Here is a 57,671-nt window from a genome sequence, read left to right as displayed (position 1 = left end):
ACCGGTAGCGGTAATCATGCTGCCTTTCTATACCCCCGGCACAATATACGCGGTAGGTCATCGGATATGCCGGGTTATTCCCGACATAACGGTTGGCTACTGTTTGCAAAATCCCTTCCACTTGATTGCCGAGCTTCACATGAATACTTTCTTCCAGCGGAAAATAGGCCATGCCTTCTTCCCTCCGTTCCAAACATCGTTATACCGTTCTGCTCATCTCCCGGTATTGACTCGGTGTGACGCCTTCATATTTCTTGAAGATCCGGTTGAAATACGTATGCTGGTAGCTGACGCTTTCCGCGATTTCGTTAATTTTTTTGTCCGTCTCGCGCAGCAGCTCCTTCGCTCTCTCAATCCGAAGGTTGGTGACATAATCGATGAAATTGACGCCAGTCATCTGCTTAAAAGCGCGGCTCAGCGTATAAGGGCTCGTTCCGAATTGGTCGGCGCAGGACTCCAGCGAAAGGTCGGGACTGATAAATTTTTCGCTGATCAGCATCAGCGTCTTTTCCACCATCTGCTTTAGATGATGGTTTTGTTTGCTGATCAGCTCCCGCACGAAAGGCCCGACGATCTTGATGCGGAACCACTTGAGCAGCTCCTCCGGCTCACTGACGGCGGCCAGCTCCTCATAACGGTTCGCGCCCTCGAACAGCTGAACCGGATTAATCCCCGCCTCCAGCATCGCGTGCTGGAGACTGCCGAGCAGCTGCAGCATCCCCTGCTGAACGACCACTTTTGACGGGCTGCACCCGGCCAGCTCCCGGATAAACAACTCGATCAGCTCCAGCGCTTCCTCCTCAGATCCGGCGCGCACCGCGTGAATAATTTCCTTTTCCCGGGCAAAAGGATAGCTTAAGTCCTGTTCCGCTCCGTCCGTCACCAGCTGCTCCAAATCGATGATTTGGCTTTCGCCGCCCAAATCCCCGTAATTCAGCGCCCGGCGGGCTTCCTCAAACAGGAACGGGATCTGCTTCACCTGCGAGGTGTGCTTGCCGATCGTAATCGTCATGCGCATGCGAAGCACGCGGCCTACGGCATGAACCCAATCGCCGCACAGCTGCTGCAGCTCGGCGCGAAACGCCTTGGAGGACTTGCCCTCCGGCGTCGCAATCAGCAGCCCGATCGTCAGATCGTGAAAATTCAGCAGCTGAACCTGCGGAAGCCGCTCCTCCGACAGCTCGGCAATAATATTCGCCGCCGCAAACGTGACCAAATCCTCGTCGCCGGCATCAAACCGCCCTTCCAAATTGGCAAAGCCATTCAGCTCGGCGAAAACCGCCGTATACTGCTTTCCGTCGGGCTCCCAGCCGTAATGACGAAGGCGCTCGCGCAGCTCCTTCTCCGTATGGGAGAACAAATACCCCTGTACCAGCTGCAGGAGAAACCCTTCCCGCATAAACGGCAGCTGCTCCTCGACCCGGTTACGCAGCGTCTGCCGCTCCTTCATCACCTGCAGCCACTGCTCCTCAATCAGCTCAAATTCATCCCGATGATTGGCGGGCCCATGCTCCTTAGACAATAGTCCGACGACTCGCGCAATCGGCGAGTACAAACGCCGCGAAGCCAGAAAAGACAAGGTCAGCGCGATAAGAAAGCCGCAGGCGCTAATCCACAGGATCAGCTTGGAAACGATGAGCACAGGAGCCGTAATCGCCGTAAGCGGTGCCGCGGAAACATACACCCAGGTGGTGCCAAGCCGGGAAAACTGCCCGAATGATACGGAATAGGTCGTCCCTTCATGCTCAAGTACGAACGAATCGGTCTTCCCCTGCTTTTGCTCGTACTGCTGCTTAAGCGCCTGCTCTAACGAACCGGGTTCCGCATTATTTCCCGTAACCATCCAGCCGTTTGACTTCGACATCAAAAAGGTCGTGCCCTCATTGTACGGTGTTAGCGTTTTCAGGAGTTTGCCTAGCCGAGCCTTGTCAACGGTTGCAGCGATGTATCCGAAGGCCCCGGAGCTGCCGCCGGGCACCTTGTTTATTAACGTCAAGGGGGCGTCTGCACCGAGTTCACCAACCGCATTCTCTCCAGTGCCATGCAAATGAGTCCAATATTCATACTGAGGATACATCAGCAGCTTTTCGTAAGCAGCCTTCTGCGAATCCTCAATCGTATAGTAAATGTCCTTCGTGAACAAATATGGCTTCTGCGCATTCAGATAGAACTCCACCTTTTCGATCAATGGATGCGAGCCTTCCATGACGAGCAGCGTCCGATACAAGTTATGAATTTTTTCGTAATCGTACACAAAATCAAGCTCGCGCAGCTGTGCGTCGAACTGGGTATCAAACGACCAATGGGAAAACATTAGCTCCAAATAAGCCAGCTGGTCGTCCACATTTTCCGCCCTTTGCTGGATTTGCTTCTGGTGAAGCTGCTGCAGCTCGCTTTGCATATGATCGGTAGCCAGCCAATAAATAATGAAGCCGGTAACGAGACCGGGGATGCTTGCGATAAATAGCAGCATAATCAAGCTTTTACGGTAGAACCTCCGGGTGTGCCCCGGTTCAGTTCGGAACGGCAGCCACCGCGCCAATTTTTCGGCCATAGTCGTCCCCCCACGTTCGTATAGCTTTCTTTATGTAAAGGTACTTTCTGTATAGCTATAACTATTCTGCCTACACGTGGCAATTTCCTTTTCTTTTCGGAAGCGCATACAAACAAAAAACGCCAAACCGGAGGCCGGTTGAAATGAATCACCTGGTCTCCGGTAGGTTCTCATCCGAGCTTCGTCACTCTCGTCTGAGTGTAGTCCCTATTATCCTTAAAAACGTTTCTTATTGTCCTGTACGCTTCTTGTACGCATCCGTGTATTCCTCGCTGATCTTTTTCAGCGTCGCGTCGTTCTTCAAGCTTTCCACCATCTCATCCCATTTGCTCATCGGTTCGCGGCCGAGAATAATTTTTGTCTTAAGATCAGCCAGCTTCTTCTCAATCTCCGCCATCGAGGTTTGAGCTGTCGGCGAGAACAAGCCAACCGTCAGGTCCGCAGAGCTCGTTTTTGCCCGCTCGTCTTGAATCTGCTTATACAGCTTATTGGTCTCCTCCGAGAAAAAGATTTTGGTGGAGCTTGCATACGGATCCGCCACATACACGATTTGGTTAAAGTCCGGTACGCTGTCCGCGTTCATTTTTTCCGTATCAATCACCTTCTGGCCGTCCTTCACGGTGTGGTGAACGCCTTCAATGCCGTACTGCTGGAATTGGAACACCTCCGGCTTCATCCATGTGTCGATCATCTGCAGAATTTTCTTCATCTTCTCTTCCGGCACCTTCTTCGGAATCGCCAGTGCGCCGGCAAAGCCCGGACTCTTCGGATTGTAGCCGTTAATGTTCGTAACCGGGTAGAAGTCGGTTTCCTTTATCTCCGGCACCAGCTTCTTCAGCGGATCGTAATACACCTTCATCGAACCGGCCTTTTCAATGACGATACCCGCTTTGTTCGCTTTAAATAAATCAAGCACCTGCGTATTTTTCAGCGATGCAAAATCCGCCGGAATCAGTTTTTCCTGGTACGCCTTGACCATATATTCGAGCGCCTGCTTCATTTCCGGAAGCTGCGAGTTATGCACCATCTTGCCGTCGACCCATTTCCACTTGCCGTTGACGCCGGTAAAGCTGTTTTCAATATGTCCGAGAGTGCCGATCGGGCTCGCTGTGTTTTGCGGCTCCGTATTTGCTGCCAAGCCGATCGTATCGGCCTTGCCGTTTCCATCCGGATCCTTCTCTACAAACGCTTTCATAACTTCGTACAGCTCATCGGTTGTCGTCGGAACCTTCAGGTTCAGCTTATCCAGCCAGTCTTTACGTACGATAAAGAACGAGTCAGCCTCAGATGGACGCGGACGCGGAACGACATAGTTTTTGCCGTCAGCCATTTTGGTTAAGTCCCATGCCGTCTTCGAAATGCCGCTGGAAAGATTGGCGTAATCCTTAATATAAGGTCCTACCTCCCAGAACGCGCCCTGGGCCGTCATATTTCGGAATACCGGAGAAAATGGATCGTTTATAAATACAAGATCCGGAATGTCGCCGGAAGCGAGCGTTACGTTTAATTTATCGGTGTAGTTGTTCGAGGACACCCACTGAATGTTCAGCTTCGTATTCGTCGCTTCCTCAATCAGCTTCTTCACCGGATTATCATCTGCGGCCGGCTGCTGGGTCAGGAAATGCACCATCACCGATACATCCGTCGGTGCCTGTTTCCCGTCTCCCGTGCTTCCGGAGCCTGAGCTGGAGCTTCCCTGCTGCGGCGCGCTTCCGCCTCCTGAACAGGCAGCCGCCAACATTGAAAGCGTTAACACACTTGACAACACGATAAACCTTTTCTGCTTCTGTCTCATCTAAACCCTCTCCTTTTTTAAAATGTGGGTCTGACTTGTGATGCTACCCCTTTACAGAGCCGATCATCGCACCCTTGGCAAAATGCTTTTGCAGGAACGGATAGACGGCTAATATCGGCACGGTCGCGATAATGACCGCGGCCATCTTAAGCGTTTCTGTCGGCGGCGCCTTCATAAACGCATCGGATGTCAGTTCACTGTTGGAGGACGAAATAAGCAGGTTTTGCAGCAGCACCTGGATCGGCCACTTATTCGGGTCGTTCAAGTACAGCAGCGCGTTGAAAAATTGATTCCAGTAGCCTACGGCGTAAAACAGGCCGAATGCGGCCATGGCCGGAAGGGATAACGGTAAAATGATGCGGATCCACGTTGAGATATCGTTACAGCCGTCAATGGCGGCGGATTCCTCAAGCTCTGCGGGAATGCTGTCAAAAAAGCCCTTCATCAGGATAACATTCCAGCCGCTCGCAAGCGCCGGAATAATAAGAGCCCACATGCTGTTAATTAACCCCAGTTCACGGACAACCATATAATTCGGGATGATCCCGGGATTAAAGAGGATGGTTACCAAAATCAACAGCAGGATCATGCGGCGTCCCCGCAGCCTTTTGCGAGATAAGGCGTAAGCAAGAGCAGCCGTAACCGCTAACGAACACCCGGTGCCAACCGTTGCAAGAAACGCGCTGTTGCCAAGCGAGCGGACAAACGCGTCGGTAGACAGAAGGTAATGGTACGAATCAAAGGACCATTTTTCCGGAAAAAGCACGAATGGCTTCGTCAAATACTCTGTGGAGTCGGTAAACGAGACGACGAACACGTAATACAGCGGAAAGAAGGTGACGATCGAAATGATCCCGAGAACGACGACATTTGCAATAGTAAACAAGCGATCTCCAAATGATGCTTTCATAGGGCCACCTCCTTAGTACACGCCTTCTTCGCCGAATTTTTTAGCCAATGTATTGGCCGCCATGACAAGCGCCAAGCCGACGACCGATTTAAATAAACCGACTGCAGTGCTGAAGCTGAACTGCCCCTGCTGGATGCCGACTCGGTACACATACGTATCGAATACCTCGGCGACCTCGGAAACCGCCCCGTTGTACATGAGCAGCACCTGTTCAAAGCCGACGTCCATCATATCTCCAAGACGAAGAATTAACAAAATTACGATGACACTTCGGATGGATGGCAGCGTCACATGCCACATTTGGCGAAGCCGGTTCGCGCCGTCCATCTTTGCCGCTTCATACAGCTGCGGATCAACCCCGGCAATTGCTGCGAGGAAAATGATCGTGCCCCAGCCCGCTTCCTTCCATATGGTTTGCGCCGTCAGCATGAGCCAGAACAGATCCGGATCCGTGAGCAGCTGGAACCGCTCCATGCCGGCTGCAGCCAGCAGCTTATTCACTAGGCCTTCCCCCGTTGCGAACAATAGGAAGGTAAGACCCGCGATAATAACCCAAGAAAGAAAATGCGGCATATACACGATGGACTGCACGATTCTCTTATACGTCTCGCTGCGCAGCTCGTTAAGCAGCAGAGAGAGCAGGATCGGCAGCGGAAAAAATAGAAACAGACTCATAAAGTTTATCGCCATCGTATTACGGAACAAAATCAAAAATTCCGGGTTGGAGAAAAAGCGGATAAAATGCTCCAGCCCGACCCACTCACTCTTCAACATTCCGACGTACGGGGAGTAGTTTTGGAAGGAAATCAAAATTCCCCACATCGGTACATATTTGAAAATGAGGAAAAAGATTAGTCCCGGCAGTGCCAAGAGGTACAAATATTTATCCCTGCGAATGTCCAGCCACAGCCTTCGTTTCTCTTCGAACGATTTCCGGTTCACATCTGCAGGGGATGCGCCCGGCGCCGGTGATGCAGCAGATGCTGATGCTGCTTGCTCGTATTTTACATTCGACATGCGGCTCACTCCTTTCCTTGCGTTTCTATCGTTACCTTATCCCAACGCCGATTTGCGTGCCATTAGACATTGTTGCAGCAGCGCCGGAAATCGGATACATAAGCAAAATCGATTCGTTATGCCGCAGCGGATGGGCCGATTGCACTTTTTTGCGCCCTTTATCTGGTGGTGGGAAAGCCGTGCAATCGGCCGCTGCTGCGCGGTTTATCCTTATTTGCCGCTTTATCTCATGAGCTGGTGTGCCGGACGAAGCGTATGCGAAGCGTAATCGAAGGCATTCCCGTCGAGAAGCCCCGCCAGCGTGTTCGTCACGCGAACCTCGACCGTATTGTCTCCCTCGCGCAGCCATTCCGTCCTGCCAATCCAGCGGTACGGCGTCCACGGTCTAACGCCTAGCGAGTGCCCGTTGACGAGCACCTCCGCACAGTTATGGAAGTGCTCATCCCAATTCGTGAAGCGAAGCTCGAACGCTTCCTCTGAAGGCAGAGCAGCCAATGTCGCTGCTTTCGTATACGATAACGTTCCGGCATAATACGGAAATCCTATTGCCGGTCCGCCATGAATAGCCTCCGCTTCCTTTGGAACGGCAGTCATGACCTGTGTTCCGTCCTCCTTCACTGCTGCGCCGAACGTCCCCCGAATGTACAGCGGATCCACGAGACCGTCCGCGTCGTGCCGAGCTTCGAGCTTCACCGTGAGCTCATTACGGCTTTTCTGCAGCAGCGGGGTAATATCGCAAACGAGGTTATATTGGTCGTAGACTCGCTCCTGCCGGAACGTTTTCCGATCAACCTCCTTGCCGTTGATCGCCAGCGTCCATGTCCCGGATATCGCTCCGCCGTCCATCAGCAGCTCGCAGCGCTCAGGTACGCTCTCGATCTCGAACTGCGCATGATAAGTGCAGGCAATCGGGTATGCAATGCTGAGACGCATTGGCGTGCCGAACGTTTGCTCAAAGCGCAGAGGGAAGGACGCCTCTTCGGCGAGGTCCGAGCACTGGTCGATGATCGTTTTCGCGAGAACCGGCCATTGCTGTGCAGAGCCTTCCAGCGAGAGCATAAAACGCTCAAAGCGAATCGCGTTCAGCTGCTGCGGCTGAATGCTCCATGGGCCGGAAGCGTCCAGCTGCCATAAAGCAGGCGCAGCCGCTCCGGCTGGAGTGATTGCCGAGCGAGCCTTGGCAGCCTCAGCAAAGCCCTCCCTTGCCTCCGCGTCAGCTTCGACCCACTCCGCGACCAGCAGCCGCGCTTGATACGGCTCAAGCTTCAACGGAATGAACCAGCCTGCTCCGGTGGAGGTTCCCGCACCCGGAAGGCTGTCTTCGGCTGCGTCCGGCAAGAAGGTCAGCTGCCCCGTCTCCAAATCCCACTCGGAGATACGCAGCGTGCCTGACGCCGAAAGCTTGGCGCCCCGATCCCGATAGAGCAGCTCCGGAATCATGCGGATAACGGCCTCATGCGCCGATCCTTCTTGGTTGCTGATAAACACAGCAGCCGTATGACCGCCCAGCTTGCGCGTCTGCATCAGGAAGCAGGTCGGCTCGCCCGGAGCATGCAGGGTAACCGGACGCGGGCAGACCGCCTCCAGCAGCTCTGCGGCCGCCTTCCATGCCAGCCCGGCACCGTTTGCCCCGGCAGCCGGGATGAAGTAAGCGCGGCCGTGCTGCCCATGGCGTCGGTTCGCCGGAGCCGGACGCACTGCCGAGGCGGCCCCCTCCGCCTCCTGCCAGTACCACTTCGACGGCGGCTCCGTTACGCCGAACGCCTCCATCGCGGCCTGCTCATCCGGCGCTCCATCCTCGATGACGTCGTACGGCAGCAGACCGATGCTGACGACCGTGCCGCCCGCTTCCAGAAACGCCAGCAGCTTCGCCCAAGCATTACGCTCCATATTCGTAATCGGCGGCACGAGCAGCACGTCGTACCGCGCCTTTCCAATGACGAGCGCTCCTTCGTCGATAGACGCCTCGGCCAGCAGCTCCGGATCGAGATGATCGTAGTCGAAGCGATGCTGCAGCAGCTTTTTGCCAAGCTCCGCCCAATCCCGCTTCAGCCTCTCCAAGCGCTTCTTATCCGCACCGTCGCCTCCGCCCGACGAAAACCCGTGGAACGGATTGCCCATCTGCGTCCACAGCGAGGTTACCGGGTCCAGCAGCGCAATGCGAATGTCCGCGGCTCCTTCGCTCATCACATAGCTGATGCGGCCAGCATAATCGGCCAGCTTGCGAAAATGCTCCCAATACGGGTTTTGATCAAACTGCGAAGGAGGCGCGTCATGCTTGGCAAGAGCGTTCATCGTATAGTAGAAGGCATGGAAGTTATAAAAATTCGTACCGAGCGCAGCCATCCGGTCAATCATCCAGCGCGCATCCTGCAGCGTCATGGACCAGCCAACGCTGTGAAAGCATTCGATCAAATTGCGTTCGCGTCCAAGCTGCCGCGCAAGCGAGCTGACCATCTTCGGATTCGCCCGCATATTCGCAATATACTTGTCCAGAATCCACTCCAGCGACCGGCCCAGCTTCTCATGCGCGGAATCCCCTCCGGGCACATGGCTGAACTTTTGCGTCGTCATCCGCACCGCAGGAACCTCGGCTACATATTCAATCTCGCGGCCCTCGCACCAATCATGCACCTGCACATGGAACGCCTCGCGCAGCAGCACATGGATCGTCTGATAGTAGTCGTAGCGGATTTTCGCGGCGTCCCGCACCGAGCTGTCCAGTAAAGCCGGAAGACAGTCCAGCAAGTCGTATCCATTCCGCTGCTTAAACTCCTGCGCCAAATGTTTTGACCAAGGGATGCGGCCGAGCAGCCCGATTTCATCCGTAAACATCCCCTTCACCGTACCGCCGAGATACTCCCCGACCTCCGCTGCATAACGGTCATGCGTAAGCCGGATGAATGTTTCCATGGCAGCCTTATTACAAGGATCAACGAACGTGCCGTAATATTTAAAATCCTCGATTTCCTTCTCTTGAAAAATAGCGATTTCCCACTCGTCCGCAGCCTGAGCTTCGGGCAAGTTTCCACCCGTAGGTGCTGTCCAGTCCAGCTGCAGCACGGTCCGGTACGTAAAAAATCGCTTTTGCGTATATGCCGTTAAGCCTGTCTTCTGAAACACCTGATCCGCCTGCAGGTTTCCGATATAGTGCTGAAGATCGAGCGCCTGCTCCCAATCGGGCTTTCCGTTCCGAATCGGCGCCGCCTTGGCGGACAGCACCTTTCCCCACGGAAGCTCTACGGAAGCGCTTTCTCCAGCGCGAATACGAAGGAAGCGGTGCTCCAAGGAAACATGCTTCGCTTCGGGATGGTGAAGAATGACTTCGCCCCCGGCAATTCCGCTCGGATAAGGATACTCATCGTACAGCCAAACGTTCATACCGCGACGCTCCGCGCATGTTATGGCATACCGAACCTTTTCAAACCATGCCTTCGACAAATAAGGAATCGTCAAGCCTTGGCGGGCACATAGAAAAAATCCGCCGATGCCCTTATCCGCCATCTCGTCAATTTGTCTGGCCACCTCTTCATCATCCATATCCCCGTTCCAAAACCAAAACGGATGGATACGATAAGGAGCCGAAGGCGTAAGAAACTCATTGCGATCCAGCATTGTTTTATCCCCCTCGTGGGTTTCTTTGGTCATAGCCCTACTCTATGAGGTAAAGACTTTGCGTACAATCACACATTTTTGCGTCTGAAAACTACCGGATATTCAGGGCTTTGCACTCTTTTGCAGAGGTTATACAGAGCGTTCTGAACTCATCATCTTATAAGAAAACCTCTATCGAGGCCCCTTCAAGGATGAGCGACCGCAACTCATAGGTAGGTTTTCTTGTGATAAAGAATGTGTTCAACTCCGCTGAAAACTTATACATTCTTTATCGTTGAAAAAAGCCGACCGCAAGGGTCAGCCTTCCATCATATCGCCGATCAGCTCCAGGCATACGATCGTGTTTAAGCACCACTGGGAAACCGTATTGGTCGAAACCTCGGTTATCTCGGTATCGGGCTCCAGCGTTTCTTCGAACCGAAGCGGTGGAATGACTTTGATATGCTCACGATACTCCACTCCCTGCAAAACAAACTTATCCACATAGGTTATCCGTGTACGAAAGACAGAAAAAGCCCCGGAACATTCAACTTGTTCATGTTCCGAGGCCCCTCTGCCCAGTCATCAGGCTCATTTATTCAGTCCTTGCGAATGACTTCCGTCAGCATCATGATCGTCAGCGCCTGCCCGTAAGCCGTCGGGACGATCGGAATTTGCTTATAATGCTCGTCGTCCATGCCGATCGCGGTACCATAGGATACCTTTCCCACCGTACCGTCCTCTTCGACGCAAGCGATGACACCTTCCGCTGCACGCAGCGCCGCAGGCAGACAGCTTTCATCCAGCAAGCCCATGCGGACCGCTTTAATCATTCCGTACGCAAAGCCTGCGGTAGCGGACGCCTCCACGTAGGAAGACGAATCGTTCAGCACCGTGTGCCACAGCCCGCCTTCATGCTGCAGCGGCAGCAAAGCGCGCACCTGGGCTTGAAGCGCTTCAACAAGATAACGCTTGACCGGCCCTTCTAGGCCGCTGATTTCTAAAAACTCCACGACTCCTGCCGTAAACCAGCAGTTGCCTCTTGCCCATAACGTTCCGCCAAAGTGATGCCGACCGTCAAAGCAAAAGCCATGGTACCACAGCCCCGTAGACGGGTCGGTCAAATATTTCACATGAATTAAAAATTGGTACACCGCTTCCTGCCGGTACGCTTCATTCCCCGTCAGCTCGCCCATCTTGGCTAAAAATAACACGGTCATAAATAACGTATCGTCCCACAGCTGCTCTTCATTATCGGCAATCACCGTAATATGCTGCAGGCCGTCCTCTTCCGTACGCGGCATCTCATGGATAATCCATTCCGCCCATTCGGTGCAGAGCTGCAAATACGCTTCGCTGCGGTTGAGCTCGTAGAGATGAATTAACGTTAGCAGCGGTGCGACAGAGTTCACGTTTTTCGGCGGAAGTCCCTCGTCCAGCCGTTCCTTGAACCACTGCTCCATCACCTGCAGGTAATGCTCTTTCCCGGTAAAACGGTAATACTTGAACAGTCCGTAAATCGCCACTCCGGTAGGCCATTCCCAGCTGTCAAAATTCATGTGGTCGTTGGAATTGTTACGATCGGAAGAAGCAAGCTTTTGGAACACCCGTTCCAAAAGCTCGCCGCGGTTTTTAATGGTCAAGCCATTATTCCTCCTTTAAGTACCCCTTCAATCCTACCTCGGATTTCGCCAATTCGCCGCAAATCAGCTTCGCGATTTCCCGCGCTCCGTCTGCGTTGAAGTGCGTGTTGTCCTCCACGCCGTTCGGATAATTCGGATGAGCACCCTGCTCAAACTGGACGAACAGCTTTTTGGAGCCTTCCTCGCCGAGCGACAAATACAGCTCCTCGCTGCGTGCGCACAGGTCGATAAGCGGTACGCCAAGACGCTCTGCAAGCTGCTTTACCGCCATCGGATACTTGCCGTGGCTTTGCGTAAACTGCCCGCCGGAGAAGCTGCGGCGCTGCACCGGCGTAATAAGCACCGGATTGGCCCCCGCCTCGCGCGCCAGCTCAACGTATTTCGTTAACGTTTCCTGATACGTAGTAAACGGCTCGGTTCTGCGCTCTTCATCCGCCTTTTCGTCGTTGTGGCCGAATTGGATGAATAGGTAGTCGTTTTTGCCAATATGATTTTTAATCCGGTCAAAATGACCTTCTGTGATAAAGCTCTTCGAGCTGCGGCCGTTGCGTCCCTCATCCACAACGATCACGTCGTCGGTGAAAAATTGGCCGATCATTTGGCCCCAGCCCGCCATTGGCGCGCTTTCCGCAATGTAAAGCGCCGAAGTCGAATCGCCGGCGATAAACAGCTTCACCGGAGGCTGCTCCGGTTTACCCGCAACGCGGAAGTAGGAGAAGTCGGCGTAACCGCGAGCTGCATCGGAAGCGCCCGCTGCGCGGCCGTCCAAATTCACGGCGAAGACGCCAACCTTCGCGCCAACCCAGCGGCTCTCGCGGGCCGTAAACACATCGCCGATCTGCGCAAAGCTGCTGCCATCCGCGCTGTAGTAAAACTTCACCTGCGCATTGCCGTAAATTTCCGCCTTCAGCCGTACCGCTCCTCCGGAGAAGTACGTGCTTGTAATTTCCCGTTCGCTGGTTACGCCGTCTTCAAATTTACCGACAACACCGCCTTCCATCAGTGACAGCTTCAACGAGCCGAACGACGTGCGGCTTACCGCCAAGTAACGGTACGAGTAGCCGAACACAATGAGCCCGGCGCGGTCGCCGTCATTCGCTCCATGGAAGGTAAGCTCCGTCTCCGCCGTAAACTCCGGCGCCGGAAGCTTCTGCATCAGCAGCTGCGGCGCATCGAACAGCGTGCTGCTGCCCTCAGGCAGTTCATGCGCAAACAGACGCAGATGGCCGGGGTGATCCGTCAGCGACAGCCATTCCGGCTGCGGGTTCGCCTGCCACTGCCACTGGAGGCCGAGCTTCGCTTCCTCGAATTCGTCGGAGGTTTGCGGCACCAGCACCGGCGACTCCACGCCGGCGTTCGGCTTCGGCCACTCCAGTACCGGCTCACCGATCATGTCGCCGTTGCGGTCCTGTCCGATAAACGGCCAGTCGTTCACCCATTCCATCGGCTGCACATGGATAATTCGGCCGTATGCGTCGCGGTCCTGGAAATGAATAAACCAATGCTCGCCGTTTTCGAGCTCCACCCAGCTGCCTTGATGCGGACCGTTAACCGGCGAAATGCCTTGGTTCAGAACGATTTTGTCCTCGTAAGGGCCAAATACGTTCTTTGAACGAAGCACCGTCTGCCAGCCTGTCGGCACGCCGCCGGCCGGTGCGAATATGTAATAATAGCCGTTGCGCTTATGCATCTTCGGCCCTTCCATCGTAGGATGACGCAGCGTACCGTCAAACACGATTTGACCGTCATCCAGCAGGCTCTTACCGTCCGGCGACATGCGGCAAATTTTCAGCTTATGCTTAATGCCGCAGCGGCTGTGCGCAAACGCATGCACGAGGTATGCATTGCCGTCATCGTCCCAGAATGGGCATGTATCAATCAAGCCCTTTCCTTCCTTAACCAGATGAAGCGGCTCCCATTTGCCGAATGGATCGGTCGCCGTGCTCATATAAATGCCCTCGTCCGGCGCTCCAAAGTACACCCAAAACTTGCCGTCGTGGTAGCGAAGGCTCGGCGCCCAAACGCCTTTGCCGTGCTGCGGACGGTCGTAGCCTTCCATCGGCAGCCGCTCCGCCACGTGATTCACAATCGTCCAGTTCACCAAATCCTTTGAATGAAGCAAAGGCAGTGCTGGAACATGGGAAAAGCTGGACGATACCATAAAAAAGTCGTCGCCGACACAGATTACATCCGGGTCCGAATAGTCGGCATAAATCACCGGATTTTTATACATACCATTTCCTAAATCAGGTACCCAGGCCGGCTGGTTCGAGTGGTTCGATTTGTTCATAAGTTTCTATACTCCTTCCGAGTGTCGAAAATTCCAAAGAGTTAGTTTACTCATTAAACAATAACTCAACCCCAACCCGAACACAATTATCATTTTATTAGTTCTTCGACAAAAGGAGCCGCAAAGAACGGACAAAATTACTGCCGCGCATCAATACGGGTTTTTACGGCTTTCCAGCAGCCCGGAAAGGAAGGCCAGCGCGAGCCCTTGGCCCCAGCCCTGAATTCGCTTATAAGGCACGCCCTTGTAGCCTTCCGCATCCTTCATGACCGCGGTACCGGCTGATACTCGGGAAACCGTACCGTCTTCGGTAATGCAGCCGAGAATACCATGAATCGACTTTTGCACATATTTGTTGTACATCGATCCTTTGGTCAGCAGTGCAGCAGCAATACCGGCAGAACCGGACGCTTCCTCGTATGAGGCCGGATCGGTAAGCACCGTATGCCAAAGCCCGTTCTCCGATTGCAGCCGTACAAGCGCCGAAAGCTGATCGCGCAGCGAGCCCTCAATAATCATAAACGACGGGTGCGTTACTTCCACAAGCTCGAGCGCCCGTGCCATCGTGAACGCCGCCCATGAATTGCCGCGCGCCCAGAAGATGCCGGACATATGGTTTTGCGCCAAATTGTCCCAGCCGTGGTAATACAGGTTGCTCACCGGGTCCTGCAGCAAATCCTCATGCCCGTGATACTGCCTCAAGCCGTCCTCCAAATACTCTTTATTGCCCAGCATCGTGCCGATGCGCACGAGAAAATAACCGGCCATAAACATCGTATCGACCCAAGCCTGCTCCGGAAAATTGTACGTTTCCGAATTGACAGTATGCTGGAACACTCCGTCCCCGAAGCGAATCGCATCGTTTTTCAAATGCTCCGCCATTTGAATCGCTACATCCATATAACGCTCTTCGCCGGTCGCTTTGTAAAGCGAAAGCAGCGAATGCCCGATGGATGCTCCGTTAATCGTCAGCTTCGGTAGGCCATCCTCCAGCTTTTCGTCCACCCATTCCTTCAGCAGGGCGATGTATTCCTCACGGCCTGTGGCCTCGAACGCTTCCGTCACCCCATAGAAGGCGACGCCTCCCGGCCAATCCCAATTAAAATCCATACGAAACGTGCGGTGCACCACACGGTCGATCACGTCACGAATTTCTTTTTCATCAAATACTAACGGCGGCATATTTATTTCTCCCCTCAAGCTCTATAATTCCGGTTATTTCAAACCGGTTGTGCTGATGCCTTCGACAATATATTTTTGGAAAATGAAAAACACGAGGATAACCGGCACGAGAGACAGCGTCGACATCGCAAACATTCCGCCCCAGTTAGATAAGCTTTCCGCATCCAGGAACAGCTTCAGTGCCAGCGATACCGGATACAGCTCCGGCTTATTCAAATAAAGCAGCGGGTTAATGAAATCCTCCCAGCGCCAGTAAAACGAGAAGATTGTCGCCGTCACGAGCGCAGGCGCAATGAGCGGCACAATGATGCGGAAAAAGATACCGTATTTACTGCAGCCGTCGATTTTCGCCGCTTCATCCAGCTCCGGCGGAATCGTACGGATAAACTGCATGATCAGAAAGATAAAGAACGGCACCCCGAAGAAAAACGGCACAATGATCGGTTTATAGGAGGACAGCCAGCCCAGCTTGGAAAACATAATGTACTGAGGAATGACGGTAACGTCATGCGGAAGCATCATGACCATCATCACGCAGGTAAACCAAAACGCTTTTCCATAGAAAGGGATTCTCGCAAAGCCGTACGCTACCATCGCCGACGACACGACCGAGCCGATCGTAGCCAGCACAACGATAATCCCGGAGTTTTTAAAATAAGTGGCAAACGTATTATCGCCGATGCCGCTCCAGCCGGTAACATAGTTGGAAAACTCCAGCTTGCTCGGAATCAAGGTATAAGCCTGCATGAAAATTTCGTCATTTGGCTTCAAGGAGCTCGCGAACATCCATAGAATCGGGTAAATCATGACGATCGCGAACAAGGAAACGACGATATGGTATACAATTCGCGAAACACGCAGCTTCGGCCGCAATACGACTTCTTTTTGAGTACTTGTTGATACCTGCATCGTGTTACTCCCCTTTCGATTCGTAATGAACCCATAGTTTAGATGATTTGAAAATCAGCAGCGTCAGCACGCCGACGATCGCCAGCATGACCCAAGCCATCGCCGATGCGTAGCCCATCTCGAAATACACGAACGCCCTGCGGTACAAATACAGCGAATACAGCATCGTGCTTCCCATCGGTCCGCCTTCTCCGTTGGAGACGATGTAGGCCGGGGTAAAGGTCATGAACGCCGAAATCGTTTGCATAATCAGGTTGAACAATATAATCGGGCTGAGCAGCGGCAGTGTTACCTTAAAGAACCTTTGCACCGCGTTCGCCCCGTCCACAGATGCTGCCTCGTAATACATTTCCGGAATATTTTTCAGCCCCGCTAGGAAGATCAGCATGGAGGATCCGAACTGCCACACCGACAGCGCAACCAGAGTCCAGAGCGCCGTAGAAGGGTATCCGATCCACGAGATATCGCTTTGAATCCCCAGCAGCCCAAGGAACGAGTTCACCAAGCCTTTGTCGCCGAACAGCTGACGCCACATAATGGCTACCGCGACGCTGCCGCCGATCAGCGACGGCAAGTAATACGAGGCACGGTAGAAGCCGACGCCGCTTACCGCCTTGTTCAGCACCATCGCAACGGCTAGCGCGAAGCAGAGGCGCAGCGGCACGCTGGACAGCACGTACGTGATCGTAACCTTGACGGACTGGATATAATCCGTATCCGCGGTAAACATCTTGTTAAAATTGTCCATCCCGATCCAGCGGGCCGGTTCAAACAGGTTGTAATCCGTGAAGGATAAGTAAAACGAGGATAAAATCGGGTACAGCGTAAAAATTAGAAATCCCAACACAAACGGTGCGATAAACACATAGCCGACAACATGATTGTTCTCGCGTAAATTCATAGGCTCCAACTCCCGGTCGTTAATCTATCATCCATTTGCCGGATGCTTGCTTCGATACCCTCATTATAAGGAGCCATGGACTAGAGATTAATGAAAAAAACCGTTCATTTTGTTTAAAAAGCCGACTTTCGAAAAGCGGGGAAATGCACAAAAAAAGACGAGTCCGCAGACCCGTCTTTCCCTTGCTGTAGCATCATTTACTTTTTGTTTTTCGCGAGTACCGCATTGGCGTCCTTGCTGAACTTCGCTGCCGCGTCTTCGACACTCATCTTCTTATACAGCACTTGATCCTGCAGATCCTTCAGCATTTTTGCGATTTCCGCGGAACCGATCGGGTCCGGAGCGTCGATCGGCGAGCTGTGCTTTTCCGCCCATGCGACATAGTCAAACGTTTTTACCTGCTCCGGTGTCAGCAGCGGCTTCAGCGCTTCCTTCACCTTCGAGGAAACCGGGATACCTCTTTCGCCCTTAATCAGCTTGTTCGCTTCAATATCGTTGACGAAGAAGTCAATAAACTTAACCGCTTCTTCCTTCTGCTTCGAGTTCTTTGTGACGGAAAAGTACATGCTCGGCTTTAGGAATAACCCCTTATCGATGTTCGGTCCCGGCATCGGGTGAATCTCAATTGGACGCTTGGAAAGCTGCGCCAGCAGCACGTACTGGTTAGACCAGCCCCATGAAGCCATTGCATTGCCCTTCACGAGCTCATCCTCTTCCGGCGTGCCTTTCTTCTGCGCGGCCACATCCAACTTCTCAATGACACCGGCATCATAAAGACGCTGAATTAATCCGAAGAACTTTACGTACAGCTGATCGTCCGTATAACCAAGAGCCGTACCGTCTGCACTAAACAGCGATTTACCCTGCGTTCTTAAGTAATAGTTGAAAAATACTTCCGGCTTTGGCGGACCGGAGAGCAGCTTGCCCTTATCCTTCAATGCAGGAGCCATCTTCTCCAGATCGTCCCAAGTCCAATCTTCCTTCAGCGTAATGCCGGCATCTTTGGCTATCGCTGGATCGTATACTAGGCCGAGTGCGTTTACGCCGAGGTTGGCCGCCAGCAGCTTGTCGCCCAGCTTGCCCGCATTCAATGCGTTTTCGCTAATATCCTCGGTCTTGAACAGACCCTGCTTGATGTAAGGCGCCAAATCCTCCAGCTGGCCGCGTCCGCCATACTGTGTCAAATAAGACAAGTCCATCTGGATAATATCTGGCAAATCATTCGCAGCCGCTTGAGGTGCAAGCTTCTTCCAATAATCGTCGAAGCCCGCATATTCCGCTTCGATTTTAACATGCGGATTTTTTTGCTGGTACATATCAATGACTTTCAACGTATAATCGTGACGGGATTGACCGCCCCACCATGCAATACGCAGCTTAACCGGATCCTTCTTACCATCGTCTGCCTTCGTTTCGGCCGGTTTTTCCCCGCCAGAGCCGTTCGCTGGAGCCGTTGGCTGCTGTGCCGAGCCGCAAGCGGACACTGTAAACGCCATTGCGGAAGCCAGCAGCAAAGCTAGTGCTTTCTTCATTTTGTTGTTCCTCCCCCATTGGAATAATGCCTAAGAAAGTGCTTACAACTTAAATTGTAGTAATTTCTGCGGTAACGTTAAGATAAAAAACCGCTTCGTTTGTTTAAAAATCAGAGTTCAAGGCATTTTCATGTATTCCGTGGGGGTTTGACCGGTGTACTTTTTAAAAACTTGGCTAAAATATTGCGGATTGTCTCCAAAGCCCAGCTGCTCCGCCAGCTCAAATATTTTCACGTCCGGCTGCTTTTCAATCGATTGAATCGCTTTCTCAATCCGCAGCTTCATTACATAATTTGAAAACTTTTCACCCGTTTCTTTCTTAAACAGCTTCCCTAAATAATCAGCGTTCATATAAAGCATCTGCTTCGCCACCCAATTCAAGGACAGCTCGGGCGAAGCAATGCATTCCTCAATCACTTCCAGCACACGCTGCACGATGGCCGAGTGCTTGCTGCGGTTCTGCTCAAAATAACCCATCGTAATTTCTTTCACGACCGCTTCAAAAAACTGACGGATCGACACAAGCGTCTCCATCTGCACGAGCGAGGCAAGCTGCTCCATATAGCGGTTCATGTTGTCCTGCTCTGCAAGCCGCACGATGGAAACATACAGTTGGATCACGTACGACTTCGCCGCCCCAATCCCCTCCCTTACCCCCGAAAGCGAAGCGAAGAAGCTTTCGATCCAATCTGCAGTCTCCTCCCACGCGCCCGCTTTAACGAGCATCACAATGCGGTCCTCATCCAAGGACCATTCCCTTTCCTGTTCACACTGCAGGGAAGAGGAGGGTGACACCATTCCCGGAATATCTTCCGGAGTTATAATACTGCCTTCACCTAAATAGAAGCGATGGTTCAAGCATTCGAGTGTTTGCTGGTACAGCTTGCGCGCCCGTAGAATCTCGTCCGCATCGCTGACGGCTATTGTCGCATCCAGTTTATAATATTTGATGAAGGTCGTCTTAATTTCCTGAATCCGGTCGTGCAGCTCCGTACCACAGCCGGCATCTTCCACTAAGATCAGTACGTGTCCGCCAACCGTGGCGCTTAGAACCGGATGCTCCAGCAGCTCCTCGGCAATGTTTTTCATCGCGAATAGGTGCTCGAACTCAAAGCGGCCCTCCATCTGGAACAGCAGCAGCCGTACCTTCCGGCTTTCCAGATCCAGCCCAAGCAGCGACCGGTAGTACTCCCAGTCACGTGAGCCGTACGTTTTATTCGTTACGAATTGAATGAGGAATTGCTCCTTAACATGGGGAAGCACCTTTTCCAAGCCGTACTTCATCTGCTCTACAAACTGCTCCTTGCCCTCTTTTTCCTTCAATTCGGCGGTGATTTCCTGAAGTGCTTCCACAATATTGTTTTCGTTGCAGGGCTTGAGCAGGTAATGCTTTACCCCATAGTGCATCGCTTTTCGGGCATAATCGAACTCGCTGAAGCCGGACAGCAGAATAAAGCGGATTTCCGGATGGGTTTCGTATGTTTTTTGGACCAGCTCGATCCCATCCATACCAGGCATCTTGATGTCGCTGATTACGATATCGGGTGGATCCTGCACAATCATATCGTATGCTTCTAGTCCGTTGCGCGCCGTCCCGACCAGCGTCGTATCCGCCTCGTCCCAAGGGACAACAGCTGAAATTCCCGCCAAAATAATCCGTTCATCATCGACCAGCATCACTTTGAACATCTCAACACCCCTTCTCCCTCGGTAAATAGATAGACACCTTCGTTCCTTTACCCGGCTCGCTTTCCAGCTCGACGCCATAGGCGTCGCCAAACGCAAGCCGAATTCGTTCCTCGATATTTTTCAATCCGATTCCTTTTCCCTTTGTTTGAACCTCGCCGCGCCTTACTTTCTGTAAAAACTCGTGATCCATGCCAGGGCCGTTGTCCTCGACCACGAGCACGATTCCTTTCTCCGTTTCCCAACCTTTAATTTTGATCACGCATGTATCAATCATCGGCTCTAAAGCATAATGAACGGCATTTTCCAGCAGCGGCTGCAGCGTCAGCTTCGGTATACAATAATCCAGCAGTGAATCCGGTATGTCCAGCTCGAATATCAGCCTTTCCTCATACCGATGCGTCTGAATCACGACATAGTTTTTTACAATATCCAGCTCCTCACGTACCGTGATCAGCCGGTTATGCAGTGAAATCGAGCTGCGCAGCAGAAATCCGAGCGCCTCGACCATGCGTGAAATTTGTGTCTGCTTGTTGATCTTCGCCAGCCAATTGATCGACTCCAGGGTGTTGTACAAAAAGTGCGGGTTGATCTGGGCCTGCAGCGCTTTAAATTCCGTCTCTTTGATCGTCAGCTGCTTCGTATAATTTTCCTTGATCAGCTCGTTGATCCGCAGCAGCATCAGCCGGAACGTTCGGTGCAGCAGTCCTACCTCATCCAGCTGCGGCATCGTTGGAAGCGCCTCCAAATCAACCTGCTCAAATTCTCCTTTTTGCACCCGCTTCATCCTTCCAATCAGCTCTTCGATCGGCGACGTTAAGCTGCGGGCAAACCGTCTCCCCCAAAACAGAACCAGTGCAAAAATAATTGCAAAAAAACCGATTACAATATTTTTCATCGTAATAATCCGCTCGAACATCTGCCCGAAGGGAATGACGTTATAATACGTCCAAGCCAAATAATCAGAAGTCAAATACGAAACGAAATAATGCCCGTTCGGCCCGTCGACTACGCGATAGTTCTCGTGCTCGGTCAGCGGCAGCTCCCAGGCGGCAAGCATCGGCTTCTCCGGGAAAACAACACCTGTGTTCGACGAAATCATCAGCTCCCCGTCCTGGCTGCGTATGCCGCCTGACATATCGCCGACGATTTTTTTCAGATCGACCCGGATCGCCAGCACTCCCAAATGGTCAAGCTCAAAGTCTGTCGACGAGAAGGAGCGGATTTGCCGCACGGCGAATAAATCCATCCCCTGATTGTCAATGGCCAGCCATACATTGCCCCCGCTCTCCTGCCGAGCGGCCGCCGTCAGCTTCTCTCGTACCCCCGCATGAAGCTGCTTCACATTGCCCGTTACATGCTCTCCCCCATTGGCGTCCAGCAAATAGATCGACTGCACGTATTTTTCCGAGCTGGAATGACCGACAAGCTGATCGACGATTTCGTTGGACTGTTTGAGCCGCTCATACTCATTCGTTGTGGTCAGTAAGGACTGCAGGCCGTTCTGAATTTGGTTATCCGAAAATATAGCAAACGAGAGCCGCTCTACCTTGCGCAGCTCCTCCTCGATGCTATGAGAAGACAAATTGAGCACCTGAGAGGATTTCTCGTAAATATATTCATCGTAGATCGTAAACGCATATTGGAGAACGCCAAACGTAAACGCCAGCGAAAGTAACATAATAAAGGAAATCATCAGAAACAATTTATTGACGATTTTCAGGCTGCGAAACGCATTTTTCACCGCAGTCAGCATGTCCGTCCCCCTCAGGCTGCTCCCAAATGTCAGCGCTTTCTTTTCTTTCCGGCATTATGGTTTGATTTGGCGGTACAATCTTCTTATTTTGCACCACTTATCATTAAGAGTACATTAAAAATACCGATTCGTGTGTATAATTTTCAGTGTTTTTTCTTTTTTTACCAAAATAAAAAGCGTGAAAAGAGGAGAGCCCTCTTCCACGCTATGGCTGTTGAAGTTCCATTTCATGTTTATCCGTCGCAGCCTGCAGCTCATCCTTGTGCAGGTACATATGAATTAATCGATCGAGCCGCTGCAGCTGATGCCCGTACTCGTAAATGGAAGCGGCCACAACGAGCAGGCGGAGATGCTCCTCCTCGTCCATATGCGCGGCTTCATCATTGATTAAATGGGCAATATCTGGCGCGATCCCGGTGGTTCGCTTCATCTTTCCTTCATAGGCCAGCAGCAAATACTCATGGTACTTCATCAGCTTCTCAATCATGTCATCGTATAACCCGTTCATTTCCGCGCTCATGCGGCTTTGGAAAAAATGCTCATTCACCGCCTCCAGCACATCCGCTCCTTTATGCAGCGTGTGCAGCATCTGCTTATACACAACGAACCTTCGTGTATCCAGCGGCTTCACTTTACGAAGCTTTTTACGCTCCTCGTCAAAGAAGCGAAACAGCTCGTCGAGCTTTTGCAAATCCTCCTGCAGCTCCCGCGACTCCTGCTTAAACGTCTTTTCCTTCATTTCATTAGAAATGGATGTGCGCAGCAGCAGCGACAGCCTTTTGAACACATTACCGATTTTATCCTCAAACTGCTTTTCATGCTTGGGCGGCAGTACAAAAATATTAATGAGAAAAGCGGAACCGATTCCCAGCATTATGATGCCGAAACGGTTTAAAGCATAGGACCACTCCTGGCCGGGCGCTTCCATAATCGCAAGCACGGTGACGAGGGTAAGTCCGATGGAGCTTTCCATTTTTAAGCGGAGACAAATTAATATGACAATGATTGCGACAAGGCCGATCGCAAACGGCTCGTTTCCGATCAGCTTGGCGCCGAACAGCGCCAAAAAAGCTCCCAGCGAATTGGCCTGCACCTGCTCCAGCATCTGCCGCCATGTTCGGTAAATGGACGGCTGTATTGTAAAAATAGCGGCAACCGCCGCAAAAATCGCCGGACTGAGTCCGAGCAGCGAGCATAAATAAAGGGCCAGCGTAATGGATAAGCCGGTTTTTATGACCCTCGCGCCTAATGTCATCGTATCATCCCTCTTTTACCGAATGTTACGCTCTGCGGAACCCTTCCTCTAGAAGGTACTCTTCCGCTTCCTCGTAGCTTTCGAAGGCCGATTCCAGATTCAAGCCGTGATAAACCATCCACAGCTCGTCCTCCAAAGTAAGCAGCAGCGTTTGGTCATCTGGGCCGATCCAGCGCTCTTCCTCCTGCGCCCCTGCACTGACCGCCTGCTCGGCAGACGATTTTGGAGCGAGCGAGCGGATCGAAGCGGCGACGATATCATGTAATTGCTCCTCCGTGTAATCCCGGATGTTAACAAGCCCCCGTTCATCGGCTTCATACCCGGACATATGGCCTGCATAGACAAAGCCGTTGCCATTCGGGTGAAGATGGTACACGACGATCTTTTTATCGTACCCGCTTTCTTCATAATGATAATTTACCCGGCCCAGCGACACCTCTTTGCGCGTCAGCTCCGGAAACGATTCAATAATTGAAGTTTTTTGTTCAAACGTAAGCATGCTTCTTTGCAGCCCCCTGTGGGTTCATATTCGACGCGCTGATTATACCATACCGACTGCCGCGGCACCAAAAGTTGGGCATTCCATGCCGCATTCGTGTACAATAATGAAAAATGTCTTGAATGGGTGAACAACGTTGCTGGAATGGACCGGGGAACGCATTATCCCAAAGCTGCTGAAGCCGATGAACGGAATGCTGCTTGAGCACCTCGCACGGTATTATTTTGCCGTTCCTTATGCCGAGGGCCGCGTGCTTGATCTTGCCTGCGGTACAGGATACGGCAGCCATATGATCGCCAAGGAGCGCAAACGCGAGGTGACGGAAATTGTCGCGGTCGATTGTGACGAGCAGACAATCCGTTATGCGGCGCGTGAATATAACCATCAAAAAATCCGCTTTATTCAAGGCGATGCGGAGGACAGCGAGCTGCCTGCACGTCTCGGACAGTTCGACACGATCGTTTGCTTTGAGACGATCGAGCATGTGGCCGACGACCGGAAGGTAATCGAGCATTTTCAGCAAATGCTAAAGCCCGGGGGGACGCTTATCGTATCGACGCCGTTCGGGCGCGGACGCGGCCAGCCGACGAGCGAGCCGTTTCATATGCACCAGCTGACGCCCGAGGAGTTTGGCGAGCTGGTCGCCGGATTCGACAGCTGTGAAATGTATTACCAGCGCGGGGTGACGTTTGAGGCCGTAAAGAGAGACGGCGTACGTTACTTCATCGGTGTCGCCGTGTGCCGTAAGAAGCGGTAGCTTGGCGCGGAGCTTTGCAGTGGAGCTTGGCGATGTAGCTTGGGGCCCCCACTGCCGCCGATGCGCGAGACTCAGCCTCTTATGTAGAAAGGAGTACAGCAAACAATCATGGATGGAAAGCTTAGGCAAAATGTAAAACCCGGGATCGAGGTTGATATTGTGTTAAAGCAGGATCAGCGGACAGGCAAAACGACGCGCGGCATCGTCAAGGATATATTGACCAATTCGCCGAATCATCCGCATGGAATTAAGGTCCGCCTGCAGGATGGACAGGTCGGACGGGTGAAAACGATCTATGCAGGAAGCAGCGGGTAGAATAAGCCGGGGATGCGTTGGATCGAAATCCCCCTGCGGACGAACAAAAGCAAAGGGAGAGTCCCAAAGCCGGGCTCTCCCTTTAATGTATAAATTGGCGTTTGACCGCTGCTTTCTGCTTGAGTCTTCGCCACTCTATTCCTGCAGCTCTATCGGTACCGGCTGCGCAAATTCAAACCTGCGCAGCCATCTTGCGCATAAATCCGGCCACGTCTGCGCCTCGGGATGGGTCTGGGCAAGCCCCAGTCCATGCCGTCCGCTCGTGTAGGAATGCAGCTCGAACGGAACGTTATGCTTACTAAGCGCGGCAGCAAGCAGCAGGCTGTTTTCCACCGGAACACTTGCGTCGTCCCCTGTATGCCATAAGAAGGTTGGCGGTGTGTCTGCCGTCACCTGCAGCTCGTTAGAGAACAACCTCACCAGTTCTTCGCTTGGCTCTTCGCCTAAGAAATTGGTAAGCGAGCCTTCATGACGGTATTCCCCGAAGGAAATAACCGGGTAACACAGGACCATAAGGTTCGGCCGGCAGCTTTCCCGTTCCACCGGATCTTCCGACTCCGCCTGTCCGCTGTCGTAATGTGTTCCTGCCGAGGACGCCAAATGCCCTCCGGCGGAAAACCCTAAAATTCCGACGCGGCCTGCGTCGATATTCCACTCCTTCGCGCGGCTGCGCACATAGCGGATCGCACGCTGCGCATCGCCGAGCGTCGCCTCATGCCGGTACGGCGCCACGCGGTAGCGCAGCACAAAAGCGGAAATGCCGAGCGTGTTCAGCCACTGCGCGATAGGCTCCCCTTCATGCGCGGCGCGGCGGGCATACCCTCCGCCCGGACAAACAATGACGGCGGCAGTCGGCTCGCTCCCTTCGACAAGGTAAGGGGTGATCGCCGGGCGGTCCTCCTCGCCGCTACCTTGGGCAAATGGCGCTCCTTCCGGCCATAACTCGATTGGCAAGGCTTCCATATGTGCTCCTCCCCGCTCCAACAAAATTTCGTTACCCTTGCAAAATCTTTTCGATTCGTTCAAGCTCTTCCGCCGTGAAGCTGAGCTTCTCCAGCGTTTTTACATTTTCCTCGATCTGTGACGGACGGCTTGCGCCAATCAAAGCGGAGGTTACCTTACCGCCACGCAGCACCCATGCTAACGACATCTGGGCCAAACTTTGTCCGCGTTCCTGCGCCAGATTATTCAAGGAACGAATGATTTCCAGCTTCTCTTCCGTTAAATCCTTCTGATTCAAAAATACAGACGGCCCCGCCGCGCGCGAATCCTCCGGGATCCCGCCTAAATACTTGTTCGTAAGCAAGCCCTGCGCTAAAGGCACAAATGCGATCGAGCCGATTCCCTCTTCCTCCAGCACATCCTGCAGCCCATCCTCAATCCAGCGGTTCAGCAAGGAATAGGCCGGCTGATGGATCAGGCAAGGCGTGCCAAGCTGCCGCAAAATTCGTGCCGCCTCCCGGGTTTGCTGCGCATCGTAATTGGATAAGCCGACATACAGCGCTTTCCCTTGGCGTACTGCCGCATCAAGCGCTCCCATCGTTTCCTCAAGCGGCGTTTCCGGGTCGGGCCGGTGGGAATAAAAAATATCGACGTAATCGAGGCCCATCCTCTTCAGGCTTTGATCCAGGCTTGAAAGCAAATATTTGCGCGAGCCCCATTCTCCATATGGACCATTCCACATATGGTAGCCCGCTTTGGTTGAGATCACCATTTCATCCCGATAGCCGGTGAAATCCTGGGTTAACATACGCCCGAAGTTTTCTTCAGCGGAACCTGGGGGCGGCCCGTAATTATTCGCCAAGTCAAAATGGGTGATTCCCAGATCAAAAGCAGTACGGATCATCGCTTTAGCATCCTCGTAACGATTAATCCCGCCGAAATTATGCCATAATCCGAGGGAAATGGCCGGAAGCTTTAAGCCGCTGCGTCCACACCGGTTGTATTGCATCGTTTCGTATCGTTGTTCGTTAGGAATATAAGTCAATACCCTTCTCTCCTCTACTGCGGAAATGTGTGGTAATCCATTGCCTTTACAACGAAAGCGATATCATTTTCGTCTTCTATCATACTCGTTCCAGTCCATTTTTTCCATCAAGCATTTCCTAATCTTTACATTCCCCTCCGTTTACCTTATAATTAAATTACGTAATTATGTAATAACGTAATACACTTTTTTATCTGCTCGTTTTTTTAACAACCTTATATTATAGGAGTGTGAACGTATGGAACGCGATGTGATCGCAGAGCTCGACGAAATCAAGCAGCAGCTTGCCGAGCTGCAGCGCCTCGTCTTACAGAAGCAGGAAGCTGCCTCCCCTGCTTCGACTCGGATGCAGTCATCCCTTACAGTTACCGAGGATATGAACAAGTCGGCCGGGCTCGGTACCCTCTATTACTCCGGACAAGTGCAGATCCAAGACACGACATTGCGCTGCGAGCCGCAGGAGAAGCAAGTGACGGAGCTGCTGACGCTTCACTCAGATAAAGCGGCCAAGGCTCTTTCGGCACTTGCTCACAAGCAGCGGCTTGATATCATCCGCGCCGTACTCGTTGAGCCGCTTACGGGCGCGGAGCTCGTTGAGAAGCTCCAGATGGGGACGACCGGGCAGCTTTACCACCATGTGAAGGCACTGCTTGGCGCTGATTTACTGCATCAGGAGGACGGAGGACGATACGCCGTTCCCCGCAAACGGGCGTTTTCCCTGCTTCTCCTCCTTGCTTCCGTATCGGACATTCTCGATACCGGCAATTATGTCGATATGGTTCAGGCGCGCAGCGAAGCCGCGCAGTACCTTGGGTCCGATCAGGCGAAGTACGACCCTCATCTCGCCCTGTGGGCCGTGATGGAAAACTGTGTGCTGGAGCATCGAGCCGGCTTCTGCACACAGGTTGATCTTATTCTCCACTCTGACGGCAGCGTAACGGTGTCTGACAATGGCCGCGGCATCCCCGTTCACACATTGGGGGCCAAAGGCTCTACCAACGTAGAAGCAGTTCTTACCGATATCAGCTCCCATGCTTCTCAAGCACCTTATCGCGTCCCTGGCGCGGAGAGAGGCATCAGCATTGCCGTCGTCAACGCCTTTTCTTCCAAGCTAGCCGTGGAAATCCGGCGGGAAGGCAAAGTGTACCGGCAAGACTACAAGCATGGCATCCCCGCCTCGGATTTGCTCGTTGTGGGCATGACTTCCGAGTCCGGCACCAGCGTCACCTTTACTCCGGATCCCGAGCTTTTCATACCGGGCTTCGATGTTGATGTTATTCGCAACCATATTCATGCAGCCTACACTGCCTACCCGGGTCTTGCAATCCAATTGCACCCTAACGCAGCACAGCTCTAATGTAGAATTTCACTGCGGCCTAAAAAACCCGCCCTCGTCTTCCCAAGGGCGGGTTTGTCGTGTTCAACTAAAGTTACAGACCGTAACCAAATGTACGAGAAATGATGACCAGAAGGATGAACAATACCAGAATTGTACCTGTCGTAGTCCAACCTGCTCCAACTGCGCCTGCTGCGTATGCCATTTAGCAACACTCCTTTTTAGCAATTTGTTTTTTTACTCTACACTACTAACCTATGCGGCAGTACACCTTCTGACTGTGCAGGCGTCTAGTTCGACGATTTTAGAAAAAATCACAATTTTGTTTGTCATATCATTCAAAAAAGTGCTGACCGTTCCTCTTTCTTGTGGTATAATGAAAGCGCTAACAAAGGCACATCTTTTTAAGGGGGCTCGGAAAGATGGACGCAGCAGTAAGAATAAAGGATGTTTATGAGGATTTTGAACCTAAGGCAGACTCCCTGTTCTTCAAAACCGGATCGCACGGATTAATCAGCTTCCACGGCAACAACTACAATATAAAGAAAAGAATGTCTGCCGAACAAAAGGAACGCCTAACGAATGATCCGGCATTTGTTCAAATTTCTACCGATTGTTATGTAAACGTTCTCAAAATTATCGCTATCGAAGACGACCACCTCTGCTTCGGCGTATTTAAGGGCGAAGCGAAGCGGATTCCCGTTTCCAAGCGGAAGCAGCAAATCATCAAGCAAATGCTGGGTCCAAATCATCACTAAATGAATGACGAAAAGGCTTTAGCTCGATGCTAAAGCCTTGTTTTTTTTCGCAGCCTTTTCTTGTCTCGACCCTACTTCATCATAAAAGCCTTACTTTACTATTCCGCTTCCGCATGATTTTCGAACGATGAGACTCGGCTCCAGAACCGTTGTCGTCGCGCCCGAGCCCTCATTCTTCGATTTGATGCGGGAAATGAGCTTCTGGGCCGCCAAGGCTCCCATTTCGTATGACGGCTGGCTAATCGTCGTTAATGCAGGCTGCAAATGCTTGGACCAGACCGTCTCGTCGTATCCAAGCAGCGCAATCTGATCAGGAATTGTCCATCCGTATTCGTGAATCCCATCCATAATTTCCAGCGTCATCATATTGTTTGTGGAAAATATGGCATCCGGTGAAAAGCGCTCCAGCAAATCAATGACGGCCTTTTTTACTTCCCCTTCATTCTGCTGCGGCACGATACATACTTCGTAATGCTCAGGCGGCACTCCATGCTCCCTTAACGTTTCACAGAACCCATCGATGCGCTCCTGCCAAGTGCTGACACCTACCGGATCATGAACCATAATGGCAAGCCTTCTGCGTCCCAGCTTCAGTAAATGCTCCACCGCCAGACGCGCTCCGGCACGGTTATCCACAGTAACGCTGTCTGCATCAATTCCTTCGACCTTGCGGTTTATAATAACGATTGGATAATGCTCATCTACCAGCTGCATAAAATGCTGCTTATCCCCCGGTGTCGGGTTCACAACGATCCCGTCCACCATCCGATGCCGTAAATCGCGAATAAGCTCCTCTTCGAGCTGCCCGTCCTCATTCGAATTACAGATCATCAAGCTGTACCCGGATTTTCGGCACGTATCCTCAAACCCTTCCAGCACCCTTGTCCAAAACGGGTTTTTCAAGTTGGACAAAACAATGCCAAGCACATTCGTTTTCATTTGCTTTAAGCCTTTGGCCAGCAAATTCGGTTTATAATTCATTTCTTCAATGACCTGCAGAATCCGTTCCTTCGTCTCCTGAGTTGTCTGAAGATAGTTTCCATTAATGATCCGTGAAACCGTCGCTTTGGAAACGCCTGCCCTCTTGGCTACCATTTCTATGGTGACTTTCAAACGTATGACTCCTTTCACGACGCCGACTAGCTGCCATGCAACGTCAAATCATCATTAGCAGCACAACAATTATAACAAATTTTGGATAGATGATCAGCTTCTTTTTTTATGGCTCCTATTAAATCATCCTATGAAATCGTTTGCTTTACATGTTCCGGACGTTCTCTCCAAACGAGAAAGCGATCCAGCAGCTGGTGGAGCAATCGATGAGAAGCCTCCGTACGATCCAAATCAGCAAGAATGCTCTCCGGATTTTGAATAAACGGCGCTTCAATCAGCTCATCCCTCCACTCGTGAAGCATCCTCCGGATTGCGGAAGGCGTTGCTTCCAAATGATACTGGAGTCCCAGCACATTCTCCTTATAAAGGAAGGCCTGATTCGGACATGCATCCGACTCAGCGAGCCCGACCGCCCCCGGCGGAATCTCAAAAGCATCCCCATGCCATTGGAAGGAATAAAACTGCTCGGGAATGAACCGCAAAAAAGGATGGCTTCCGCCGCTGCGCCGAATTTGATGCCAGCCAAGCTCTTTATGTGAATTGCGGTATACGCGGGCGCCGAGCACTTCAGCAGCCATCTGTGCTCCTAGACAAATACCGACCACCGGTTTTCCGGTCTGTATATATTCACGCAGATACCTTTTTTCCGCAGAAAGCCACGGGTGCATCGGCTCATGATATACACTCATGGGTCCTCCTAAAATGATGAGCATATCAACCTCTTCTTGATCTGGAAGGAAATCGGCATCCGGAACAAAAACCGAGCGGACTTCGTCCCCTCTTCTTTTCGCCCATGTCATAATACTTGACTCGTCATCAAACAAAAAATGGGTAAACAAGGTCACACGCATAATCCACACTTCCTTTTCAACTGTATTTATGTCACATATTATAACATCGGTTTGATTGAAGTGTCAGATCCTTCGTTCAAAAAAGTTTACATTATGGCATTGACTCTATAGCTGCTATAGGGTTTATCGTTTGGTCTAAACAAGGGAAACAAATCAAAATAATTCCCAAAGGAGATCGTGATATGAATATCATTTTAGGGACAGGACCGATTGGAAGATCGGTTATGAAGCATCTGACTGCACAGGGTAAAAAGGTGAGAATGGTCAATACGAGCGGCACGGCGAGCGGACTTCCACCCCAAGTTGAGGTGGTGAAATGCAATCTTTATGATTTGCAGGAAACTGCATCCGCGCTGCGTGGAGCGACAACAGTATTTCAGTGCGCACAGCCGCCGTATCACCGTTGGAAGGAGCTGTTCCCGTCCATGATGGACAGCATCCTTGGGGCCTGTGCGGAAACTGGTGCAAAGCTAGCTGCCGCAGACAACCTTTATATGTATGGCGAGGTCAACGAAGCTGTTCACGAGGAGCTTCCCAATGGGGCACAAACGAAAAAGGGCCGTGTACGTGCGGCGCTCTCCGAAAAAATCATAGCTGAACACCGCAGCGGACGGGTCAAGGCTGTCCTATGCCGCGGCTCTGACTATTTCGGGCCGGGAGCAGCCGAATCTATCATCGGATCGCGCGTCTTCGAGCAAATAGTACGCGGCAAGCCGTGCACGCTGCTGGGCAACCCGGATACGCCGCATTCTTATACGTATATCGACGATTTTGGAAAAGCTCTAGTCACCTTAAGCGAACAGGAGAATACGTTCGGGGGCATCTGGCACGCTCCGAATGTAGCAGCTGTCACAACGAGACAGCTCATCGAAGCAGCCTACCGGGCAGCAGGCCACCCGCCAGCAATCAAGGTCATGAGTCCGGCGATGCTGCGGATTGGAGCCCTGTTTATCCGGGCAGCGCGGGAATCCATAGAGGTGATGTATTTGCACGAAAAACCTTTCATCGTCAACAGCGAGAAGATCACACAGCAGTTTGGCCTTCATCCGACTCCATTAGAGCAGGCCATTCAGCAGACGGTGGAATGGTACCGCGCCCGCGCAAGAGAATAGAACGCATCCTCTTCCTCTCGCGATGCGGCTGCACTAGCCCAACAACCTTTTCGATAACCTTTAGGCCCTTTGTCAGGTATTTTCAATACGCAGGATTTCCGTTATACTTATTGTCGCTTTGCAATACTCCTATCGAAATGAGGGTTCATCATGCTGGTATCACGCATAGCCGACAGTGAGGCGGATCTTCAGGCCGCTTTCCGCATACGCGAAACCGTTTTTGTACAGGAACAGCATGTACCGCTTGCTGACGAATTCGACGAGCATGAGTCTACAGCTGATCATATTTTAGTTTTAGATGAAGATACGCCGGCCGGTGCCGGTAGATTGCGGGTTGTCGACGGTACCGCGAAGCTGGAGCGCATCTGTGTGCTGCCTGCCTTCCGGAAGCTCGGCGCCGGAGCGGCGATTGTAGGCGCGTTGGAAGGGCTGGCGATAGAACGCGGGCTGACCAAGGCAAAGCTTCACGGCCAAGTCCAGGCACAGCGGTTTTATGAAAAGCTCGGGTATCGCTGCGCGTCGGAGCCTTTCATGGAGGATGGCATCCTTCATGTACTGATGGTGAAGGAGCTGTAGGATGAAAAAGAAACCTGAGCTAACTCAAGATCATCAGCAACGGTCATCGGGATCGGACTCCAGCGCTATTCATTCACCAAGTCAGCGTTCACTGAAGGGTCGCCTTCGGATCAACGCCCGTTCGCTTTTGCTTTACACAGGCGGCATTCTTATCCTGACCTTCGGCATCGCCCTCTCGATCCGCGCCAATCTTGGGACTGGACCCTTCGACGCACTGCTTGTCGGCTTGTCCAGTTCCGTCGGGCTCAGCGTCGGCAGCTGGGAGCTCATTCTTGGACTGCTTCTCATTGTCCTCAATGCAGCCGCACTTCGCCGGCGTCCGGAGTTGGCCGCTGCGGCCACTGCTCTTTTAACCGGTATCGGCATCGATTTATGGCTATTCCTAACCGAGGGCTGGCTGCAGCCGCAAACGCTAATTGGGCAAGCGCTTTGCTTTGCGCTCAGCCTTCCGATCGGCGGACTGGGCATTGCCATTTACTTAAATTCCAAAGTCGCACCGGCACCGCTTGATCGTTCCATGCTGGTCGTCAGTCAACTGACGAAACTTAATGTTGGCTTATCCCGAACCTTGATCAGCGTCTTCCTGGTCGTTCTCGCCTTTGTATTTCATGGCCCTATCGGCATCGGCACCTTGTTGGCCGCCGTCCTAAGCGGACCCGTGCTGCAGTGGTTTATGAAGCGGCTGCAGCACGTCAAAGCAGCTGCGGATCAGCCGCCTATGATGGGTGCTCCATAAAGCACGTTCAACTATCACAACGTCCCATTCCCAAAAGCATGCCCGTGCAATATTTTTTTCTATTAATTATTCATTCAGAGGTGAGCCCATTGTCCGTCCTTCTCATCTATTTCATAGCAATCAATGCTGTCAGCTTCGTGCAAATGGGTTACGATAAATCGTTAGCCGTTGAAGGCAAACGCCGTGTCCCGGAGAAGCGGCTGTTTTGGTTTGCCGCTGCAGGCGGGGCAGCCGGCACTTGGGCGGGCATGCAGTTTTGGCGCCACAAAACGAAGCATGCCTCTTTTGTTTACGGCATCCCCGCTCTTTTTATCCTCAATGTACTAGGATATGGCTGGATTTTTACCCTCCTGTAACGTAGCCCCGGCTAAAAAAAGATTGCCTAATTAAGCAGTATTTGGTAACCTATATTCCTCTCGCGCATTTCACCTTGACTGAAGTAGACGTTAACCGTCATCCCAAGCTTATCGGAGGTGTTGCATGCTTTATTCTGTTTTGGCCGCCAAGGCCTACGCCCGTAATCTGCAGTACCGCGGAGCCCATATGCTCCATAATGCGGCAAGCGCCATGTTCGGCTTTATGTACGCCTGTATTTGGGCGGGCATTGGTGAAAGCCGTTCACTCGGCGAGTACGGTACAGACGGCATGGTCGGCTACATCGCATTTACCCAAGCCTCACTTTGGGTAACCGGCTTCATTACCCAAGGGCTCGGGTTACCCGGTTCGGTACGCACCGGACAAATTGCGCTGGACCTCATGCGTCCGGTTCACCTCTTCCCCCATCTCGTCAGTAAAGAGTGGGGACAAATCGCTTACCAATTTTTCTACAAGTCGATTCCCATTTACACGCTGTATGTGCTTGTGTTTCAGCTAAATCTCCCTTCACTCTGGCCTGGAGGCGTTCTAACCTTCCTTGCATTAGGCTGTGCGGCTTATCTTTCCATCTGCATGAATTACATCATCGGTGCAAGTGCGATGTGGACGACCGAGTCGCAGTGGCTGTACTGGGCGAACCACGCCGTCATGATGCTGCTTGCCGGCTTTTTCATCCCGGTGGAATGGCTTCCCGATTGGCTGCAAGCCTTAGCTTGGCTCTCGCCATACCCGCACCTGCTGTATGTTCCGACACGGATTTACCTCGGTTATGAGCAAGCGGGGCTGCTGCTCGGTTCGGTCTCGTGGTGCGTCGCCATGACCTTCCTATGCTTGGCCGTTACCCGGCTGCTGCGGCGTAAAGTGGAGGTACAGGGCGGATGAAACAAACGAATGTTGCAGGCTTAACCAGGCTGTACATACTCCTCATCCGTGCCAGCATTCGCAGCTCGATGCAGTATAAGTTCAACTTTATCCTCGGAGCGGTGCTCGCTGCCTTTATTCAGCTTGCCGAATTTGCCATGGTCGCGCTCGTCCTGCACAAATTCGGAGCAATTCATGGCTGGAGCCTGTACGAAATCGCCTATTTATTTGGGTTGATCACTTTATCGAAAACGATTTACCGCAGCTTCGCCAACGATGTGCATCATTTGGAACGCTACTTAATCGGCGGAGAGCTCGATCAGCTGCTGACTCGTCCCGTCCCGGTGCTGCTCGCGCTTATGTCGCAAAACTTTCGGCTTATGCCCGGCGAATGGCTGCAGGGCGGGTTCATCTTAGGCTGGTCGATGGCAGGAATGCTGCGGGACGGACAAATTACGTGGTGGGCCGTCCCCCCTACCCTGTTCGCGACCCTCACCGGCGCAGTCATCCTGTTCGCCATCGGTCTGGCCACAGCGGCCACCGGCTTCTGGATCACCCGCGTCAGCGAGCTGCAAAACCTGACCGAAGACGCCGCACATACCGCCGTCCGTTACCCGCTCACCCTTTATCCGGCATGGATGAAGCAGGTGCTGCTTCTCGTGCTGCCGGTCGGCTTTGTCAATTATGTTCCCGCATTGTACATTCTGCGCGGGGAGCTCGGCGCATGGGTGCTTCCTGCGTGCACCGCTGTCGCCCTGCTCTGCCTTTATGCCAGTATGAAGTTTTGGAAGTACGGACTAACCAAATACCAAAGCACGGGGAGCTGATGAAGACAATGAATGCGATACCAATCATTGAGGTTCAGCATATTTCCAAGCAATTTCGCACGCCCGTCCCTAAGGAAGGCAAATTCGCCGGGCTGCGTACGCTGTTTTCAAGAGATTACCGGGTCAAGGATGCCGTAAACGATATCAGCTTCACGATTGAAAAGGGCGAGTTTGTCGGCTATATTGGCCCGAACGGCGCAGGCAAATCGACTACGATCAAGATGCTGACCGGCATTCTCCATCCGACGGCCGGCCAAATTCGCATCGCAGGGGAAAGCCCCCACCGCAGCCGCAGGCATGTCGTTGGCCGGCTCGGCGTCGTTTTCGGACAGCGCAGCCAGCTCTGGTGGGATTTGCCGGTCAAGGATTCATTCGATATTTTATCCGAGATGTACCGGGTGGACCCGGACGCCAAGCGCAAACGGATCGCTGAAATGTCCGAGCTTCTGGAGCTTGCGCCGTTCTGGCAGACCCCGGTCCGCAAGCTCTCGCTCGGCCAGCGGATGCGCGCCGATTTAGCTGCGGCCATGCTGCATGACCCGGAGCTGCTTTTCCTCGATGAGCCGACGATCGGCCTTGATGTGACCGCCAAGCGGAGCATAAGGGGCTTTTTAAAAGCCTTAAACCGTGACTTCGGCAAAACAGTGCTGCTGACGACCCATGATATGGATGATATTGAACAGCTCTGCTCGCGGGTCATGGTCATTAATCACGGAAAGCTCGCCTACGACGGCACGATTGCGCAGCTTCGCGAGATGATCGGCCTGCCGACCATAATTCGCGTCACGTTTCGAGGCCGATTCGAAATCCCAAATCCTAACAACATCGATCACGGTATTCATATCGTGGAACAAAACGATCGCGAGGTTATCGTCGAGGCGAACCGAAGCGAGCTGAAAGCCGCGGAAATCCTGCGCATTCTGGGGACTTGGGGGGAAATCGACGATATTCATATGGAAGAGCCGGACTTTGAGGAGGTTATCCACAGAGTCTACTAGTTAATAACATAAACAAAACGAACCTAGACCAGCCATAGATCGAAATGCCCCTAACCATGACAGGACGAACCTGTACGATTAGGGGCATTTTTCACATGAGCCGTCCGGCCCTTTTCACCTAAACAACAGCCTTGAGACGAATTTTCCATTCGAATGGGACGCCCTTACAACCCTACAACCTTACACCATTACCCCTTAAGACCACTCGTGCTGATTCCTTCCACAATATAACGCTGGAACATGAAGAAGATGACGAAAACCGGAATAATGCTGAGCGTCGACATCGCAAACAAGGCACTCCAGTTCGTTACCGAATCCGGGTCGGAGAACATTTTCAGGCCCATCGACACCGGATACAGCTGCGGTTTGTTCAAGTAAAGGAGCGGCCCCATAAAGTCATCCCATCTCCAGTAGAAGGAGAAGATCGCGCAGGTCATCATCGCCGGAACGACCAAGGGAACAATGATCCGGGAGAAAATCATAAATCTGCTGCAGCCGTCGATTTTCGCCGCTTCATCAATTTCCTGCGGAATCGTGCGAATAAACTGCATAATCAGGAAAATAAAGAACGGTGCACCGAAGAACGTCGGCAAAATCAGCGGCCAGTACGTGTTGATCCAGCCGAACCAGTTGAACATAATGTACTGCGGGATCATAATGATTTCGAACGGAAGCATCATCGTAATCATCATACAGACGAACCACAGCTTTTTGCCGGTAAACTTAATGCGGGCGAAGCCGAAGGCAATAATGGTCGACGAAACAACACTGCCGATCGTTGCGGCTAACGTAATTATAAAGGAGTTATAAAAGAAGGTTCCGAATGAAATGCCCGCGAAGCCCTTCCACCCGATCGTATAGTTTTCAAAATTGAGCTGATTTGGAATCAAGGAATGCGCCGTCGTAAAGATCGTCGCGTTGCTCTTGAACGACCCCGCAACCATCCAAAGCAGCGGATAAAGCATTGCAAAGGTCAAAATAACTAACAACACCTGCTGTCCAAAGGTACGCCACCATTTTCTACCGATAGTCATTTTATTTATCCCCTTCTGATTCGTAATGGACCCAATAAGAAGAGCTCTTGAAAATGAATGCGGTAAACAAGCCGATTACGAGCAGCAGCAGCCAGGCCATGGCCGACGCATATCCCATATCGAAGAAGGTGAACGCACGCTGGAACATGTATAACACGTACAGCAGGGTAGAGTTCAACGGACGGCCATCGCCGAAGATGATAAAGCTTGGCGTGAATGCCATAAAGCCTTGAATCGTTTGCATGACAACATTGAACAAAATAATCGGAGTAAGCAGGGGCAGCGTTACCCGGAAAAACCGCTGGAAAGCGTTGGCCCCATCTACCTGCGCCGCTTCATAATACGTATTCGGAATGTTTTTCAAACCGGCTAGGAAAATCAGCATGGAGGAGCCGAACTGCCAGCCGTATAACAGAATCAGAGTCCATAACGCATATTTCGGATCGCCCAGCCAAGAGATCCCCTCTATTCCGAAGATGGACAAAATGGAATTTACCGCCCCATCGTTGCCGAACAGCTGACGCCACATGACCGACACCGCTACACTGCCGCCGATGACAGACGGTAAATACAGCATGGTGCGGTACAATCCCATGAACTTAAAGACGTTTGCCAGCAATAATGCGATAGCAAGCGCAAATACGAGACGGAACGGAACGGCCGTAAATACATAGTAAAAGGTAACCTTAACCGACTGAATAAATTTTCTATCGTCAAACAGCATACGCTCGTAATTTTCGAATCCAATCCATGCCGGCTTTTGCAGCATGTCATAGTCCGTGAAGGACAAGTACAGCGACATGATTACTGGAAAAAGCGTCAGCGCGAAAAAACCGATGAGAAAAGGCAGAATAAACATATAACCGGCTACATTATCCGTGCCCTTCAGCTTCTTTTTGCGCGACGGATTCGAATTTGGCTTGCGGACGGGTACCGTTTCATTCGCTACTTGATTCACCATCATTCATCCATCTCTTTCTGTTAGATTAGGGCATTTCGGAAAAGAAGCCGGTCCTCCCATCCGTGATTAGCGTTGGTATCCAGGACCGGCTTTCGTTTCTTTTCACGATTTACATTTACTTCTTCGCTTCACGCTCAATAATATCTTCCGCTCTTTGCTTAAATTCTTTAGCGCCTTCCTCCGGCGAAATCTGCTTATACATGACCTGCTCGTGAACCTCTTCCAGCGCCTTCAGCACTTCGGAGGAGCCTGCGGGGTAATTTCCGTCAATTGGGCTGCTGTTTTGCGCGATCATGTCGATATATTCGTAAACCATTTTGTTCGTTTCATCCAGGCTGCCCGACAGCTCCTTGCGAATATCGGAGGAAACCGGTACGCCGCGCTCGCCGTTCAAAATTTTGTTCGCTTCTACATCATTGATGAAGAAGTCGATAAATTTCGCTGCTTCCTCTTGATGCTTCGAGTTTTTGCTCATGGAGAAGAACATCGCCGGCTTCAGATACATGCCTTTGTCGAGGTCCGGTCCCGGCAGCGGAGCCAGCTTCAGCGGACGCTGCGCCGCCTTTGTCAGAGCAACGACCTGGTTCGACCATCTGAAGTCGAAAGGCGCTTTCTTGTGAACGATCAATTGGTCCTCTACCGCTTCATGCTGCAGGATTACATCAAGCGTCGGATATGTTCCTTTTTCCTGCTGCTCCAGCACCATCGTTAAGAAATCGGCAAGCGTTTTTTCTTCGAAGCCTAGACCAGTTTTATCGGCGTTAAAAATCTTTTGGCCGTTCTGACGGGCGTAGTACTCGAATATGTTAACAATCTCAAGGCCCTGTGTGCCGTAGTTTCCTGTTTTCTGATGAACGGTCTCGGCAATCTGCTTCCAGTCGTCCCACGTCCAGCTGCTGTCCGGAAGCTTCGCCCCCGCATCCTTCAGCATCTGCTCGTCATAGATTACCGTCAATGCGTTCATACCAAGCGGAATGCCAAGCAGTTTATCGTTCGGCTTTCCGGATTCAAGCAAGCCTTTGCTGATTTTGTCTGTCTTAATTGCGCCGCTTTCCGTAAACGGAGTCAGGTCGGCCAGCACATCTTTACCCGCGTACTGCGTCAAATATTCCCCGTAGTTCATTTGTAGAACGTCCGGCATATTGTTGCCTGCAACCATGGCCGCCAGCTTCTCCCAATAGCCGTTGTAGCTTGTAAATTCGCCCTGGATCTTGACGTGCGGGTTTTTCTTCTCATAAAGCTTGATGACTTCATTCGTCAAGTCGTGACGAGTTTGGGAACCCCACCATAATAAACGGAGTGTAATTTGTTCTTTACTGTCGCCGCCGCTCGCAGGAGTTTCCGTTTTCCCTCCAGTATCGCCAGAAGTGCCCCCACCAGTGGTTGTCGTAGTTGCGCCGCTCGAGCATGCCGCTAGAAGCATCAGGACGAGGGCCATGAAAATTGCTACGATCTTTCTCTGCTTTGCCATTCTGCGCTGCCTCCTCTTTTTTATCAAGTTCAGCTGTTCTACTATAGCTTACTGTAAGCGCTAACATATAAACACTAAAATACCCGTCATCTTTCTTTCAAAGTTCCGGCATTTGGAAAATATAGACAAACGCCTGCCATACGGTTTCTTATAAAATTCCGAGCTTTCTTTCAAATAACCGACGATTTCTTATACTCCGAAGGCGTACAGCCCGTGTACCGTTTAAAAACCTGACTGAAATATGGAGGGTTCGAGCCAAAGCCTACTTTTGCCGCAACCTCTAATATTTTGAGGCTTTCCGCTTTTTCAATCAGCTTTTTCGCCTCCTCCATCCGGATATTCATTAAGTAATTCGAAAACTTTTCACCCGTTTCTTTGCGGAACAGCTTCCCCAAGTAATCCACATTCAAATGAAACACCTCTTGAGCAAGCCTGGAGAGCGACAACGATTCATCGGACAAATGCTCGTGCACATATTGGATGACGCGGCGAATCGTGCGGCTCTGCGTCTGCATATTGGATTCATAATACATTCCTGCTGCCTCTGCAGCCGCTTCTCTGACATACTCCTCCGCCAGCTCCAAAGTGGAAAGCGATTCGACCAGCATCAAGCCGCGCGAATAGCCCTCCTTTTGCCTCGGGCCCGCCTGTCTCATCACATTCAAGTACAGCTCCAGCACATACGATTTCACCACGTCTACACTTAGCTTGGAGCCCTTCAGCTTACAGAACGCTTCCTTAATCAGCTCGCGCACCTGTTCGGCGTTGCCGCTTCGGATGGCAAAAGCAAGCGCATCGGCGTCAATGGCAATGTCCTCTTCCCCGCCGCTTGCCCGGTCAATATCGCCGCTTGTTATGACGCTGCCCTCCCCTAAATAAAAACGGTGGGAAAGACACTCCAACGTCTCCTTATAAAGTCTGCGCAGCTGGGGAAGGGAGTCCGGACTGCTCACCGCAACGGTGACATCAAGCTTGTAGTATTTAAAATAAATGTTCTTGATGTCCATCATAACCCCGGTCCAGCTCTCCAGTGTTACTTCCTCGACAAGGAGCGCCAGCCTTCCGCCGATCGACGTATTTAAGTAGACCGAGTAGCCCGATTGCTCCACGATTTCCTTCGCAATATTGTTTAAAGCAAACAGATGCTCGAAATCATGCTTCCCTTCAATCTCCAGCAAAATTAACCGCAGAGGGCGGTCCAGCAAGTTAAGCCCCAGCAGGTCGCAATAATATTCCCAGTCCCGTTTGCCGTAGGTTTTATTCGTAATGCATTCCTTTAAAAACTGCTCTTTGATTTGCGGCAACACCTTGGCGAAGTTTTCCCGGTTGTTCATAATAAACGCGCCCCGCCGTTCAAATTCCTTCAGCTCCTCCACAACCTCCGCCAGCACCTGCATAATTTTTTTCTCGTTGCATGGCTTCAGCAAATAGTGGCGGACGCCCAGCTTCATGGCGGACTGCGCCGATGAAAACTCCTCATGCCCCGACAGAATAATAAATACGATCTCTGGAAAACGCTCCTTCACCTGTTCAATAAGCTGAATCCCGTTCATTTCGGGCATTTTGATATCCGTAATTACGATATTTGGAGGCTCAGCCTCGATCATTTCCAGCGCTTGCCTGCCGTCGATCGCTTTCCCGATTAATCTTGTACCACACCTCCCCCACTCTACAACGCTTGCGATTCCCTCCAAAATAATCCGTTCGTCATCCACCAGCAGCACCTTATACATGGTCACCCTCCAAACGATAAGGAATTCGAATGGTTACCGTCGTTCCCGCGCCAGGCTCACTGTCAATCGTTACGCCGTATGCGGCTCCAAACAGTAATTGTATTCGCTCGTTAATATTTTTAAGACCAATCCCGGTTCCCTTCGGTTTCGCGGCTCCGCTGCGAACCGCTTCCAGCGTTTCCTGGTCCATGCCCGGACCGTTATCGTGCACGGCAATTTCGATATGCTCTTCCTCCGCTTGAACACCAAGCCGAATGATGCACGGGCCGGAAATCGTTTCCACCACATGATGAATCACATTTTCAACGACCGGCTGTATCGTAAGCTTTGGAATATAGTAATACGAAATCAAGTTGAGCTCTTCCGCCTGCTGGAATTGAATGCGCTCCGCAAATCTTGCTTGCTGGACCGTAATGTAGTTCCCTACAATTTCCATTTCTTCGCTAATCGGAATAAGCGGCTCCTTTTTCCCGATGATGCTCCGCAGCAAGCTCCCCAGCGCCTCTACCGTGCGGGAAATATGCTCCTGCCGGCTGACCTTCGCCATCCAGTTAATCGATTCCAGCGTATTGTATAGGAAATGTGGATTGATTTGCGCCTGCAGCGCTTTATATTCAGACTCCTTAATGGCCAGCTGCTTAGCGTAATTTTCCAAAATCAGCTCATTTATTTTTTCCAGCATAAGGCGAAAGTTCCGATGGATTTGCCCGGTCTCGTCCATATTCAAATTGTTTTCTTGAAACAATTCATCCGTGTTGAAATTTCCCTTCTGCACCTGCTTCATCTTTTGGATCAGGTATTCCAAAGGACGGGTAATGCTTTGCGACGCCTTCCAGCCAAGAAAGAGGGCGGCAACAAACAACAGCGCATAAAGGGCGATCAGCCCGTTCTTAATCAACCGTGATTGTTGAAAAATATGATCGTACGAAATTACGTTATAATAGGTGAAGTCTTGAAAGGTTGAGGTTAAATGGGTGACAAAATACGTCCGCCCCTCCAAGGAGAGCACCTCGTATCCCTTACGGCCAGAAATCGGGATATGGGTAAGCTTGCCAGCAGGAAGCACCTCGTGTGTGGAGAGCACGGCGCGGCCATCATATTCGATCATAAACATTTTATCCTCGGATAAATCTAGCGTTTGGTCGATCAGCCGATTCATATCGACATAAATTATGAGTACGCCAAGATGTGCGAGACTTAAGTTCCTCACCTTCCGCACCTGCTTGGCGGTAATCAACACATTTGGATCATCCGCCGCAAACCATACGTTGGCACCCGCTCCCTTGAGCGCGTGCTCTGTAATCATCTGGATATCGCCGCGATTTTTATCAACAAGCGTTACCGTGTGCTCCTGATCATTCGCATCGATCATTTGAATGGACGAGATGTACTTTTCCTGCTGGGCAAGCGTCAACAGCTGCAGCATGAGCTCGTCTCTCATCCGATACATCTGGTAATCGCCGTCGCCTTCCTTTAAGGTCGTCATAATTTCCTGGATTTTCGGATCGCTTAAAATTTGAAAGGATAAGCGTTCAATCCGCCTCAGCTCGTTATCAACAGAGGTAGAGGACAGATTCAGCACTTCCGCAGATTCGTCATACACCTTTTCTTCATATAATTCCGTGGCAAAATGAACCGCGATGACGCTAATTCCGGATACGGCCGCCATAATTAACAGCGTAAGCATGAATATTTTATTTTTGATCATCTGATTGCCGTAGTACGTCTTTAGTCTCAAAGCAGTTCCCTCCTTTTCCCAGAAAACATTCGCCGCCCCCTGCCTTAAATCCTTGCGGAATCGCTTACATTGGAAATAAAATGTCACCCTATACAAGTATATTCGCGGGAGAAGGCGTTATCGCGATGAAACTGCCCGATTTCGGTCATACTAAAGGACATTCCAATTTACACCACTCTGTATAGACGAAAGGAGCACATTTCATGGGAAAAGAGCCAACCAAGCGGCTGTTCGCAGCGGTGCCGCTTCCGGATTCCATCAAAGATACGCTGCAGCATTATACCGCTCAGCTTCGCAAGCAGCTTTCATTTCATAAGTGGGTGCATCGCGAGGATTTTCATATTACACTCAAATTTCTCGGCGATGTGCGTCAAGAGCAGCTCGAAGGCATAGGTCCCGCTTTTCAAAAGGCTGCTCAGGAGTTGACGTCGTTTTCTTTGCAGCTGAATGGACTCGGCAGCTTCGGTCCGCCCAAGTCGCCCTCCATTCTATGGGTTGGCGTAAAGGGAGAGCTGGAGGTGCTGCAGCGGCTGCACCAAGCCGTGGAACGGGCGGTGCAGCCTTACGGCTTCGCCCCCGAAGACAAAACATTCCGCCCGCACATTACGATCGCTCGCAAATGGAACGGCGGTCCCGGCACCCGGTTCGAGCTTCCTTCGGCGGATCCTGCTTGGGAATCCGCAGCAACCGGCTGGCAGTCCGACTCCTTCCTGCTTTATGAAAGCAGGCTGCAGCAGCTTCCGATGTATCACGCGCTGCAGAGTTATCCCCTCCCGTCACAGCCGTCGGGCCAACAAAAAGAGCCGGTTTCCTCTTCATAAGGAAATCGGCTCGTACTGCTGCGCCAGCAGTAAATACTGCGACGACTTTTTATATGCTTTTTTCTCAAAGTAGTATGTCCCGAGCTCCGCCGCCAGCGTCTTCACATGATGAAACAGCTTCAGCTCGATACAGCGGTCGATGAGCTTCTGCAGCTCCTTTTCATACCGCTGGTAGTCCGCTTTAATCTTATGAAGCTTGATCGCGAGTCGATACAGCTCCACATCGAAAACGACCTCTTTATTTTTATGTAAAATCGCGTAGGCTGACTGCAGCACTTCGTCCACGGCCACCCAATTTTTTTGCTCAATATACAGCTCAATGAGCCGCTTATAGCTGTTCATGATTTTCATATCATGCGGATAATGTTTTAGTACGCGGAGCGCCTGTAGAAAGCATTCCTCGGCCTCTGCAAACTTCCCTGTCAGCTGATAGACTCTTCCGTAATTATAATGCATGCCTGAAACCACATCCGGGTCATCGCCGCCTGCATACTGCTCCGCCTCAGCCAAACACTGCATCGCCTCAGCTTCCCGGTTCACAAGCAAAAATTGAATGGCTCTAGCGGTAAGCAGCTGAATGAGTCTCTTCTTATCGCCAGAAGCCTTCAGATGCTCGCAGGCTCTGCCGGAGTAATGCAAACTAACCGTTTTATCCTCATTAATCCTCTGGTTGAGGAGACTTAAATTATAGCAAAGCCGTGCCTTTTCCCGCTCTCCCACCGCTTCCGACAGCAGCTCACAGCGGAAGAAAAACTGATTTGCGCGGTTGAAATCCGTCAGCTCCCAGAACAGCACCCCTGCGGACAAATAGTAGTAATAAAAAAGCTCCTTCTCCGCTGACGGATCGTCAAGCCGCAAAAGCTGTATCGATTTTTCGTAATATTGCTTGGCTTCCTTCAAATGCGTCCGTAAATTATGGTAGCGGATCAGCATGGAATAAATCATTAAATAGATCCGATTTGGCAGCATTTCCTCGGCGTAAATATGAAGCAGCAGCCCTGTCTCTTCGGTAAAAATATCCTCGGCCCAGTATTGCTTAAACCTGATGTAAAGCTGTTCCCCCATTTCCTCATGGTAAGACTCTGTTAAAAGCTCCGGCGAAGCCCCAAGCCTTTCCGCAATTTTTTGTATAAATGGAGCGGAGGGCTTTGCCGCATTCGTCTCTACCTGACTTAAATATGCGATAGAGGAGATTCCTTGACAAAGCTCCGATTGGGTCATCCTCTTAAATAGTCGCGCCTGCCGGATTCGGCTGCCTATATGCATCTTGTTGTCCCCGCTATGTTAAAATTTGCAAGCTTTCAAGGGGTTTTATATTCGGCATTGTTCCCAGCATTTCCTGCTTTACCCTGCGTGAGATCGTTCCTACTTCCTGCTATACTTGCTATAATGGAAACCGGACAAAAACAAGCATAGGAAGGAAACCAGCGTATGGCTTTCGGTATTTCCAAAGAAGAGCTGGGAGCTTGGAAAGAGGCGGTGTCACGCGGAGAAATCGCATTTTTGACGCATTATTGGATAGACCCGCGCTTTCCAGGCATGAAAACCGTGACGAAGGTAGGCTGCTCGGATCTCCCAAAGCTTAAAGCTTGGTGCAGATCGCACGGATTGGATCCAATCTATATCCACCACCGGCCGCCTTACCCTCATTTCGATTTACTTGGAAAAAAACAAAAACAAATATTGCAGCAAGAGAAGCTCTGGAGTCATATACGCCGGTTCAAATTGTAAGCTCCCAGAAGAGCTGAAGCACCCGAATATCAACGTTTAGATAAAAAGAGAGGAGATGTAGGAATGGCGCAAAATCGCAAGCTTACGACGGATCAGGATTTCTCGGAAGCCATGGAGAAGGAGCGCGGAATCCGCGTTTTTAAAGATGATTTGATCGTCGATTCCGGGGGCACGATTATCCGGTTTGACGAGGAGACGGTAGTTATCCAATCCGGCGTAAGCGATGTAACCTACCACAGTAGAACGAGCTGTGAATTTTTCGAAATGCGGAAGAAATAAAGGCAATAACCCTGTTACCGTTAGATTATTGCTTCCTTAATAATACATATTTGAGGGGGACTTAGATGATTTTTGAAATGACTACTCAGGTTAGAGTTGCCAATATTGAAGAAGGGCAAAAGTGGTATGAAATATTACTTAATAAAAAGCCTGATTTTACCCCACACGAGGGATTTGCAGAGTGGGAACTCATTCCTGGTTGTTGGTTGCAGGTCGCAGAAGGAACTCTTACCGAGGGTAACGGACCTTTACGTTTAGGAGTTACTAACATTGAAGCTGAAAGAGACAGACTGATAGAAGATTTAAAGATTGGTAGTTTTGAAATACATTCAAGACCTGAAGTACCAGTGAAATGGGGAACTTTCACAGACCCTTGGGGAAATCAACTTGGATTTTTCGAATACTTAAATAAGGGCGAAGAGCAAGAACGTATTAAAACGATCATTGGAACAATAGAAGTTTAAAAAGTCTAGTTAGTAAGGGAACTCCGTGGGAAGTCCCCTTTCATCTATATTAAAAACAACAAAGTTTTCGAAAACAGCGTCAGTTTAAGCGTCAAAAAGCCTATTGAGCGTTAACTCAACAGGCCTTTTTACGCGGGCAGTATATCTTAATACTTCGTGTTGCCGGACTGATAAGTATTGGAGGAACTGAAGCCTTTGAACAGCGTCGGTACGTTCGAATATCTTGTGTTCGTGATACGTCCTGTGCTCGTGCTGCTGTCCGTTCTCAGGATGGAGTCCTTTACATTAGTAATATGGCTTCTGTCTACGATCATTTCAACTTTGTAGCTGCTGCCACCGTTTTGACGGACAAGCTTGCCGATATCGTCCGCTCTAAAGTTTGTGATTGTAATTTTGCCGGCTGCGTTCATTTGGAATACCTTGTCATATGCCTTATATGCGGAGCCGCCGATAATATTCACATTTCCGGCAGACTTCAGCGTCAACGCGTCCTCGCCAACATCCTGCCAGTGAACGTTTTGAACCGTGCAGTCACCGTAACAATGTACGCCGTCGGCTGCAGGTGCACCCAGTACTACGTTTTTCAAGGTAGCTCCCTTTTCAAGTCTAAACACCGGCTTCTGTCCTTCGGCCTGGCTTCCGTCGCCAAGAGTGCTGCTGTTGGCAACATAAGTCTTACCGCCTCCATCAAAGGTTTGTCCAGCTTTAACGATAATGGTTTCATTCACAGTCGTTGCCGCTTGGGCAGCCGGAACCGCCGCAAAGAGAGAGGCCACCAAGCTTAGAGAGAGAAGAGTACCCGTTACTTTTTTCATAATTCATTCCTCCATTTGTTCCGGAAACGATTTCCGGTTAATTTGTTTGACTAGCGTTTTTGCTTGCATTCAACTTTAATTGAAAGATTTAAAGCTGGTTCGATACAAGCTGCGTATTTCACCTCCCTAGCTTGTACACGCTTTCATGCTACATAAAAGTTGGAATTACAAAAATAATCATTTTTTGAGGAATTACTAAAATTACAACTTATGATTATTCAAAATTGAAAATGATTATTAATATGGTTAAATGTCTAAATTTGTGCAAAAAAGTAGAAGAACTTTCTCCCGCCATACATAATCACCTCCGTTTCGGTTTACATTACCATGTAAAATGGAGGAAATCATGGAATTCGAACACATCAATCGACTGGATATCTCGTATAACGAGGATATACAAATTAAGGTCACCTCTACGGAAGAAATGACGAAGCATGAGCTGCAAATGAAAGCACTCGAGGCGATGCTTACCGATATGAGCATGGATTTGACAAAGCCGGGTGCCGACCCGCTCCCTGTTATCCGCAGCATCTTCGACTCCCTGCTTGAACGGGGACGCAATTCGGATGAAGGAGACAAACGTTTCCCGGAACAGGAGACCCTTATTGAGGCCTTCAAACGCCATTACATGAATTTCCGCAAGACAAGCGATGTGGATGACAGCTTTTCCACCGCTTACGAAACGGTTGTTTTGTCCGTTATAGATCGGATTGAGGAACACGCGGACCAGCATGACCTGGAGGCCGTCCATCAAGACCTGCGGGAATATCGTGAAATTCGATTTATTATTCAAGACAGCAACGATTCGGTCAAAGAACGCTTTGAGCGGGAATATCAGCAGACCCATACATCCAAAGGCGAAACCTCTGGCACGCATCATTAGCCTCACATAAAAGCAAAAGGCAGACCGCACCGAACGGCCTCCGAATGAATAGACAACTAACATCGGAGGCATGGCTTCATGCGATCTGCCTTTTTGTATTTCCTTACATTTGGATCAAGCTGATGATGTTCCCGGTATTATCCCATATATCAAACCGTTTCGGTTCGTCGTCGCGCCAATCGGATACTTTTACTCCCTTATCGAGAAGCGCTTGCCGAACGGCTTCGGCATTTCTCGCGGCAAAGTTTATTGGCGTGTACTGTTGAGGCGGCTGCCAATCCGGTACCTGAACCAGATGAAATCCGCAATTCGGCCCCACCCCTAAACCGGCCATCCGGCTGTTATTCCAGCGCAGCGGAAACCCGAACACCTCTTGGTACCAGTAAAGCGAAGCCTCCAGATCGTTCACGGGCAAAAACACAGCGTCGATCCGTTCAACCAGCTTGTCCACCGCCGGCGTTTGTATTGGTGCCAGAAGCTCTACCTGCTCCACTTCCGCATCTTCTTGGATGTAGAAAATTTCTACGCTGCAGCTTTTCGCCGCCTTCTGCAGCCGTTCCTTCTTGATCCATTCTTCCAGCACGCGGTAGCCTTCCTCAATCGTGCGGTTCGTGCAGGTAACGGAGGCGTATGTTTTTGCAGGAAGCTCAATCACTTCCATGCCTTCGGGAATACGATCCACTTGTTGTACTTCACAGCAAGCCCAGTAGGTGACAAAGCTTTCATTCGCAAAAAACGGGCTAATTAATGCTGCCTCCTCTACTCTGCCTTCAATTTCATGGCATCGCTTCCAAAATTGCTGCTGAAGCTCCATCGCTTTATGAGGAAAAGAATCCGGGAATGTACCGGAAAAACTCACCCCCACCAGCTTCATCGCATCTTTTTGAACCAGTCTGCACTCAAGCATTGACATCTGATTACCCTCCTTCATTAGTACGAACCCTTTCCCGTCATAAAAATTGAAGCCTTTCATAATGAACGACGCGTAAAAAAAGCCGCCATCCCTCGTTCCAAACTGCACGGTGAAGGTCTAGGCGGCTAAATCAGATCAAATGTTCGCATGGAATTGCAATTCGACGCTGAATCGCAAATCCCTTCCTGATTTTGGATGGAAACAAAAATTCCCGATCAATCTCGTGAACCATTTAAAAAACGATCCGTATGCTCCCGGCAAGCTTCCAAATCGCACTGCTCGTAAAACCGCTCCATCACCCTCATCGGATCGCCGAAAAAGAACTGCTCATATACGCTTTGCCGCGCCCCAAACGAGCTGGCACAAAGCTCCCGGGCCGCATGAAAGACGTGCGATTTACGTTCTCCATCGCTGCGACCGTCGGGAGCGCCAAGCACTCCTCTCAGCCATTCGCCGTGCTCCGACTGCAGGTCCGCCGCCGAGGCATTGGAGAACAAATGACTCGCCCCCAGCTGCTGCATCGACTGAAGCAGCTTCGGATAGACGCGCGAATACGTGCGCAGCCCTGTATACAGCGGCACCGCTGACGGCGTCCAGACTCCCCAGCGATTCGGACGAGCGGCAGCCTCAGATGACAGAAGCATCCCTTCCAAAATAACCGCAGTCTCGTACCCCTCGAGAAGCCATTCCTTCACGGTTGGGGCTGCTGCGATTTCCAGCAGCTCCGCCATCGTAGCCATTAGCCCCGCTATAAATTCCAGCTTGACTTTCATCCGGCAGAGCACTTGATGCATCGCCTGCGGATAGAAACCGGATTCCTCATAGATGCGGTTCGCAAGCGCAACGTCCCCGTACAAAAAAACTCGTTCCCAAGGAATCAGGACATGATCAAAACGAACGATCATATCGATTTCATCAAATCTTGACCCAAGTGGGGAGTCAAAACGTGAGCCCTCATGATAGGGTGTTCGGCCGAGAAAGGTGATCCCTTTCGTATTGCTCGGAATCGCAAAGGCAAACGACAGCGGATGGCGATCCTCCGCAAAAATTTCCGGGATATACGACGGAAATACAAGCAGCTCATCCGTAACTCCGCCTTGAGTAGCCATGAGGCGGGCCCCATCGACAATCATTCCTTCGGCATTGGTCCGGATCACCGAAAGCGAAGGAAGTTCATCCGTTCCTTCGCTCGTCACATGATGCCGGTCAACCGGCGGCCGGATAAACGTATGCGCCGTTGATAAGTCCTGCTCGCGGCAATACTCGTAGAACCGGCGAAGCCGTTCCCCATACACCCGATTCTTGGCGCCAAACAGCTCGGCCGCCGAGGCAAACGCCATGATCGCGGTGTTCATGTAATCGGGCGAGCGCCCCATCAATCCCGACGTATGCTTCGCCCACTCGCTCATCATCACGCGGCGCCGCTGTAAATCCTCGCGGCAGACGGGCGTCAGAAAGGACAGCCCGACACGCTCCCCCGTCAGCGGAGAAGAATACGTCATTTGCTCCAGACGATCGGGCTCCGCCTGAAGATCATACAGCTCGGCCTTGCTTTGAATAATGCCGGAAAAATAAGGATGCTGTGAAAGAGGCCCTTCAACTCTCTTCCCGTCCACCCAAATCACATTTTTCATTGCATTCAGCTTCTCGATAAACTGCGTTCCCGTTCGTATTGGCACAAAGGATTCTCCTTCCGAACCATGATATATCAGCATATGCAAACATTGATATACCGGGTACAGAAGAAGCACTCCCCACGCAAAACTAGACGCTAATCTGCTTTGGCAGACAAGCTTCTAACGATTACGTAAACTAATTTCCAAAAATGAACAAACCGGATATAATAACCTTGCCACGACTGCTCGGACAAACCGAAATTTCCGTTATACCGCTAAAATTTTGTAAGAGGTGAACGTTGATGCTGCAGCAGGACCAATTGTTTTCGATAGGACAAGCTTCGAGGCTCTGTGACATTCCTATTCAAACCTTGCGCTATTACGATAGAATCGGGCTTGTTGTTCCAGCGGAAACGGCCCCCGATTCTGGCTACCGGTATTATTCCAATTTGAATATATTGCACATTAAGATTGTGCAGGATTTAAGGAGCCTGGACTTTTCCTTGGAGGAGATCAAGCAGGTACTGGATCGCGGCAGCATCGACGCTGTTAAAGCAGCGTTTGAAGCTAGATACGAGGAAACCTGCCGAAATATTCAGCAGCTGCAGCAGATCGCCTCTTCCATTAAACAGCGAACGGTCCAGCTCGATTCACTGCACACGCTGGGCGGGGAAATCCGGGAGATCGATGTGCTGGTTGAGCGAAAATGTCTCCCTGACCGGATCGTCGCCTTTGACCGCCAGCGAGCAGCCTGCGGTCTGGAAGCCTCGGCAGTGCGGTTTACCAAGCTGTTCCAGCAAATTGCAGAATCCGGCTTACATCCGGACGGTCATATGATGACGATCTATCACGAAAATATAATGACCTTTGACCGAAGCGACTCCGATCTTGAGCTTTGCGTTCCGGTCAGCGCTTCGGCCGGAACTCACGCCTTTATTCGCACGATTCCAGGTGGGGACTATGTTACGGCCGCCTATTGCGGTATCCCGAACGAGGAATCGTGCAAACGTATTTACCGGCAGGCGCTTCAATGGATGGATCGAAATGGCCTGCGGGAGAACGGCCCCTCCATAGAGCAGTATTTAGTCGATATGACGCAAATCATGAATCCGGAAAGCTATATTGTCGAGCTGCAAATTCCGGCTGTTAGCAAGTAATGTCTTGCGAAGATGCTGAGCTGTCGGCAATGTTATTCGCCTTCGGCCTCTTTTCGCCAGATCAGTCCGCCATCTACGGCATCAATATAAGACAACTGATGCTCCCGTTCCCCGGAGCCTTGGATCAACGCCTTCACATCGTAGATTAAACGGTATACCGGCGGCTCAGCCTCACGATCGAGAAACCACCGCAGCCTCAGCTGTACATGCGGTGCAAAACGTTCAAAAGCTTCTTCCTGTGAAAGCGAAGGCTGAAGCTTGGCCGCTGCCATCTTCTCAAGCATTTCATAAGAAACGCCCATATACATCAGCACTTTTCCGGTATATGCATCGACACTTACCGTCACCCGATTGTTTTCAACCGGAAACCCATGGACGAATACGGGCAGATAGAAAAACTCCCTGGGATCTTCCCGGCTTTCCTCATCATCCTTTGCCTTTGCATCCTCCAGCTGTAAATAATCCAAATAATCCGGAAGAACGAACTGCAGAAAACGTTCTGCCGCTTCCCAGCACTGCTGACGGCTCAAGCGTTCGCCCTTGCTGCCCGTTTCCTGCTCGCTCGTACGGAAGAGACCTACTAATCTTTCCGTCGATTTTTCAAACGATACAATAATGGAGGAATCCAGCTTGCGAAGCTGATCTCCCCATTTACGCTTCATATACCCGTCTACCGATAGCGCATCCGGCTGCGGCACTTCATCAGCCTGCCCCGCAAGCTCATAATAAAGCTTGATCCGCTCTTCATCATCCGCCGTTTTAACCAATCGGTAATTATCACGGTCAATGCCCAGCTGCAGCTCCCAGTCTTCCGAAGTATAAAGCAGCGAAGCTTTATTCTGATCGTTCGATAATCCGTCGGACTGCGTTGCGGCTGGGGCTGGAATCGGACGGCTCGGAGGCATCACATAATGGTCCCTCCCGAATAAATCGTCCCCTGTAGCTGCATCAAGCATTTGAAAATCCGGAATGGGACCGTACACCAGTCTGAAGTCCGGCTCATCCTGCCCCACTTCGTAAATGGAAGAATACAAGGATGCAATCATCGGCTGCAGCGTAAGCCCTTCTAGGAACCGCTCTCTCAGCGTTTGGACATCTGCAACCTTCTCGGGCCACTCCGGCATTTTCGTTGCAGCATCCCTTCTGCGGTGCAAACGGAAACGAACGATACGCAAAGCCGCATCAAGCATTACCTCACAGCCTGAATCGGGCAGCGGCAGCCCCCCCACCTGCTTGCAGTACTCCACATCCCAGTACTTCCCTCTTTTCGTTACTTTTTTCCACGTTAGCTCAGCACAGCCTTCCACAAACTGTGTAACGAACACGTCTGCGGCGGCTTCAATGCTTTCCCTGCTAGTTTCCTGCCCCTCCAGATCGGATAGAGCTTCCTCAATAGCACTATTAGGAACTTCGATACTTAAAGATGTCAGCTTGCCAGTCTCCAGATCAAGGGTAATCTCAATTTTTCCTTGGTCCTTCTCCTCCGATTCCCAAATAAAACAACGCTCCTTCGGTTCTCCGACCGGGATGCTGTCCTCCATTTCCAAACGGTAATGCTCGGGGATGTTTACAATCGAGCTTGCAATTGCGCGCAATTGGTCAAAATCCATTTTGCAGCCCTCCTCCTAATCTTTCTGAAAAAACAAAATACCATATCCTACCTTTTCTACGCAAATTAGAAAAATCCTCTTTACGCAAAGAAACCCCGTTCGGCAAACCAACCCTGGTTCACTCGTAACGAGGCCTCTTACTTACACGCTTATGCATCCGCCCTTTTTCAGAACGGCGGCTGTCCATTTACTGCTCGGCTTCGTGCAGATGCTCCTTACAAAATGCCTCTACCTCCGCCAGCTCGTCATCCTCCAGCTCAAAATCGAGCAGCTTATCGGTTCCGCCTTCCAGCAGCTCATGCTTTACAATCCCATCCTGTCCGTCGCTCACTCTATAGATCACGCGAACGTGCACGCCGCTCGGCGTATACAGCTCATCATCCTCAGGCACATCGATTGAAAGTAAAAATTCATACCGTTCGCCGGAAATGATGCCGAATGGATCTTTAATTTTTTCAACGGAAAATTCGGTGATGTTGACCATGACTTCCATCCTTCCTTTATTTGCAGCCATACTCATTTTGCCTTATTTGGCGAAAAAAATAAACCGAACAAGAAAAACAGCCCATGCACCGCCATCTGGCGATACTGGGCTGTCGGCATCTTGTTTAAATATGTGCTGCGGCTCCTGTTGCTCCGGTGCCCGCGCCGTTTTTCCGGCGAGCCATCCATTTACGAAGCACTGGAAGAAGGTAATAATCTACACCAAGCTTACCGGCATTCGCACCAGCGAAGAAGATGATTACGCCGATCAGCACCATCCATGGGTTTGTGCTTACGGTACCGGCGAACAAGAACATGAAGTTCATCACCAGTCCGAAGAATGCGGCAGCGGTGGTCAGGCATCCAAGGATCAGGCCGAGCCCGACGAGGAATTCGCCCCATGGGATCATCACATTAATCAGCTTCACATTAGGAAGCGCAAAGTTTTCGATGAAAGCGGTAAATGTCGGATAAACCATGTCTCCAGTCGCTTTATCGGCAACCGGCTTCGCAATTGCATTTTTCAAGAAACCGCCGGCATCGAAGCCTCCAGTAATCTTGTGCCAGCCGGCTGTAAGCCAAGCATAACCAAGGTAGAACCGAACGAGAGTTAAAATAACAGCTGCATATTTATTTTCTGTAAGCCATTTCATCATGAATACCATCTCCTTAGTATATTTGTGATTATTTTCACATGATTATTGAAAAAAATTTCTTACCTTACTGCAAACACCAGGTCCGAGCAACAAGATCGTTTACGCTTCATGGGGTCTGCTCCTCTCTAGATAGTGTTTCTCTTGATGTCTTTACTATAGCAGACTCTATAGCGGATGGTTGTGAACTACGTCACAACATTTCTATTTCACTGGATATGTCCCTTTCCATCCATAGCCCGGATCATTCCAATAATAAACAATTTGCATCCAGTTGTTGACAAATGGTCGATTACGCATTAATGTATTACGTGTACTATATGAACTAATACACGCATGTTGATTATTACGCAGCTGCTCTACATTGAATTATACATATGAAAGGAGTGACGCCTCTTGCTGATCCACATCGATGAACGCAGTGCGACCCCCATTTGGGAGCAAATTGTACAGCAAATTAAAGAGTTGATCTTAAAAAAGGCACTGCAGCCCAACGATAAACTGCTTTCCGTCCGTGAGCTCGCCAGCATTTTACTGGTCAATCCGAACACCGTCAGCAAAGCCTATCAGGAGCTTGAGCGACAGAACATTATCGAAACACGCAGAGGCAAAGGCACTTTTGTCACGGAGACGCTCCCCCAAATAGGAAGTGAGCAGCGAACGGATGAAATGAAACAAGCTCTCAAGCGTCTTGTCATTGAAGCCTCCTACATGGGGATTGGCAGAGACACGCTTATGCAATGGATTGACGGCTATGTACGTGAATTAGGAGGCGAAGGACATGTTAACCGTCCGTAATGTAACAAAACAAATTGACGACAAAACAATCTTGGAACAGATTAGCTTTGATATTCAGCCTGGGACCATTACCGGTTTGGTCGGACGCAATGGAGTCGGCAAATCTACCCTGCTGAGGCTTATGGCAGGAATTATAGATCCTGATGAAGGGGAAATCCTCATTAATGGAGTGAACCTGACCCAACAGCCGCTGGCCAAAAAATCGATGTTTTACGTGCCCGATACGATCGTGATGTTTAATGGCTACAGCGTTAAGGAGCTGGTAGAATTCCACCGCAGGATATACGAAGATTTTGATCTTGGTCTATTTTACGACTGGCTTGATCGCTTCAACCTCCCGGCTAATCGCCCGGTGCGCAGCTTTTCGAAAGGGATGAAGGCGCTGCTCTTTATCATTTTAGCCCTGTCCACCGGTGCAAAGGTGATTTTGCTGGATGAGCCGACAAACGGCCTCGATATTATTATCAAAAAACAAATGATGCAGCTGCTGATTGAAGAGGTGTCGGAACGGCAAATTTCGCTTGTGATCTCTTCGCATCACTTGCTGGAGCTGGAGAAAATGGCCGATGTAATCGTCATGCTTCGCGACACACGAATCGATTCCGTGATCCGGGTTGAAGAACTGCGGCAAAAGTATAAAAAGCTGCAGCTCGCTTTTTCCGACGGTTCCAGTATCCTCAAGGGGATGGAGAACATTCAAGTGCTCACTGAAATCGGACGTGTCACCACACTGCTTATTAAAGATAACATCGCCCAGACGCTTCAAACGCTGGAAAGCACGAATCCGATCCTAATGGAGGAACTGCCTGTAACGATCGAGGACGTATTCATCGGTACCTTGGGAGGAGATGCACAATATGTTTCATAAAGGATTATGGTATTACCACGTCAAGCAATCGAAATACATTTTATTGGGATTTTGGCTTGTTGCCATCTTCTCCGGTTTCCTGCTCTATAATCATGCCGGAAATGTAGAGCAAAATATATTGTACTTCCAGAAGCATCACACCAACGACCCATACCATTATTATTTCAACACCGATTTTCAAATCGTCTCTCTCCTTCAGCTGCTGCTGTGCGCAGGGTTGGCGACTTATCTCATCGGATCCGCACGATCCAATCAGAGCTTAGACTACATGTACAGCCTGCCTGTGAAGAGAGAGAATCTGTTTCTATCCAAATTTTTTATCGGACTTGTACATATCGTGGGGTCCACTACTTTGTCCCTCATGATTCACCTAGTCATACTAGAAACGTCGGTATTGAAGGATTTTATACCTGTGCACATCTTTTGGGTGTATTACGTGCACCAGCTGCTAATCTTAATCGGAATTTACGCATTTTCGTTATGGCTTGGCCTTATTGCCGGCAATATGATTTCGCATTTGGCCTTGTGCGCGATTTTACCGTTTATACCCTATGGTCTTTACAGCTTATTAAATGAGCTCGTTTCCCTTCATGCATTTGCGTTTGGAAACATGGATCTTAGAGAATGGTGGTTTTTTCGGGATGCCACGGAAGCTTTCTTTTTGAATATATCGTTCCCGATTAAACTTATGGACATTCAGCAGTTGTTTCACCAGGAACAGTACATCAGACAAGATTTACCCAGTGATTTAATTCAGAACATTCGAAGCATTTATTATTCCTTGACTTCATTCGCAGTACCGGTAATCACGACGCTGGCCAGCTTGTGGGGGATTGTCCGGATGTCAAAAGGTTCGCTGAATGAATACAACGGTAACGTTCTGCTCTCCTCCAAGCTGCGTCCTTTTTTGACTGCAGGTGTAATGGTTTGTGCGTTCCTATTCGGCGGTATGATCATCGAAGGAATGCTGGGGAATCATTTTTACAGCTACGACGAATTTGGGAATGAGCTAATCAATGAAACAAAGAAATACCAAATGAACCTGATCATTTTCTATATTTCTGCGATAATATCGGCGATGCTTGGCTATTTCATACTTCGGATAACGATGAGACTAAAGCTCCACACTAGAAAAGGATAGGCTTACGCATATGAAAGAATCGGATAAACGGGCTGCGGTCTTACGTTACTACGAAGCTGATTGTTATCGCATCTGCTTTTACTTATTGCACTGTGAAACGCTCGCCGCTAAGGCCGCGGAGCGGGCGCTCCGGAAGTTAGCTTTAAGCGACTTGTTCTACATGGCTTCCACGGAGCAGGCTGCAAGCCTAATCAAGAAGGTTTCAGCATCCGAGGCCTTAGCCTTAAGAAAGCAAGTCCTGCTGGGAAAACAGAAGCCTGCAACGAAATCGGGATAACCGGAATGGCTGCCAAATAAATAATAGATGAAGGAACATCCGTTTGCCGTAAGAGCACAGTCCACCCGGGCAATGTCATTAAGTTAATCGCATTGTCTGA

At 50.8% G+C, this 57,671-nt stretch carries 55 protein-coding genes (1 of these 55 running past the window's edge); 21 read left to right on the top strand and 34 right to left on the bottom strand.

Annotated elements, in window-relative coordinates:
• From GQS10_RS03420 to GQS10_RS03340, 17 genes are all read right to left on the bottom strand, one after another.
• On the bottom strand, window positions 1-172 hold the 5' portion of the coding sequence (locus tag GQS10_RS03420) for a glycoside hydrolase family 88/105 protein (RefSeq protein ID WP_166239034.1). 2,123 nt of this gene lie to the left of the window's left edge; the window shows 172 of its 2,295 coding nt (coding positions 1-172); its start codon is at window positions 170-172; its stop codon lies beyond the left edge, outside the window.
• A 27-nt stretch (window positions 173-199) separates the two neighbouring features.
• A complete protein-coding gene (locus tag GQS10_RS03415) occupies window positions 200-2,554 on the bottom strand; it encodes a helix-turn-helix domain-containing protein (RefSeq protein ID WP_166239032.1) in 2,355 nt (784 codons plus the stop codon).
• A gap of 229 nt (window positions 2,555-2,783) precedes the next feature.
• A complete protein-coding gene (locus tag GQS10_RS03410; protein WP_166239030.1) occupies window positions 2,784-4,349 on the bottom strand; it encodes an extracellular solute-binding protein in 1,566 nt (521 codons plus the stop codon).
• Window positions 4,350-4,392: 43 nt separating this feature from the next.
• Complete coding sequence (locus GQS10_RS03405) at window positions 4,393-5,259, bottom strand: carbohydrate ABC transporter permease (RefSeq protein ID WP_166239028.1); 867 nt, start codon at window positions 5,257-5,259, stop codon at window positions 4,393-4,395.
• Window positions 5,260-5,271: 12 nt separating this feature from the next.
• Window positions 5,272-6,276, bottom strand: a complete 1,005-nt coding sequence (locus GQS10_RS03400; RefSeq protein WP_166239026.1) for an ABC transporter permease — start codon at window positions 6,274-6,276, stop codon at window positions 5,272-5,274.
• A 222-nt stretch (window positions 6,277-6,498) separates the two neighbouring features.
• Complete coding sequence (locus GQS10_RS03395) at window positions 6,499-9,891, bottom strand: glycosyl hydrolase (RefSeq protein WP_166239024.1); 3,393 nt, start codon at window positions 9,889-9,891, stop codon at window positions 6,499-6,501.
• A 297-nt stretch (window positions 9,892-10,188) separates the two neighbouring features.
• Complete coding sequence (locus tag GQS10_RS03390) at window positions 10,189-10,374, bottom strand: exo-rhamnogalacturonan lyase family protein (RefSeq protein ID WP_166239022.1); 186 nt, start codon at window positions 10,372-10,374, stop codon at window positions 10,189-10,191.
• Window positions 10,375-10,469: 95 nt separating this feature from the next.
• A complete protein-coding gene (gene bglB, locus GQS10_RS03385; RefSeq protein ID WP_207952114.1) occupies window positions 10,470-11,513 on the bottom strand; it encodes a beta-galactosidase BglB in 1,044 nt (347 codons plus the stop codon).
• A 4-nt stretch (window positions 11,514-11,517) separates the two neighbouring features.
• Window positions 11,518-13,803 (bottom strand): family 43 glycosylhydrolase, encoded by a 2,286-nt coding sequence (locus GQS10_RS03380; RefSeq protein ID WP_166239020.1) that lies wholly within the window; start codon window positions 13,801-13,803, stop codon window positions 11,518-11,520.
• Between the two features lie 150 nt (window positions 13,804-13,953).
• Complete coding sequence (locus tag GQS10_RS03375; RefSeq protein WP_166239018.1) at window positions 13,954-14,985, bottom strand: glycoside hydrolase family 88/105 protein; 1,032 nt, start codon at window positions 14,983-14,985, stop codon at window positions 13,954-13,956.
• A 33-nt stretch (window positions 14,986-15,018) separates the two neighbouring features.
• On the bottom strand, window positions 15,019-15,894 hold the full coding sequence (locus tag GQS10_RS03370; RefSeq protein WP_166239016.1) for a carbohydrate ABC transporter permease: 876 nt from the start codon (window positions 15,892-15,894) through the stop codon (window positions 15,019-15,021).
• A gap of 4 nt (window positions 15,895-15,898) precedes the next feature.
• Window positions 15,899-16,795, bottom strand: a complete 897-nt coding sequence (locus GQS10_RS03365; protein ID WP_166239014.1) for a carbohydrate ABC transporter permease — start codon at window positions 16,793-16,795, stop codon at window positions 15,899-15,901.
• 197 nt (window positions 16,796-16,992) lie between these two features.
• The gene (locus GQS10_RS03360; protein WP_166239012.1) at window positions 16,993-18,327 is read right to left on the bottom strand and encodes an ABC transporter substrate-binding protein; all 1,335 of its coding nucleotides are present in this window, start codon (window positions 18,325-18,327) and stop codon (window positions 16,993-16,995) included.
• A 117-nt stretch (window positions 18,328-18,444) separates the two neighbouring features.
• The gene (locus tag GQS10_RS03355; protein WP_166239010.1) at window positions 18,445-20,016 is read right to left on the bottom strand and encodes a response regulator transcription factor; all 1,572 of its coding nucleotides are present in this window, start codon (window positions 20,014-20,016) and stop codon (window positions 18,445-18,447) included.
• A 1-nt stretch (window position 20,017) separates the two neighbouring features.
• Window positions 20,018-21,769: a sensor histidine kinase gene (locus tag GQS10_RS03350; protein WP_166239008.1), complete on the bottom strand. Its 1,752-nt coding sequence runs from the start codon at window positions 21,767-21,769 to the stop codon at window positions 20,018-20,020.
• 205 nt (window positions 21,770-21,974) lie between these two features.
• Window positions 21,975-23,024: an FUSC family protein gene (locus GQS10_RS03345; protein ID WP_166239006.1), complete on the bottom strand. Its 1,050-nt coding sequence runs from the start codon at window positions 23,022-23,024 to the stop codon at window positions 21,975-21,977.
• 25 nt (window positions 23,025-23,049) lie between these two features.
• Window positions 23,050-23,523 (bottom strand): hypothetical protein, encoded by a 474-nt coding sequence (locus GQS10_RS03340; RefSeq protein ID WP_166239004.1) that lies wholly within the window; start codon window positions 23,521-23,523, stop codon window positions 23,050-23,052.
• Window positions 23,524-23,659: 136 nt separating this feature from the next.
• Here GQS10_RS03340 and GQS10_RS03335 point away from each other — a divergent pair, with 136 nt between their 5' ends.
• Complete coding sequence (locus tag GQS10_RS03335) at window positions 23,660-24,280, top strand: class I SAM-dependent methyltransferase (protein WP_243734938.1); 621 nt, start codon at window positions 23,660-23,662, stop codon at window positions 24,278-24,280.
• A 108-nt stretch (window positions 24,281-24,388) separates the two neighbouring features.
• Window positions 24,389-24,595, top strand: coding sequence for a YwbE family protein (locus tag GQS10_RS03330; RefSeq protein ID WP_166239002.1), 207 nt, complete (start codon window positions 24,389-24,391; stop codon window positions 24,593-24,595).
• Between the two features lie 135 nt (window positions 24,596-24,730).
• On the opposite strand, the gene GQS10_RS03325 is transcribed toward GQS10_RS03330, so the two are convergent.
• On the bottom strand, window positions 24,731-25,558 hold the full coding sequence (locus tag GQS10_RS03325; protein ID WP_207952113.1) for an alpha/beta hydrolase: 828 nt from the start codon (window positions 25,556-25,558) through the stop codon (window positions 24,731-24,733).
• 31 nt (window positions 25,559-25,589) lie between these two features.
• Window positions 25,590-26,582 (bottom strand): L-glyceraldehyde 3-phosphate reductase, encoded by a 993-nt coding sequence (gene mgrA / locus GQS10_RS03320; RefSeq protein ID WP_166239000.1) that lies wholly within the window; start codon window positions 26,580-26,582, stop codon window positions 25,590-25,592.
• A gap of 238 nt (window positions 26,583-26,820) precedes the next feature.
• Here mgrA and GQS10_RS03315 point away from each other — a divergent pair, with 238 nt between their 5' ends.
• Window positions 26,821-27,939, top strand: coding sequence for an ATP-binding protein (locus GQS10_RS03315; protein WP_166238998.1), 1,119 nt, complete (start codon window positions 26,821-26,823; stop codon window positions 27,937-27,939).
• 73 nt (window positions 27,940-28,012) lie between these two features.
• Here GQS10_RS03315 and GQS10_RS23015 read toward each other — a convergent pair whose 3' ends face one another.
• Window positions 28,013-28,123, bottom strand: a complete 111-nt coding sequence (locus tag GQS10_RS23015) for a YjcZ family sporulation protein (protein ID WP_243734937.1) — start codon at window positions 28,121-28,123, stop codon at window positions 28,013-28,015.
• 217 nt (window positions 28,124-28,340) lie between these two features.
• Between GQS10_RS23015 and GQS10_RS03310 the strand changes: the two genes are divergently transcribed.
• Entirely contained in the window at window positions 28,341-28,676 is a 336-nt protein-coding gene (locus GQS10_RS03310; protein WP_166238996.1) for a LytTR family transcriptional regulator DNA-binding domain-containing protein, read from the top strand.
• Between the two features lie 90 nt (window positions 28,677-28,766).
• On the opposite strand, the gene GQS10_RS03305 is transcribed toward GQS10_RS03310, so the two are convergent.
• Window positions 28,767-29,789: a LacI family DNA-binding transcriptional regulator gene (locus GQS10_RS03305; RefSeq protein ID WP_166238994.1), complete on the bottom strand. Its 1,023-nt coding sequence runs from the start codon at window positions 29,787-29,789 to the stop codon at window positions 28,767-28,769.
• A 128-nt stretch (window positions 29,790-29,917) separates the two neighbouring features.
• Window positions 29,918-30,640 carry a type 1 glutamine amidotransferase gene (locus GQS10_RS03300; RefSeq protein WP_166238992.1) on the bottom strand — a complete coding sequence of 241 codons (723 nt, stop codon included), beginning with the start codon at window positions 30,638-30,640 and terminating at the stop codon, window positions 29,918-29,920.
• 182 nt (window positions 30,641-30,822) lie between these two features.
• Here GQS10_RS03300 and GQS10_RS03295 point away from each other — a divergent pair, with 182 nt between their 5' ends.
• From GQS10_RS03295 to GQS10_RS03265, 7 genes are all read left to right on the top strand, one after another.
• Window positions 30,823-31,752, top strand: a complete 930-nt coding sequence (locus tag GQS10_RS03295) for an NAD-dependent epimerase/dehydratase family protein (protein ID WP_166238990.1) — start codon at window positions 30,823-30,825, stop codon at window positions 31,750-31,752.
• 150 nt (window positions 31,753-31,902) lie between these two features.
• Window positions 31,903-32,328 (top strand): GNAT family N-acetyltransferase, encoded by a 426-nt coding sequence (locus GQS10_RS03290; protein ID WP_166238988.1) that lies wholly within the window; start codon window positions 31,903-31,905, stop codon window positions 32,326-32,328.
• Window position 32,329: 1 nt separating this feature from the next.
• Window positions 32,330-33,064 carry a YczE/YyaS/YitT family protein gene (locus tag GQS10_RS03285; RefSeq protein ID WP_243734936.1) on the top strand — a complete coding sequence of 245 codons (735 nt, stop codon included), beginning with the start codon at window positions 32,330-32,332 and terminating at the stop codon, window positions 33,062-33,064.
• 80 nt (window positions 33,065-33,144) lie between these two features.
• On the top strand, window positions 33,145-33,420 hold the full coding sequence (locus GQS10_RS03280; RefSeq protein WP_341805000.1) for a DUF1294 domain-containing protein: 276 nt from the start codon (window positions 33,145-33,147) through the stop codon (window positions 33,418-33,420).
• Between the two features lie 124 nt (window positions 33,421-33,544).
• Window positions 33,545-34,321 carry an ABC transporter permease gene (locus tag GQS10_RS03275; protein ID WP_166238986.1) on the top strand — a complete coding sequence of 259 codons (777 nt, stop codon included), beginning with the start codon at window positions 33,545-33,547 and terminating at the stop codon, window positions 34,319-34,321.
• The gene (locus tag GQS10_RS03270) at window positions 34,318-35,127 is read left to right on the top strand and encodes an ABC transporter permease (RefSeq protein ID WP_166238984.1); all 810 of its coding nucleotides are present in this window, start codon (window positions 34,318-34,320) and stop codon (window positions 35,125-35,127) included. Before GQS10_RS03275 ends, GQS10_RS03270 begins: the two co-directional genes overlap by 4 nt.
• An 8-nt stretch (window positions 35,128-35,135) precedes the next feature.
• Window positions 35,136-36,125 carry an ABC transporter ATP-binding protein gene (locus GQS10_RS03265; protein ID WP_207952112.1) on the top strand — a complete coding sequence of 330 codons (990 nt, stop codon included), beginning with the start codon at window positions 35,136-35,138 and terminating at the stop codon, window positions 36,123-36,125.
• A 188-nt stretch (window positions 36,126-36,313) separates the two neighbouring features.
• On the opposite strand, the gene GQS10_RS03260 is transcribed toward GQS10_RS03265, so the two are convergent.
• The 5 genes from GQS10_RS03260 to GQS10_RS03240 all read right to left on the bottom strand — a co-directional run bounded on the left by GQS10_RS03260 (window position 36,314) and on the right by GQS10_RS03240 (window position 43,062).
• A complete protein-coding gene (locus GQS10_RS03260; RefSeq protein ID WP_166238982.1) occupies window positions 36,314-37,159 on the bottom strand; it encodes a carbohydrate ABC transporter permease in 846 nt (281 codons plus the stop codon).
• 1 nt (window position 37,160) lies between these two features.
• On the bottom strand, window positions 37,161-38,120 hold the full coding sequence (locus tag GQS10_RS03255; protein ID WP_207952123.1) for a carbohydrate ABC transporter permease: 960 nt from the start codon (window positions 38,118-38,120) through the stop codon (window positions 37,161-37,163).
• Between the two features lie 115 nt (window positions 38,121-38,235).
• Window positions 38,236-39,591 (bottom strand): ABC transporter substrate-binding protein, encoded by a 1,356-nt coding sequence (locus GQS10_RS03250; protein WP_166238978.1) that lies wholly within the window; start codon window positions 39,589-39,591, stop codon window positions 38,236-38,238.
• Between the two features lie 170 nt (window positions 39,592-39,761).
• Window positions 39,762-41,324, bottom strand: a complete 1,563-nt coding sequence (locus GQS10_RS03245) for a response regulator transcription factor (protein ID WP_166238976.1) — start codon at window positions 41,322-41,324, stop codon at window positions 39,762-39,764.
• Window positions 41,317-43,062: a cache domain-containing sensor histidine kinase gene (locus GQS10_RS03240; protein WP_166238974.1), complete on the bottom strand. Its 1,746-nt coding sequence runs from the start codon at window positions 43,060-43,062 to the stop codon at window positions 41,317-41,319. The genes GQS10_RS03245 and GQS10_RS03240 overlap by 8 nt, the downstream gene beginning before the upstream one ends.
• 203 nt (window positions 43,063-43,265) lie before the next feature.
• On the opposite strand from GQS10_RS03240, the gene thpR reads away from it, so the two are divergent.
• Entirely contained in the window at window positions 43,266-43,883 is a 618-nt protein-coding gene (gene thpR, locus GQS10_RS03235) for an RNA 2',3'-cyclic phosphodiesterase (RefSeq protein ID WP_166238972.1), read from the top strand.
• On the opposite strand, the gene GQS10_RS03230 is transcribed toward thpR, so the two are convergent.
• The gene (locus GQS10_RS03230; protein WP_166238970.1) at window positions 43,878-45,149 is read right to left on the bottom strand and encodes a helix-turn-helix domain-containing protein; all 1,272 of its coding nucleotides are present in this window, start codon (window positions 45,147-45,149) and stop codon (window positions 43,878-43,880) included. The genes thpR and GQS10_RS03230 overlap by 6 nt on opposite strands.
• A gap of 165 nt (window positions 45,150-45,314) precedes the next feature.
• Here GQS10_RS03230 and GQS10_RS03225 point away from each other — a divergent pair, with 165 nt between their 5' ends.
• The 3 genes from GQS10_RS03225 to GQS10_RS03215 all read left to right on the top strand — a co-directional run bounded on the left by GQS10_RS03225 (window position 45,315) and on the right by GQS10_RS03215 (window position 46,357).
• Window positions 45,315-45,614, top strand: a complete 300-nt coding sequence (locus GQS10_RS03225; protein WP_166238968.1) for a hypothetical protein — start codon at window positions 45,315-45,317, stop codon at window positions 45,612-45,614.
• A gap of 63 nt (window positions 45,615-45,677) precedes the next feature.
• On the top strand, window positions 45,678-45,893 hold the full coding sequence (locus tag GQS10_RS03220; RefSeq protein ID WP_166238966.1) for a hypothetical protein: 216 nt from the start codon (window positions 45,678-45,680) through the stop codon (window positions 45,891-45,893).
• A 65-nt stretch (window positions 45,894-45,958) separates the two neighbouring features.
• Window positions 45,959-46,357: a VOC family protein gene (locus tag GQS10_RS03215; RefSeq protein WP_166238964.1), complete on the top strand. Its 399-nt coding sequence runs from the start codon at window positions 45,959-45,961 to the stop codon at window positions 46,355-46,357.
• Between the two features lie 146 nt (window positions 46,358-46,503).
• Here GQS10_RS03215 and GQS10_RS03210 read toward each other — a convergent pair whose 3' ends face one another.
• Window positions 46,504-47,172, bottom strand: a complete 669-nt coding sequence (locus tag GQS10_RS03210) for a pectate lyase (RefSeq protein WP_166238962.1) — start codon at window positions 47,170-47,172, stop codon at window positions 46,504-46,506.
• A 346-nt stretch (window positions 47,173-47,518) separates the two neighbouring features.
• Here GQS10_RS03210 and GQS10_RS03205 point away from each other — a divergent pair, with 346 nt between their 5' ends.
• Entirely contained in the window at window positions 47,519-48,055 is a 537-nt protein-coding gene (locus tag GQS10_RS03205; protein ID WP_166238960.1) for a hypothetical protein, read from the top strand.
• 103 nt (window positions 48,056-48,158) lie between these two features.
• Here GQS10_RS03205 and GQS10_RS03200 read toward each other — a convergent pair whose 3' ends face one another.
• Together GQS10_RS03200 and GQS10_RS03195 are read right to left on the bottom strand one after the other, a co-directional pair.
• The gene (locus GQS10_RS03200) at window positions 48,159-48,968 is read right to left on the bottom strand and encodes an effector binding domain-containing protein (protein ID WP_166238958.1); all 810 of its coding nucleotides are present in this window, start codon (window positions 48,966-48,968) and stop codon (window positions 48,159-48,161) included.
• Between the two features lie 215 nt (window positions 48,969-49,183).
• On the bottom strand, window positions 49,184-50,647 hold the full coding sequence (locus GQS10_RS03195) for a 4-hydroxyphenylacetate 3-hydroxylase N-terminal domain-containing protein (RefSeq protein ID WP_166238956.1): 1,464 nt from the start codon (window positions 50,645-50,647) through the stop codon (window positions 49,184-49,186).
• Between the two features lie 239 nt (window positions 50,648-50,886).
• On the opposite strand from GQS10_RS03195, the gene GQS10_RS03190 reads away from it, so the two are divergent.
• A complete protein-coding gene (locus GQS10_RS03190) occupies window positions 50,887-51,741 on the top strand; it encodes a MerR family transcriptional regulator (protein ID WP_166238954.1) in 855 nt (284 codons plus the stop codon).
• A gap of 32 nt (window positions 51,742-51,773) precedes the next feature.
• Here the strand turns inward: GQS10_RS03190 and GQS10_RS03185 are convergent, their stop codons facing one another.
• From GQS10_RS03185 to GQS10_RS03175, 3 genes are all read right to left on the bottom strand, one after another.
• Window positions 51,774-53,351, bottom strand: a complete 1,578-nt coding sequence (locus tag GQS10_RS03185; protein ID WP_166238952.1) for a YcdB/YcdC domain-containing protein — start codon at window positions 53,349-53,351, stop codon at window positions 51,774-51,776.
• A 187-nt stretch (window positions 53,352-53,538) separates the two neighbouring features.
• Window positions 53,539-53,835, bottom strand: a complete 297-nt coding sequence (locus GQS10_RS03180) for a DUF6509 family protein (RefSeq protein ID WP_166239508.1) — start codon at window positions 53,833-53,835, stop codon at window positions 53,539-53,541.
• 124 nt (window positions 53,836-53,959) lie between these two features.
• A complete protein-coding gene (locus GQS10_RS03175; RefSeq protein ID WP_207952111.1) occupies window positions 53,960-54,490 on the bottom strand; it encodes a DoxX family membrane protein in 531 nt (176 codons plus the stop codon).
• Window positions 54,491-54,883: 393 nt separating this feature from the next.
• On the opposite strand from GQS10_RS03175, the gene GQS10_RS03170 reads away from it, so the two are divergent.
• The 4 genes from GQS10_RS03170 to GQS10_RS03155 are packed head-to-tail and all read left to right on the top strand — an operon-like array spanning window position 54,884 to window position 57,571.
• Window positions 54,884-55,285, top strand: coding sequence for a GntR family transcriptional regulator (locus GQS10_RS03170; RefSeq protein ID WP_166238950.1), 402 nt, complete (start codon window positions 54,884-54,886; stop codon window positions 55,283-55,285).
• Window positions 55,269-56,153: an ABC transporter ATP-binding protein gene (locus GQS10_RS03165; RefSeq protein ID WP_166238948.1), complete on the top strand. Its 885-nt coding sequence runs from the start codon at window positions 55,269-55,271 to the stop codon at window positions 56,151-56,153. Before GQS10_RS03170 ends, GQS10_RS03165 begins: the two co-directional genes overlap by 17 nt.
• A complete protein-coding gene (locus GQS10_RS03160; RefSeq protein WP_166238946.1) occupies window positions 56,143-57,294 on the top strand; it encodes an ABC transporter permease in 1,152 nt (383 codons plus the stop codon). Before GQS10_RS03165 ends, GQS10_RS03160 begins: the two co-directional genes overlap by 11 nt.
• Before the next feature lie 10 nt (window positions 57,295-57,304).
• Window positions 57,305-57,571, top strand: coding sequence for a hypothetical protein (locus tag GQS10_RS03155; protein ID WP_166238944.1), 267 nt, complete (start codon window positions 57,305-57,307; stop codon window positions 57,569-57,571).
• Window positions 57,572-57,671: the final 100 nt, after the last annotated feature.

Origin of the sequence: Paenibacillus turpanensis (assembly GCF_011421635.1) — a bacterium.
Classification (GTDB): domain Bacteria; phylum Bacillota; class Bacilli; order Paenibacillales; family YIM-B00363; genus Paenibacillus_AK; species Paenibacillus_AK turpanensis.
The sequence above is the reverse complement of the archived record's forward strand: the minus strand, read 5'-3'. Positions and strand labels throughout refer to the sequence as shown.

Coding starts and splice junctions, on each gene's coding strand:
- GQS10_RS03220 (WP_166238966.1), top strand. CDS start 45,678: ATGGCGCAAAATCGCAAGCTTACGACGGATCAGGATTTCTCGGAAGCC.
- GQS10_RS03265 (WP_207952112.1), top strand. CDS start 35,136: ATGAATGCGATACCAATCATTGAGGTTCAGCATATTTCCAAGCAATTT.
- GQS10_RS03285 (WP_243734936.1), top strand. CDS start 32,330: ATGAAAAAGAAACCTGAGCTAACTCAAGATCATCAGCAACGGTCATCG.
- GQS10_RS03215 (WP_166238964.1), top strand. CDS start 45,959: ATGATTTTTGAAATGACTACTCAGGTTAGAGTTGCCAATATTGAAGAA.
- GQS10_RS23015 (WP_243734937.1), bottom strand. CDS start 28,123: ATGGCATACGCAGCAGGCGCAGTTGGAGCAGGTTGGACTACGACAGGT.
- GQS10_RS03345 (WP_166239006.1), bottom strand. CDS start 23,024: ATGACATTAGGCGCGAGGGTCATAAAAACCGGCTTATCCATTACGCTG.
- GQS10_RS03260 (WP_166238982.1), bottom strand. CDS start 37,159: ATGACTATCGGTAGAAAATGGTGGCGTACCTTTGGACAGCAGGTGTTG.
- GQS10_RS03185 (WP_166238952.1), bottom strand. CDS start 53,351: ATGGATTTTGACCAATTGCGCGCAATTGCAAGCTCGATTGTAAACATC.
- GQS10_RS03175 (WP_207952111.1), bottom strand. CDS start 54,490: ATGATGAAATGGCTTACAGAAAATAAATATGCAGCTGTTATTTTAACT.
- GQS10_RS03410 (WP_166239030.1), bottom strand. CDS start 4,349: ATGAGACAGAAGCAGAAAAGGTTTATCGTGTTGTCAAGTGTGTTAACG.
- GQS10_RS03405 (WP_166239028.1), bottom strand. CDS start 5,259: ATGAAAGCATCATTTGGAGATCGCTTGTTTACTATTGCAAATGTCGTC.
- GQS10_RS03395 (WP_166239024.1), bottom strand. CDS start 9,891: ATGCTGGATCGCAATGAGTTTCTTACGCCTTCGGCTCCTTATCGTATC.
- GQS10_RS03310 (WP_166238996.1), top strand. CDS start 28,341: ATGGACGCAGCAGTAAGAATAAAGGATGTTTATGAGGATTTTGAACCT.
- GQS10_RS03245 (WP_166238976.1), bottom strand. CDS start 41,324: ATGTATAAGGTGCTGCTGGTGGATGACGAACGGATTATTTTGGAGGGA.
- GQS10_RS03300 (WP_166238992.1), bottom strand. CDS start 30,640: ATGCGTGTGACCTTGTTTACCCATTTTTTGTTTGATGACGAGTCAAGT.
- GQS10_RS03165 (WP_166238948.1), top strand. CDS start 55,269: ATGTTAACCGTCCGTAATGTAACAAAACAAATTGACGACAAAACAATC.
- GQS10_RS03325 (WP_207952113.1), bottom strand. CDS start 25,558: ATGGAAGCCTTGCCAATCGAGTTATGGCCGGAAGGAGCGCCATTTGCC.
- GQS10_RS03365 (WP_166239014.1), bottom strand. CDS start 16,795: ATGAATTTACGCGAGAACAATCATGTTGTCGGCTATGTGTTTATCGCA.
- thpR (WP_166238972.1), top strand. CDS start 43,266: ATGGGAAAAGAGCCAACCAAGCGGCTGTTCGCAGCGGTGCCGCTTCCG.
- GQS10_RS03155 (WP_166238944.1), top strand. CDS start 57,305: ATGAAAGAATCGGATAAACGGGCTGCGGTCTTACGTTACTACGAAGCT.
- GQS10_RS03295 (WP_166238990.1), top strand. CDS start 30,823: ATGAATATCATTTTAGGGACAGGACCGATTGGAAGATCGGTTATGAAG.
- GQS10_RS03290 (WP_166238988.1), top strand. CDS start 31,903: ATGCTGGTATCACGCATAGCCGACAGTGAGGCGGATCTTCAGGCCGCT.
- GQS10_RS03180 (WP_166239508.1), bottom strand. CDS start 53,835: ATGGTCAACATCACCGAATTTTCCGTTGAAAAAATTAAAGATCCATTC.
- GQS10_RS03370 (WP_166239016.1), bottom strand. CDS start 15,894: ATGCAGGTATCAACAAGTACTCAAAAAGAAGTCGTATTGCGGCCGAAG.
- GQS10_RS03250 (WP_166238978.1), bottom strand. CDS start 39,591: ATGGCAAAGCAGAGAAAGATCGTAGCAATTTTCATGGCCCTCGTCCTG.
- GQS10_RS03225 (WP_166238968.1), top strand. CDS start 45,315: ATGGCTTTCGGTATTTCCAAAGAAGAGCTGGGAGCTTGGAAAGAGGCG.
- GQS10_RS03230 (WP_166238970.1), bottom strand. CDS start 45,149: ATGCATATAGGCAGCCGAATCCGGCAGGCGCGACTATTTAAGAGGATG.
- GQS10_RS03375 (WP_166239018.1), bottom strand. CDS start 14,985: ATGCCGCCGTTAGTATTTGATGAAAAAGAAATTCGTGACGTGATCGAC.
- GQS10_RS03190 (WP_166238954.1), top strand. CDS start 50,887: ATGCTGCAGCAGGACCAATTGTTTTCGATAGGACAAGCTTCGAGGCTC.
- GQS10_RS03275 (WP_166238986.1), top strand. CDS start 33,545: ATGCTTTATTCTGTTTTGGCCGCCAAGGCCTACGCCCGTAATCTGCAG.
- GQS10_RS03400 (WP_166239026.1), bottom strand. CDS start 6,276: ATGTCGAATGTAAAATACGAGCAAGCAGCATCAGCATCTGCTGCATCA.
- GQS10_RS03160 (WP_166238946.1), top strand. CDS start 56,143: ATGTTTCATAAAGGATTATGGTATTACCACGTCAAGCAATCGAAATAC.
- GQS10_RS03205 (WP_166238960.1), top strand. CDS start 47,519: ATGGAATTCGAACACATCAATCGACTGGATATCTCGTATAACGAGGAT.
- GQS10_RS03270 (WP_166238984.1), top strand. CDS start 34,318: ATGAAACAAACGAATGTTGCAGGCTTAACCAGGCTGTACATACTCCTC.
- GQS10_RS03200 (WP_166238958.1), bottom strand. CDS start 48,968: ATGTCAATGCTTGAGTGCAGACTGGTTCAAAAAGATGCGATGAAGCTG.
- GQS10_RS03255 (WP_207952123.1), bottom strand. CDS start 38,120: ATGGTGAATCAAGTAGCGAATGAAACGGTACCCGTCCGCAAGCCAAAT.
- GQS10_RS03380 (WP_166239020.1), bottom strand. CDS start 13,803: ATGAACAAATCGAACCACTCGAACCAGCCGGCCTGGGTACCTGATTTA.
- GQS10_RS03355 (WP_166239010.1), bottom strand. CDS start 20,016: ATGTTCAAAGTGATGCTGGTCGATGATGAACGGATTATTTTGGCGGGA.
- GQS10_RS03210 (WP_166238962.1), bottom strand. CDS start 47,172: ATGAAAAAAGTAACGGGTACTCTTCTCTCTCTAAGCTTGGTGGCCTCT.
- GQS10_RS03315 (WP_166238998.1), top strand. CDS start 26,821: ATGGAACGCGATGTGATCGCAGAGCTCGACGAAATCAAGCAGCAGCTT.
- GQS10_RS03415 (WP_166239032.1), bottom strand. CDS start 2,554: ATGGCCGAAAAATTGGCGCGGTGGCTGCCGTTCCGAACTGAACCGGGG.
- GQS10_RS03360 (WP_166239012.1), bottom strand. CDS start 18,327: ATGAAGAAAGCACTAGCTTTGCTGCTGGCTTCCGCAATGGCGTTTACA.
- GQS10_RS03330 (WP_166239002.1), top strand. CDS start 24,389: ATGGATGGAAAGCTTAGGCAAAATGTAAAACCCGGGATCGAGGTTGAT.
- GQS10_RS03350 (WP_166239008.1), bottom strand. CDS start 21,769: ATGCTGACTGCGGTGAAAAATGCGTTTCGCAGCCTGAAAATCGTCAAT.
- GQS10_RS03340 (WP_166239004.1), bottom strand. CDS start 23,523: ATGCTTACGTTTGAACAAAAAACTTCAATTATTGAATCGTTTCCGGAG.